Raw genomic sequence first — 54,838 nt, forward strand, 5'->3', positions numbered from 1 at the left:
CTGCGGAAGAAGGACGAGGGGCTGAAAACCCGCATGGTCCAGTTCCGCCTGACCGACCCCGAACCGCTGCTCTATCATAACGAGCCGCTGCTCAGGGACGGGCAGATCGTTGGCTACCTCAGCTCTGGCGCCTATGGCCACCACCTGGGCGGCGCCATCGGTATGGGCTATGTCCCCTGCGAAGGCGAAAGCGCGGCGGATGTTCTGGCCTCGACCTACGAGATCGACGTGATGGGCACCCGCATCCGCGCCGAGGCCGCGCTCGCCCCGATGTACGACCCCAAGTCCGAACGGGTAAAGGTCTGACCCGTCCTCCCAAGGTTCAGGAACGCGCGGCGTCGCCGCGCGTTCCTCTGGTTTCGAGGTCCCGGGGCGCTTTGCACCCCCCTGTACAAAACGGTCAATCCGGGGTCTGAGCGGCGTACAAAACGGTCAGTTTCCTGTACAAATCCGGCCCGGGGTTGCCGCCGCACACCGCCCAGATCCGCGACCCATCACGGGTCTTGATGACCCCCACTCAGTTTTGTCGCTTTCCTTTTCCCGCCTTCATCTGCACAACACCTGCACAAGTGAAGGAGATCGCGGATGACCCAGACCCAGAACGTGGATACCCCGCGCGGTTTGGCGCTGGCCATCACGGCCTATCTCCTCTGGGGATTTTTACCCTTGTATATGAAGGCGTTATCCCACATCTCTCCGGTCGAGGTGGTGGCCCATCGTATCGTCTGGTCGGTGCCTGTGGCGGGTATCCTGCTGATCGCGCTGGGTCGGACACGCGACCTGCGCGCCGCGCTGCGTAACCCGCGCATGCTGGGCATGGCTTGTGTGACGGCGGCGCTGATCTCGGTCAACTGGGCCATCTATGTCTGGGCAATCACCAGTGGTCATGCGCTAGATGCAGCGTTGGGCTACTATATCAACCCGCTCTTCAGCATCGCCCTCGCAGCCCTTATCTTGGGGGAGAGGCTGACGCGCATACAAGGTCTTGCGATCATGCTGGCCACCGCAGGGGTTGCCGTGCTGGTCTTCGAGGCTGGTAAGCTGCCTTGGGCAGCTCTCAGCCTGACCGTCAGCTGGGGCTTTTACGCGCTGTTCAAGAGGTCTCTGCCCATCGGTCCGAACCAGGGTTTCCTGCTCGAAGTGCTGATCCTGACGCCCTTTGCGCTGGCCTTTCTCTTGTGGCAATCGGCGCAGGGGTTGGGGTCGTTTGGTGTCACGACACAAGATACGGTACTGCTGGCCGGGGCGGGTGTGGTAACGGCGGTGCCGCTGCTGGTCTATGCCAATGGCGCGAAACTGGTGCGCCTGTCGACCATGGGTATACTGCAATACATCGCACCAACGATGATCTTCATCACCGCCATCATCCTTTTCGGAGAAGAGATCGACCGCGGCCGCATGATCGCCTTCCCGATGATCTGGGCCGCGCTGGTGATCTATTCCTTGCCGATGCTGCGTCAGATGCGTCGCGCCTGACCCTCGATCACCCGCGCCAGCCCCTCGGCCCAATGTGCATAGGCCAGCGCGCTGGGATGGTAGCCGTCCCGCGCCGCCATCGCCGGATCCAGAGGGATCTGCGGACGATGATGAACCGCTTGCGGAAAACGGTAGAGCATTGCGGCAAGAGACCGGTCAAGTCTTTGAGATTGCTGACCTAATACCCATGAGAGCGGTTGCGGCAGGGCCGGGAACAGGGCCATGTCCGGCACCGATGTGACCACCACCAGCCGTGCCGCCAGCGGTCCGGTCAACAGCTCCATCAGTGCCGCCTGCCGGGCCGCGAATTGCCGGGCCGAGGTCGCGCGGGTGGTGTCGTTCACCCCCAGCGAAGTCACGACGACATCGAACGGGCCGGGCAGGGCGCCCAATCGCTCCAGCGTATCACGGGTGGTGTGGCCGGTGGTCGCCTCGAGCCGCCAGTCGACGGTAAAGGCTTGCGCCAGCCGCGACACCAGCTGCCCGCTCAGCGCCAAGTCCTGACTGTCAACGCCAACCCCCGCAGCGGCGCTGTCGCCCGCGATCAGCAAACGTAGCGCCGGACCGGACCCGACGCGCCCCGCGCGCGGCCCCGCCGGTTCGTCCAAGAGCTGCGCCTTGCGCCGCACCGCCAGCCCCTGCGCCGCAAGGACTGGCAGCAGGGGAACACGCAGGATCTGGTCTATGCCAATCAGCTAAGTGCCTCGCGAAACTTGAGGAATCGCGCATCGGTCATCACCCGCGCGTTCATCGCATCGCGCAGGGCGCCCACGGTCTTGTAGGGGCGCATGACCACTTCGAACTCCTGGATCAGCCCGGCATCGTTGAGGGTGATCAGATCGACGCCCACCGCGTCCAGATCGCCGACCTTGCATTGGAATTCCAGCGCCCAATCCTTGCCTTTGCCCATTATCCGGCGATAACGAAAGTCGGAAAACACCTGGCCCACATGACCCAGAACCGCTGCCACCGCATCGCGCCCGGTCCAGGTTTTGTAATAGGTCGGTGGCAGGAAACGGACATCCTCGGCGAGCAACGCATGGATCAGGCTTTCGTCGCCCTTGGTCACCACCTCCTGCATTCGTGCGATCGTGGGGTGCATCTGGTTTCTCCTCTCGATGGTTCGGCCGCAGCCTTGCGCTGCCACATCGCCAGCGCAAGCGCGACGTTGCGAGAACCCGCCGTCTGCGCTAGGGCATGCGGCCATGAACGAAGACTATTCGCCCCCCCAAGACCCGCTGGACGTGATCCACGAGGACGCCGAACTGATCGTGGTCAACAAGCCGGCCGGCCTGCTGTCCGTGCCCGGGCGCGGCGAACACCTGGCCGATTGCCTGCTCAGCCGCGTTCAGGCGGCATTTCCCGGCGCGCTGCTGGTGCATCGGCTTGACCGGGATACATCGGGGGTGATGGTCTTTGGCCAGACCCCGCACGCGCAGCGCAACCTTGGCCGCCAGTTCGAAGAGCGCAAGACGAAAAAGACCTATGTCGCAAGACTTTGGGGCAGGCTTGAGCCCAAGACCGGTACCGTCGATTTGCCGCTGATTGTCGATTGGCCCAACCGGCCGCGCCAGATGATCTGTCACGAAACCGGGCGCCCGGCAGTGACCGACTGGCGCGTCTTGCGCTACGAGGGCGACACCACCCGGGTTCGGCTGACACCGAAAACCGGCCGGTCGCACCAGTTGCGGGTGCATTGCCGGGCGCTGGGGCATCCGATCCTGGGCGATCCGTTTTACGCCACGGGCCCTGCGCGCGATTTCCCGCGCCTGATGCTGCATTCCGAGGAACTGCGCCTGAAACACCCCGAAAGCGGCCAGTCGATGAAATTCCGCGCCCCGGCGCCGTTCTGATCCCGCCAAGCCCATTCACTTTGCCGAAAATACTCCGGGGGAGTCGCGCAAAGCGCGGCGGGGGCAGCGCCCCCAAGGCGACATTCGTCACCCGGTCAGACGGTGATTCTCATCCAGTCCGGCGGCAGGATATCGGGGTTGCTCAGCTTTGGGTCGCCGAACCAGCGGGTGGGTCCTGCGACCCGTTTTTCCGGGTTGCTGTTAAGCCAGGCCGCCCACCACGAGAAAGAGGAATTGCCGATGATGTTGTGTCGGCACAGGCTCATCAGGCGCATGTCCTCGAAATCGGCCTCTGGTCCGTTGAAATCGACTACCACCTTTTCCACCGGCAAGGGCAGGTTCGCCTTGGCCCAGTCCGGGTCATCGGAAAACACATAGACCACCGGGTCGCCTGTGATGCCGCGCATCACGGCCTCCAGCGCCGCCTCGTAGTAGCGCTGATCGCAAAGCGCATGCGCGGCAAGGGCCACATAGTCTCCGCGCCGGACATGCAGCGAGATCGTTTCCGATCCGGCGATGCGTTCGGCCATGTCCGCATTGCGGCTGTCACTGAATGGGGGAAAGGTGAAATCCGACCGGATGCGGTGGCTGATATGTTCGAAGTACCGCTCGGACTGCCAGTACCCGTGCAGATAGGTACCATCGCTCCAGGTCTCGATCTGGGGGTTGTAGCCAAGTCCGCGCTCGCGCCGGAACCTCGGGCGCGTGCCAAAGGCGCGCCACAGACCGTAACGCAATGCCCCGTCCCGTTTCAGCGGCGGCAGGTGTTCGGGTTCGGCCAGGTCCAGATCGAACACCCGTGTCAGCACACCTTCGCCGCGCGCCTCTGCCTCGCGGCTGTCGATGCCCACGCGCGTACAGAGGCGCGCCGCCAATCCGGCGGCGGCGGCGTATTGGAACATCTGGTTGCCGAGACGGCCGTGCAGGCGTGCAGTGATCATGAGGTCCCCGGGTTTCTTCGGCCTGTTTAGGGTCAAATGCCGCCCCGTACCAGCCTCGTTGACAGAAGGCCTGCGCGCACCTATGCAAGGCTCAGGTTCGGGTTCCCTGCCGCTCGCGGCCCTTGGGGCTATGGTGAAACCCGGTTTTCTGATGATCCTTGCCCCTTTCCCGGCGCATGGATGGCAATGCGAGCCCCGTCCGATCTGATGCGCCCGTTTGGGAAAACGAGGCAAAGATGAAAAACGATCAAGAGATTGCTCCGATCGAGGAGTTGAAGGCGCAGGCCAAGCGGCTGCGCGGAAAACTGCGCGATACCGGCGCCGAGCTGAGCCATGCGCAGGCGCTGGAACTGGTGGCACATCAGCATGGCGTGCGCGACTGGAATACGCTTGTGGCCCGTGCGGGCAACCGCTTGCACTTGCGGGTCGGCGACCGCGTCAGCGGCGATTACCTGGGCCAGCCTTTCACGGGCGAGATCCGGGGGCTGACGGTGATGGGCGACGGCGCGCACAGGCGGATCACGCTGCATTTCGATCAGCCGGTCGATGTGGTAACCTTCGACAGTTTCTCGGCCTTCCGGCAGCGCGTCAGCAGTGTGATTGGCTGGGACGGAAGGTCAACTCGCTGCACATCGGACGGTCGGCCACAACTGGTGGTTCGCCCGGTCTGACCGGTTCCCGCACCGGCGCGCGCTGGTTCCCGCCAGTGGCGCCGGTTTCTCTTTCAATCCGCAGAAAAACACTGTATGCGCGCACAATCTGAGACGTGGTGCCCCGACCCCGGCACCGTGAAGGAAATGATAACGGGGTCGGCGGCAATGGGGCCGCCATTGAAACGGGAGACCCGGGATACGCCTGGGAGTGCTCCCATCTAGGATACGCATATGTTTGATGTAACGACGAAATCGATGCAGTGGGGCGAGGAAACGCTTACACTGGAAACGGGTAAGATTGCCCGTCAGGCCGACGGTTCGGTGATCGCCACTCTGGGCGAGACCCGCGTGATGGCCAACGTGACCTTTGCCCGCGAGCAGAAGCCGGGCCAGGATTTCTTTCCCCTGACGGTTCACTATCAGGAAAAATACTATGCCGCGGGCAAGGTGCCGGGCGGTTTCTTCAAGCGCGAGGCGCGCCCGACCGAGAAGGAAACGCTGACCGCGCGCCTGATCGACCGGCCGATCCGTCCGCTGTTCGTGCCCGGCTTCAAGAACGAAGTGCTGGTGATGTGCACCGTGCTGAGCCACGACCTGGTTAACGATCCCGATATCGTGGCGATGATCGCCGCTTCGGCCGCGCTGACCATCTCGGGCGTGCCGTTCATGGGTCCGATCGCGGGCTGCCGCGTGGGCTTTGTCGATGGTGAATATGTCCTGAACCCGACTGTCGACGACATGCAGGACCTGCGCCTGAATCCCGAACAGCGTCTGGACTTGGTTGTCGCCGGAACCAAGGACGCCGTGATGATGGTGGAATCCGAGGCCTATGAACTGACCGAGGCCGAGATGCTGGGCGCCGTGACCTTTGCGCATGAGCAGATTCAGCCGGTGGTCGACCTGATCATCGCCTTTGCCGAGCAATGCGCCAAGGAACCGTTTGACTTTACCCCGCCGGACTATTCCGACCTCTACGCCGCCGTCAAAGCCGCTGGTGAAGAGCAGATGCGCGCCGCATTTGCCATCACCGACAAGCAGGAGCGCACCGCAGCCGTTGCCGCCGCGCGCGAGGCCATCAAGGCCGCCCTGTCCGAGGAACAGCTGGCGGACGGCAACCTCGGCTCGGCCCTGAAGAAACTCGAAGCCGGCATCCTGCGCGGCGACGTGGTCAAGGGTGGCAAGCGGATTGACGGCCGTGACACCACCACCGTGCGTCCGATCGTGGCCGAAACCGGCTTGCTGCCGCGGACCCATGGTTCGGCCCTGTTCACCCGGGGCGAGACCCAGGGTCTGGTCGTGACCACGCTGGGCACCGGCGACGATGAACAGTTCATCGACGCGCTGCACGGTAACTTCAAATCGAACTTCCTGCTGCATTACAACTTCCCTCCCTATTCGGTGGGCGAGGTTGGCCGTGTGGGTTCGCCCGGCCGTCGTGAGATCGGCCATGGCAAACTGGCCTGGCGCGCGCTTCAAGCGGTGCTGCCGGCGCCGACCGACTTCCCCTATACCATCCGCGTTGTGTCCGAGATCACCGAGTCGAACGGTTCGTCCTCGATGGCATCGGTCTGCGGCGGTTCGCTGTCGATGATGGATGCGGGCGTGCCGCTGAAATCCGCCGTTGCCGGTGTGGCCATGGGCCTGATCCTGGAAGACGACGGATCTTATGCGGTTCTGACCGACATCCTGGGTGACGAAGACCACCTGGGCGACATGGACTTCAAGGTGGCAGGGACCGAAAACGGCATCACCTCGTTGCAGATGGACATCAAGGTCGCAGGCATCACGCCCGAGATCATGGAGAAAGCCCTGTCGCAGGCCAAGGATGGCCGGATGCACATCCTGAGCGAGATGAACAAGGCGCTGTCTGGCGCCGCTGACTTCTCGGTTCACGCACCGCGCATCGAGACCATGCAGATCCCCACCGACAAGATCCGCGAAGTGATCGGTTCAGGCGGCAAGGTGATCCGCGAGATCGTCGAAGTGTCGGGCGCCAAGGTCGATATCAACGACGATGGCATCATCAAGATCGCCTCGCCCAACGGCGACTCGATCAAGAAGGCCTATGACATGATCTGGTCGATCGTTGCCGAGCCGGAAGAGGGTCAGGTTTATACCGGCAAGGTCGTGAAGATCGTCGATTTCGGCGCCTTCGTGAACTTCTTTGGCAAGCGCGACGGTCTGGTGCACGTGTCCCAGATCGAGAACCGCCGCCTGAACCATCCCTCGGACGTTCTGAAGGAAGGTCAGGAAGTGAAGGTCAAGCTGCTGGGCTTTGACGATCGCGGCAAGGTGCGCCTGTCGATGAAGGTTGTCGATCAGGAAACCGGCGAAGAGATCGTGCCGGAAAAGAAAGAGGCCTCTGAGGCTGAATAAGCCTCTGGTCTTGCAGAGACGGAAAGGCCCGGACATCCTGTCTGGGCCTTTTTCATTCGGGCCGCGTGTTTGGACTGGCGGCGACAAGGAGGTCCGGCATGGATCTGATCGGTTTCGTCATTCATCTGGAACGCGCCAAGGACCGGCGCGCGCAAGCTGAGACCCTGGTGGAGCAACTGCCGTATGCCGCGCTGTTGCCTGCCGTCGATGGCGCGGCACTGGCGCCGGAGGCGCGGGGCCGGGCCTTTCGGCCCGGGATCCTGCAACCCGCTTATCCCTTTGATCTGCGTCCGGGCGAGATAGGTTGTTTCCTCAGCCACCGCGCCGCCTGGGCCCGGCTGGTCGAGAGTGATGCCGAGGCCGCGCTGATTATCGAAGATGACATGGCGCTGGAGACGGGTTTCGCCGATGCGCTGGCGCTGGCGCAGCGCCATGTGGCGCAGATGGGTTATATCCAGTTCCAGACCCGTCCGGTGACCGCGTCCGCGATAGATCAGCAGGGGCAGGCGGTGTTGACGCAACCTGAACTGACACCGCTGCGCACCTCGGGCCAGTTGGTGGCGCGTTGGGCGGCCGAGCGGTTGCTGTGCCTGACCGAACCCTTTGACCGGCCGGTGGACACCTTCCTGCAAATGCACTGGCATACCGGGTTGCGGTTGGGGGTGATCAGCCCCTCGGGTCTGACCGACCGGACCGAGGCCATTGGCGGCAGCACCATCGGTGCAAAGAAGAGCCTGGCCGAGCGGTTGACCCGTGAATGGCATCGCGCGCGGTATCGCGCGGCGGTGCGGCGGCTGACACGCGGCTGAAGGCGCCTCAGCGCAGGCGCCATTCCTCCCAGATGAACGGATAGCACCAAGCGCAATTATGGGTTTCCCCCAGTCGCGCGCAGATCGCGTTGCGGGTCTCGATCAAGGCCGGTTCGAACAGGTGAAACTGAACCTGAAGCCGCGCGATGCGGGGCATCAGCCCGCTGTCCAGCAGGGCGGGCAGCAGATCGTATTCGCCGCCCTCGATATTGACCTTCATCAATTCGACCCGGTCCAGCCCCAGTTCGGCAAAGACCGCGCCGACGGGGCGCACCGGCGCCACAAGCGCGCCGTCCTGTCCGCCAAAGGCTGAGGAGGCATCGCCGTCGTCGCTGAGCGTCAGGGTGCCCTCGGCCCCGCCCATGGCGAAATCATGCACCATGATATTCGGCCGATCCGCGAATTTTGTCCGCAGCGCGCTGGCAAAGCGTGGGTGAGGCTCGAACACATGCACCTGCGCCTTGGGTTGAACGGAAATGACACGGTCGGCCCAGCCACCTTCGAATCCGCCGACGTCCAGCACCACGGCGTCCGGAGGTAGATCGTCATAGGTGTAAAAGCGGGTCTGGAGCGCGTTTTCCACGCGCCACGCCTTGAGCCCGGCATAATGCTCGGCCTTCCAGGGGTTGCGGCGCAGGTCGAGCCAGCGTTTCAAAGAGGCCATGGCGTGCGTCTTTCTTGGTTGGCGGGCGCAGGTCACCCCGCGCCCGCAATGGGCTTAGCCCGGGTTTTTCGCAAACCGCAGATAAGGCAGTTTGATGTCCAGCGCACCGTATTTTTCCTCGGCGGCGGCATTGTCCAGTGCCAGCGCAACGATCACGTCCTGACCGGTTTGCCAGTTGGCGGGGGTGGCCAGCGGTTGCTGATAGGTGCGCTGCAACCCGTCGAGCGCGCGCAGCACCTCGGCAAAGTTGCGCCCGACCGACATCGGATAGGTCATCGACAGTTGCAGCTTCTTGTCGGGGCTGATGATGAAGACCGACCGCACCGTGGCGCTGTCGGCAGGGGTGCGGCCGTCGGGTAAGTAGGCGTCGGCAGGCAGCATGTCAAAGGCCTTGGACACAGCCAGCCCCTCGTCGGCGATGATCGGGAACCCGGCGCTGGTGCCGGCAAAGCTCTCGATATCGCCTTTCCATTTCTTGTGATCCTCGACCCCGTCGACCGAAACGCCGATCACCTTGGTGTTGCGTTTGGCCCATTCATCGGCCAGCTGCGCGACGGCGCCGAATTCGGTGGTGCAGACCGGGGTAAAGTCCTTGGGGTGCGAGAACAGGATGGCCCAGCTATCGCCGATCCAGTCGTGAAAGCTGATCGTGCCCTTGTCCGTCTCGGCGGTAAAGTTGGGAACGATGTCGTTGATGCGCAAGCCCATGGCTGTCTCCTTTGATACAAAAGCGAGTCGTATGACGCCAATCTAGTCAGTGCCATCCCTGGGTTACATACCCGTGACAAGGTGCCGCCGCCTGTATCGGCCATGATTCGTGATTCCATAATTTGATCAAATTATTCAGTCCCCCTCTTGTCGTCGCCTGGGCAGAGTGACAAAGTACCCAAGATTCCCGACCGCCCGGTCGAAACAGCCTGATCAGGAGAGGCAGACATGCTTGAGAAACGCGAGTTCTACATCAACGGCAAATGGGTCGCGCCTGCCGTCGCCAATGATTTCCACGTCATCAACCCATCGACCGAAGAGCCGTGCGCCGTTATCTCGCTGGGCTCCGAGGCTGATACCAACGCTGCTGTCGCAGCTGCCAAGGCTGCCTTTCCTGCCTGGATGGCGACCCCGGTTGCCGAACGTATCGCCCTGGTCGAGAAGCTTGTGGAAGTCTACAGCCGCCGGGGGGAGGACCTGGCACAGGCCATGTCGCTGGAAATGGGGGCGCCCATCGACATGTCGCGCACCCAGCAGGTCGGTGCCGGCATTTGGCACCTCAAGAACTTCCTGACGGCGGCCAAGAACTTTGAATTCGAACGCCCCTTGGGCGATCATGCGCCGAACGACCGGATCATCTATGAGGCGGTGGGCGTTGCGGCGCTGATCACGCCCTGGAACTGGCCGATGAACCAGGTCACGCTAAAGGTGGGCGCGGCCGCGATCGCCGGATGCACGATGATCCTGAAACCGTCCGAGCAAAGCCCGCTCAACGCCATGGTCTTTGCCGAGTTGATGGACGAGGCAGGATTCCCGGCCGGTGTCTTCAACCTCGTGAACGGTGACGGCGTTGGTGTCGGTTCGCAACTTTCCGGCCACCCGGATGTCGACATGGTCAGCTTCACCGGGTCGACCCGCGCCGGTATTGCCATTTCCAAGAACGCCGCCGAGACGCTGAAGAAGGTGCATCTGGAACTGGGTGGCAAGGGCGCGAACGTGATCTTTGCCGATGCCGATGACAAGGCGGTCAAGCGTGGCGTCCTGCACATGATGAACAACACCGGCCAGAGCTGTAACGCGCCCAGCCGGATGCTGGTGCAGCGGCCAATCTACGATCAGGCGGTCGAAACGGCGGCCGAAGTTGCTAAGAGCGTCACCGTTGGCAATGCGCTTGACGAAGGCCGCCATATCGGTCCGGTCGTCAACGAACTTCAGTGGAACAAGATCCAAGGCCTGATCCAGAAGGGTATCGACGAAGGCGCGCGACTGGTCGCGGGTGGGCTTGGCCGTCCCGAAGGGTTCAACAAGGGCTTTTTCGTGCGCCCGACCGTGTTCGCGGATGCCAACAACCAGATGACCATCGCGCGCGAGGAAATCTTTGGCCCGGTCCTGACGATGATTCCGTTCGACACCGAAGAGGAAGCCATCGAAATTGCCAATGACACGCCCTATGGCTTGACCAACTATGTTCAGACGCAGGACGGTGCTCGGGCAAACCGCATGGCCCGTGTCCTGCGCTCGGGTATGGTTGAAATGAACGGCAAATCCCGTTCGGCCGGGTCCCCCTTTGGCGGGATGAAACAGTCCGGCAAGGGTCGCGAGGGCGGTGTTTGGGGGTTGGAAGACTTCCTGGAAGTCAAAGCAGTTGGTGGTTGGGCCGCCGAATAGGCCGCGCTGCAACAGTCGGGAACAAGCGGGCCGGGCATCTGTTAGGTGCCCGGCCCGTCTCTTACAGGTCTCTGACCTTGTCGGTCCGCAGGGGACAGGCCAGATAGACGCCGAATTCCTGACCGATGTCGGCGCTGACGCGGGCGTGCACGCGGCCTTGGCGGTCGAGAAAGCGCTGCTCGTTCTCTACGGGGAAAATCCCCTCGTGCCAGATGCCGGGATGAATATAGAGCCCCCGCGAACCGTCACACCAGAAAGCAACTACCTTGTCCGGGGTCAGATTGTCGCCCGGCAGAGCCGCCGGGATGATGAACGGCTTGTTGTCGATGGGCCAGAACATCTGCCCGCCATCCGGGTGATAATTCATATGCCACAGCAATACCTGATCGCGTGGCGCGGTCTGCCGTTCGGTCTGGGCCTGTTGCGGATCGGTGGACCAGCCCAAAACATAATGTCCTTTAACAGCCTCGTTGGTGCCGTAGAGCACGTCGCCTTTCCACTCGCCACGGAACGTGCCTTCGACCCAGCCGCCTTCGTCGCCGGTGCCTTCGTCGATCGGGCGCCAGCCTTGTCGGGGCCAGCGCACGATTTCGATCTCGAACGCGTTGGGATCGTCCACCAGACAGCCATAGCCCTTGACGCTTTCATCCGTGGCCCGGATCAAAGGCACCTCATGCCAGGGCAGCGACGGCTTGCTGCTGGCCTCGAAGATATATTCCGGCGCGGTCATGACGCCTCCATATGTCTGTCGACCATGCGCTGCACCATTGGCGCGAAATGGGCAAAGTCGGGGGTTTCCATATCGGCGCGCTTGCCTGCCTCGTCCAGATAGCGGACCTGAACGATCTCCTTCAGGTTCGGATTGGCCTCGAACTCTGCCACTTCCTCTGCGCTCATCGGTCCGCCCTGCAATTCCAGCGTATGGACCGAAGCGGGCGAGAGGCGCGCGAAATACTCGGGCTTGGTGGCGCAGAGATACCGTTTTGCGGCCACGTGGTACTTTACGCAATCGGTGATCACCGGCGGAAAGAACGGTGCCAATACCGCCTCGCCCGCATCCTCGTGATGGCGGTCTTCGGTGTCGTCAGGGTGATAGGTCCCGAATTCCGAGGTGAAGTGCCCGATATCATGCAAGAGCGCGCCGACGATGATTTCCTCAGGCAGGCCGTTCCGTTCGGCGATTGTGGCGCCTTGCAGCATGTGTTGGGCCATGGTCACCGGCTCTCCCAGATATTCCTCGCCGCCCCGCCGGGCGAAGATGTCACCAAGGAACGCGACGATGTTGTCGCGGTTGAGTTCTGAGAAATCAGGGCTCATTCCGCCGCCTCCAGACCGGTGGCGTCCATCGCCGCAAGGGTCGAGAGGAGCCCGTCCTTGTCGGCGTAACACCCTTGCAGCCAGCGTGAGCCAGCACCGGAATACCCGGTGCGCGCGTGCAGGACCCGGGTATTGTCGACGATAAAGCTTTCGCCCGGTTCCAGTTTGAATGCGACCCCCATCGCCGGGTCGTCGATGAACGCGGCCAATTGACGATAGGCGGCGTAGTAGGCCTCCATCTTGTCAAAGGGAATATCCACGAACGGAGCCGAGGAGCGGTTGTTGAACCGGATCGCCACCAGTTGCCCGTCAGGCGACAGTTCGATCATCGGGCGCCGCGCGCGCAGGCAGACCCCGTCCGCGCCCCGGTACTCGAACCGGGCCGGGTAACCGCACAGCAGGGCGAACCCTTCGGGATTGGCATCGCGCAACCGCTCTGCCGCGCGAAAGCCGTCGACCACGATACTGTCGCCGCCCTCTGCACTGTTTTCCAGGCAATAGAGGATTTGCAGCGTCGGCACCGGATCGCGATAGGGGTTGTCGGTATGGGCCTGAAGACCCAGCCCGGTATAGGCGAGGTTGGTTGGGTTTACTTCGGTCCGCACCTCGAAATAGCGGCCATAATTGGTCTCGCGCACATAGCCGAAAAGGTGGGCCACCTTGAGCAAGGCGCCGGGTTCGGTGGGTCCACCAGTCAGCCGGGCAAAGCCGTATTCGGCGACAGCCGCCAGCCAGCCGCGCTTGACCGCCGGATTGGTATGCACGCCGACCCAGTCGGCGCCGGGCGCGGCGATCCCGCTTTCCCAGGTGGTGATGCCCGGATCTGTCCAGCCCATCGGATGGTCGTGATCCCGGTCATAGGTATGCTCGGCTAGCCAGTCGGCCGGATAGGTGACGGTCTTGTTCTCGGGCTGAAAGGTGACGGACAGCGCGCAGTCTGCCGACGAAGCGGAGCTGATGGAAAGGTCGGCCGGAATGTCGCCGATAGTGATCAGGCGCTGGCCGTTGCCAGGCGCGCGGGTGTCCGGGTCCAGCGCATTGTCGCGCAGCCAGACGGCGTGAAACCGGGCGGTTGTGCCGTCGGCAAACTCCAGGGAAACGATCTGGTCGGTATGGGTGACCTGGCGCAGCATGGGGGCTCTCCTTTGTCGCGCATTTGCTGACTTGAGAGATACCGCAGGAAATGGCATCAAAACAGTTATGCCTTCTTTTGGCTTAGGGTTGGAAAATCTATGGCAAAGGCACGTATTGGATTGCCGCCGCTTGACTGGTTGCGGGTGTTTGAGGCCGCTGGCAGGTTGGGTGGTTTTGCGGCGGCGGCGCGAGAATTCGGTTTGACACAGGCAGCAGTCAGCCAGCGCATCGGCAATCTGGAAACCTGGCTGGGTCGGGCGTTGTTCATTAGGGGGCCGCGTGGAGTCACATTGACCATCGAAGGTGAAAGCTACCTTCCGCTGGTGCAAGCGAGCCTGACGGCGCTGGAGCGCAACACCGAGGATCTGTTCGGCACAGCGCCGCGTGAGTTGCGGGTCGCAGGCCTGCCTTCGCATGTACAAACGTTGGTCGTGGCGCGCGCCGGGCCGTTTTTGGCGCGCAATCCGGATGTCCGGCTGGTGACCGATTCAGTGGCGCTGCGGGCCAGTTTCGATGACGAGCGGACCTGGCTTCAGGTCCGCTATGGCAAGGGCAACTGGCCGGGACGAGAGGCGCGCCTGATCGCGGCCGAAGTCCTGGCGCCGATGGCCGCCCCAGGTGTAGACTGGTCTGCGGGTATGATCGAGCTGCGCGGCGAAAGACCAGGGTGGAGCGAGTGGATCCGACTTGGCGAAGACACCAAGGGGGCGCCGACAAGGTTGAGCGTTGACTCGATGGAACATGCGCTGGGGGCGGCCGAGGCTGGTCTGGGCGTTGTGCTCGGCTCCATTCCGCTGGCAAGGGCCGCTCTGGCCAGTGGACGGCTCTACAGGCTGGACCTGCCGGAAATGCCGACCCGTGACGGCTATTGGCTGACCTGGCCAGCGGATCGCCTTGGCGCGCGACGCATGCGAACCCTTGTCGAAAGCTTTCACGCGGCAATTTGCGAGTGATCCGGTCGTGTAGTACGGGCGTAGAAGGATCGCACACCAAACGAAGGATTCGCGATGCTGCCTCGGATTTTTCTTTGCTCGATCCTTTTCGCCGCGCCTGCGGCTGCCGAATATGCCCGGGTCGAGGACGCCCAGAGTTTTCGGGCCCTTGTGGCAGGTAAGACCCTGACCCGGCCGCTTGTCCGGCTCGAGGTCACCACGGATGGAGAGATCAGGGGCACCGGCGCCGCCTGGCCCGTCGAGGGCAATTGGGTTTGGAAAGACGGCTATTTTTGCCGCGATCTGATCTGGGGCGGCAGCGATCTTGGCTACAACTGCCAGGAGGTTCGCGTGAGCGACGGCAAGATCCGGTTTACGTCTGATCGCGGTGCGGGTGAGTTCGCCGATTTCCGTCTGCGCCTGGACTGAGGGGTTCAGGTTTCAGGCGCGTCGCCGCAGGCGCAGGGTGATCGCTTGCATGAGACCGCCGATGACCAATCCCCAGACAGCGGCGCTGAGCCCCAATATGGTGATGCCCGACGCGGTGATCAGAAAGGTGACAGCAGCGGCCTGGCGGCAATCGGGTTCTTCCAGCGCGGCCAGCGCCGATCCGGCAAAGACCCCCAGCAGCGCCACACCTGCCACCGTTCCCAGAACCAGCGTGGGTGCCAGAGCGGCAAATCCGGCAATGACCCCGGCAAAGAGGCCCAGCAGACAGTAGAACAATCCGCCCATCACCGCCGACCAATAGCGCTGGGTCGGGTCCGGGTGGCTCTCTTCGTTGGCGCACATGGCGGCGGTGATCGCGGCCAGACAGGTGGCCGGAGAGCCGAAGGGCGCGGACAGCACGCTGGCCAGACCGACCCCGGTCACAAGCGGAGCCGGGCGAGGTTGATAGCCATAGGCGCGCAGCACCGCCAGGCCGGGGACGTTCTGGGTTGCCATGGTCACGATGAAAAGCGGCAGCGCGATATTGGTCAGCGCCTCCAGCGAAAAGACCGGGGTGACCCAGACCGGTGCGGCGATCAGCGTCTCGGGCGCGGGAATGTCAAAGCCCGCGTTGACGGTGACGACCAGGGCCCCGGCGATAACAGCAGCGGGCACGGCAAAGGGGCGGCTGATCTGGCCGATGATGAACCAGGTCAGCAGGATCGGCAGGGCGAGATAAGGGATTTCCGCCAGTGCCTGAAAGGGTCGCAGGCAGAGCGAGAACAGAACCCCGGCCAGCATGGCCTGGGCAATCGGGCTGGGGATTGAGGCGGTTAACCGGCTGAGCGGGCGCCACCAGGCCGCGATCACCGTCAGCGCTCCGGCCATGATAAACCCGGCCACGGCGCCGCCGAACCCATCCTCGGGCATCGCCGAGACCGCCAGCAATGCGGCGCCCGGCGTCGACCAGGCGACAGAGGCGGGTGCCTTTGTACACAGGCTCAGAACCATTCCGGTAAGGCCCATGGAAAGCGCCGCGAACATCAGTCCCGAGGCGGCTTGCGCCGGATTGGCGCCAACACCCGCCAGACCCTGCAATACGATGGGAAAAGAGCTGAAGAACCCGACGATGGCCACGACAAGGCCGGTCGAGACAGTTTGCAGGGGCGGTCTCGCGGTCATGGAAACTCTCTGTCGCCCCTGGGGCTAATCACGCTTTGCGGCAGAGAGTGCGGTGTCGGGCGCCCGGTTGCAACCGGAACGCGACGGTCAGAAGTCGATGGCGATGCCCTTTTTCTCCCAGTCGCCATAACGGGCCGGGTCCGGCCCGTCGCGCCCGCCCAGTTCCTTGGGCAGCGGCTTGGCCTCGGCTTCGGCCTTGCGTCGGCGTTCCTCGGCCTCGGCGAGGGCGCGTTGGGCGGCGGGGGGCAGGTCTGTGCGCGGCTCGCTCATGGCTTTGCTGTTCCTTTCGGTCTGGTATCCTGATACACGCCCGCGTCCGCCCTTGGCAATGCGGGCGGATGGTCACAACCGGACGAGGCACCCCATGGCGGACAGCGCGACCCAGGCGCGGCAAAGCGCGATCTATCTGCTCGACCAGATATTGGGCGAGGGACGGCTGTTGTCCGAATGCCTCGGCGCCGGTGCACTGGACCGTCTGCCGCCCGAGGAACGCGCCCGCGCCCAGCGGCTGACGCTTGACACGCTGCGCGGGTTGGAACGTGCCGATCGGTTGCTGAAACCGCACCTGCAAAAGGCGCCGCCGCTGACCGTGCGCAATGCGCTGCGGTTGGGGACAGTGGAGCTGGCGCATGGCGAAGCCGCCCATGGGGTGGTGCATTCCATGGTCGAAATTATCGGTCGCTCGCGTCGACACGGGCGGCTCAAGGGGCTGGTCAACGCAGTGCTGCGCAAGGTGGCCGCTGACGCGCCCAATGCGTGGGGTCGGCTCCGGGTGCCGCGCCTGCCGCGCTGGCTGCGCGATCCGCTGGTACAGGCCTGGGGTGCGCCTGCCGTCGCGGCGATGGAGGCGGCGCATTTCGCGGGCGCGCCGCTCGACCTGACGCTTAAAACCGGGGCGCCCGCACCGGGCGGAGAGGTGCTGCCGACCGGTTCGGTGCGCCTGCATGATGCGGGACAGGTCTCGGCCCTGCCGGGCTTTGCCGCCGGGGACTGGTGGGTGCAGGATACCGCCGCCGCGCTGCCGGTACGGCTGCTGGCTCCGCAACCGGGCGAGACCGTGCTGGACTTGTGTGCCGCGCCAGGGGGCAAGACGATGCAACTGGCCGCCGCAGGGGCGCGGGTCACCGCGCTTGATATCTCCGAAGGCCGGATGGCTCGCGTGCGCGAGAACCTTGCCCGCACCGGGCTGAGCGCCGAAACGGTGGTGGGCGATGCGCTGGAGCAGGGCGGCCAGTACGACGCGGTGCTTCTGGACGCGCCTTGTTCGGCGACCGGCACCATCCGGCGCCACCCCGACCTGCCGCTGGCCAAGGACGGTTCCGAATTCGGCGCGCTGATCGAGTTGCAGGCGCAGATGATCGCCCATGCCTGGACCCTGGTGAAACCCGGCGGGCGCATGGTGTTCTGTACCTGCTCGCTGTTGCCGGACGAGGGCGAGGTGCAGGTTGAAGAGTCGCTGACGCTCTATCCCGATATGGCCGTTGACCGCGCCGCGCTGGACCTGCCCGGTATCGACCCGGCCTGGATCACAGAGGAAGGCGGCCTGCGCCTGCGCCCTGATTTTTGGCCCGAACGTGGTGGGATGGACGGGTTCTACATGGCGCTCCTGCGCAAGGTGGCCGATCGGCTGGAATAACCGGTGACTCGCGGCGACTGTGTCGCTATCCTCTGCTGCAAACGCCAAAGAGCGTGAGAGGCAGAGCGTATGTCCGGGTCGCATAAAATCGCAAACGGATGGACACGGTTCCAGAACCGTCTTTATGCGCGCCTGAGCCAGAGACAGAAATCGGTGCGCGGCTTTGTTTCGCAGCCCGAACCCCGCACAGTTGGGTCCTTTGCTCGTGGTCGGCAGCTTGTGGCGGGCAATCTCCTGTTTGCAGGCTATCTTGTCGAATCGCCGACCATCAGCCTGTGGGAGGTCGCGGCTCCAAACGCTGCTTTTGAGGACGAAAGGCAAGGGTTTGCCTGGCTTGACGATCTGGCCGCTGTTGGTGATGCCCGCGCCCGCGAGAAAGCGCAGAACTGGCTGTGGGACTGGATCGAAATGCACGGGAGGGGCCGTGGCCCCGGGTGGAGTCCGGAACTTGCCGGGCGGCGCGTCATCCGCTGGATCAACCACGCCCTGTTCCTGTTGCGCGGCGCCGAACCGGAACAAAGCCGGGCATTCTTTCGGTCTTTGGCACAGCAGACATGGTTTCTGTCAAAACGCTGGTCGGTCGCGAAACCGGGACTCTGCCGGTTCGAAGCGCTCACCGGGCTGATCTACTCGGGTCTGGCTCTGGAAGGGCTGGAAGAATGGGCGGACCCTGCGGTGCGGGCGTTGGCCCGCGATTGCGAAAGCCAGATCGACAAGGAAGGCGGTCTGCCGACCCGAAACCCCGAAGAACTCCTCGAAGTGTTCACCTTGCTCAACTGGGCGGCTGCCGCGTTGCACGAGGCCGGGCGGGGTGCGCCGCACGCCCATACTTCGGCGATAGAGCGGATTGCACCGACCCTGCGGGCGTTGCGCCATGCTGATGGGCAGTTGGCACGGTTTCATGGGGGCGGTCGCGGTCTGGAAGGGCGACTTGATCACGCCTTGGCGGCCAGCGGTGTCAAACCCACTCATGCCGAGGGCCTGTCGATGGGTTATGCCAGATTGTCGGCGGGACGGACCAGTGTGATCATCGACGCCAGCCCACCGCCACGTGGCGAGGCGTCATACAATGCCCATGCATCCACGTTGGCTTTCGAACTCACATCGGGTCGCAGACCGCTGATTGTGAATTGTGGGTCCGGTTCCAGTTTTGGTCGGGAATGGCGCCGCGCCGGGCGGGCGACGCCATCGCACTCGACCCTGTGCCTGGACGGGTACTCAAGCGCCAGGCTGGATGACCCCGAAAAGAACTCAGAGCGCGAAGCACTAATAGACGGCCCGACGCAGGTACCGGTGGAACACTCCGAAGTGACGGATTCGTCTCGTTTTCAAGGAGGGCATGACGGGTTTGTTCGTGTCTATGGCCTGACCCATGCACGTACGCTGGACCTGAGCCATGACGGGCGTAGCTTGACTGGTGAGGACATGCTGCTGGCCATGGACGATGGTGCTAAGCGGCGCTTTGACAAAGCGATGGATGCTTCCGTTTTATCCGGTGTGGGATTCGATATTCGGCTGCATTTGCATCCCGAAGTTGATGCAGCGGTGGATTTGGGTGGCACGGCGGTTTCGATGGCTTTGAAAAGCGGTGAGATTTGGGTTTTTCGTCATGACGGCAAACATAAATTGTCTTTGGAACCAAGTGTTTACCTTGAAAAAACCCGCCTGAAGCCGCGCGCGACAAAACAGATCGTTCTATCCGGGCGCGCAATGGAGTATGCGACCCGCATCCGGTGGACGCTGAGCAAGGCGCAGGACACCGCGATTGCCATTCGCGACCTGAACCGGGACGAACCCGAATTCGACTGATCCGCATAAGGACCCCGAGCAAATGACCGACCTTTCTCCCGTGCGCCGCGCGCTTCTTTCCGTTTCCGACAAGACCGGACTGATCGAGCTGGGTCTGGCCCTCTCCGAGCGCGGGGTCGAGCTGCTGTCGACGGGTGGCACTGCCAAGGCGCTGCGCGACGCGGGCCTGATGGTGCGCGACGTGGCCGAGGTGACCGGTTTCCCCGAGATGATGGATGGCCGGGTCAAGACATTGCACCCGATGGTGCATGGCGGCCTGCTGGCGCTGCGCGACAATGCCGAGCACGTAGCGGCGATGGAGCAGCACGGTATCGCGGGCATCGACCTGCTGGTCGTAAACCTTTATCCGTTCGAGGCGACCGTGGCCAAGGGTGCCGCCTATGACGACTGTATCGAGAACATCGACATTGGCGGCCCGGCGATGATCCGTGCGGCGTCCAAGAACCACGCCTTTGTCAACGTGGTGGTGGATGTCGCGGATTATGACGCATTGCTGGCCGAGATGGCGGCCAATGACGGCCAGACCTCTTATGCCTTCCGCCAGCGGCTGGCGCAGACGGCCTATGCCCGCACCGCTGCCTATGACGCCGCCGTCAGCAACTGGATGGCCGGTCAACTGGCGCTCGAGGCCCCCCGCCGCCGCGCCTTTGCCGGCGAGCTGAAACAGACCCTGCGTTATGGCGAGAACAGCCACCAGCAGGCCTCGTTTTATACCGACGGCTCGAACCGTCCGGGTGTAGCTACCGCGCGCCAGCTTCAGGGTAAGGAGTTGAGCTACAACAACATCAACGACACCGATGCGGCGTTCGAACTGGTGGCCGAGTTTGCGCCCGAGAATGGTCCGGCCTGTGCGATCATCAAGCACGCCAACCCCTGTGGCGTGGCGCTAGGGGCCACACTGTCCGAGGCCTATCAGAAAGCGTTTGACTGCGACCGCACCAGCGCCTTTGGCGGGATCGTGGCGCTGAATCAGCCGCTGGACGCAGAAACCGCTGGTAAGATCGTCGAGATATTCACCGAGGTGGTAATCGCCCCCGGCGCATCCGACGAGGCTATTGCGGTCTTTGCTGCCAAGAAGAATCTGCGCCTGTTGTTGACCGACGGCCTGCCAGATCCGCGCCAGCCCATTGTGGCGATCAAACAGGTCGCTGGCGGTATGCTGGTGCAGGACAAGGATGTGGGCCATGTCGACCTGGCTGACCTCAAGGTGGTGACCAAAAAGGTCCCGACCAAGGCCCAGATGGCCGATCTGCTCTTTGCCTGGAAGGTTGGCAAGCACGTCAAGTCGAACGCGATCGTCTACGTCAAGGATCGTGCCACCGTGGGCGTCGGCGCGGGTCAGATGAGCCGACTCGACAGCGCCAATGTGGCCGCTGCCAAGGCGCAGCGCATGGCAACTGAGCTGGGCCTGACTGACAGCCCGGCAAAGGGCTGCGCGGTGGCCTCGGACGCGTTTTTTCCGTTCCCCGATGGTCTGTTGGAAGCGGCGGCGGCCGGTGGCGCCTGTGTGATCCAGCCCGGCGGTTCGATGCGCGATGACGAGGTGATCAAGGCGGCCGACGAGGCCGGACTGGCCATGGTGTTCACCGGCATGCGACATTTCCGGCACTGATGCGGATGCGTTCGCTTTTCTGGGCCGGGTTCTGGGCCTTTCTGCTGGATCAGGCCAGCAAGTACCTTGTCATCTACGTCATGGACGTGGCGCATCGCGGCAATATCGACGTGCTGCCGCCCCTGCTGCGGTTCCGTTATGGCGAGAACCGGGGCATCAATTTCGGCCTGTTTCAGGGCGAAAGCGATGCATCCCGATGGGCGCTGATTGTCCTGTCCCTGGTGATCTGCGCCGTGGTGTTGATTTGGCTGTCGCGCGGAAAGCCGTCGCGTCTGATGATGATCAGTGGCGGTCTGCTGATTGGCGGTGCGCTCGGAAACGTGGTTGACCGGCTGCTTTATGGATATGTGCTCGATTTTCTCAACATGTCCTGTTGCGGGATCGACAATCCGTTCGTCTTTAACGTGGCCGATATCTTTATCTTTGCGGGAGCGGCGGGCCTGATCCTGCTGGATGGTAAAAAGCCCTCGTGACGGGCGCGGGGATATGCGATAAAACCCCACGAAACAGGCAGGAGTTGACCATGCGCGCGCCGCTGGCTTTGATCATGATCGCTACCGCAGTTGCGGTTTCGGGCTGCTCGAGCAAGGGCCTGCGCGATATCCGTCCGCAGGGTTCGGGCCCCGACGAATTTGGCGTGCTGCCGGTAAAGCCCTTGACGCAACCCAAGGATTACGCGGTCTTGCCCGCCCCCACACCGGGCGGTGCCAACCTGACCGATCCGAATCCGCTGGGTGATGCGGTAGCGGCACTGGGCGGCAAGGAATCGGCCTTGGTGCCGGGGCAGGGCGTTCCGTCCTCCGATCAGGCGCTGATTGCCGCATCCGGCCGCTATGGCGTTCCGGCCAATACCCGCGTGGCGCTGGCCGAGGAAGACGCGGCCTTCCGCAAGCGTCAGGGGCGTTGGACGCGTCTGCGCCTGTTCCCGGTCGACCGGTATGAACAGGCCTATCGCAAAAACGCAATCAACCCGTTCGACCAGACCGAGGCGTTCCGCCGCGCAGGCGCAGCGACGCCATCGGCGCCGCCCGAGGATGAATAATCCTTAATTTTGCGTCAGCGCGTCTTGAACACCGCCGGACCTGCCGTACGTTGACGGACAACGACATGGAGGATGCGCATGGCCCGGGCTCTTGCTCTTGCCGCCGCCCTGTTTGCCGCGCCTCATCTTGGTGTGGCCGAAGGGCAGGAGACAGTCACGACCTTTACTTTGGAAAACGGCATGGATGTCGTGGTGATCGAGGATCACCGCGCCCCCGTGGTGCAGCACATGGTCTGGTATCGGGCCGGATCAGCAGACGAACCGGTGGGATCATCCGGCGTGGCGCATTTCCTCGAACACCTGCTGTTCAAGGCCACGGATAAGCTTGAAGCCGGCGAGTTGTCGGCCACCGTTGCTGCCAATGGCGGGACCGACAACGCATTCACCTCGTACGACTACACCGCATATTTTCAGCGCGTCGCCGCCGACCGGCTGGAGCTGATGATGCGGATGGAGTCGGACCGGATGCGCAACATCCGCCTGACCGAGCGCGATATCGTGACCGAACGTGACGTGATCCTGGAAGAGCGAAATCAGCGGACCGAGAACAATCCGCGTTCCTTGTTCGGTGAGCAGATGGATGCGGCGCAATTCCTCAACCATCGCTATGGCGTTCCGGTGATCGGCTGGAGACACGAGATGGAAACGCTCGACATGGACGATGCGCTGTCCTTCTACCGCACCTATTACACACCGAATAACGCCATCCTTGTGGTGACCGGCGATGTGGAGCCTGAGGCGGTGCGCGAACTGGCCGAGACCTACTACGGGGTGATTCCGGCCAACCCTGACTTGCCGGAACGGTTCAGAACGCAGGAGCCGCCGCAGACGGCGGCGCGCAGGCTGACCTTCAAGGATGCCCGCGTGGCCCAGCCTTATGTGCATCGGTCCTATCTTGCGCCCGAGCGTGACAGTGGAAAGCAGGAAACCGCAGCCGCCCTGTTTTTGCTGGCAAAGCTGCTGGGTGGCGGTAACACGTCCTATCTGAACGAAAAGCTCCAGTTCGACAGCCAGACAGCGATCTATACCGGTGCTTTCTATGGCGCCATGTCGCTTGACGATACAACCTTTGACTTGATCGTGGTTCCGGCGCAGGGCGTATCCCTGCAAGAGGCCGAAGACGCGATGGACAAGACGCTTGCCGATTTCATCGCCGAAGGTGTCGATCAGGCCGATCTGGATCGTATCAAGATGCAGTTGCGGGCCGCGCTCATTTATGAACGCGACAATGTCGACGGGATCGGGAACCGGTATGGGGCGGCGCTTGCCAGCGGTCTGACGGTCGAGGATGTGCAGGCATGGCCCGAAATTCTGCAAGCCGTGACCGGTGAAGAGATCGTCGCCGCAGCGCGGCAAGTGCTGAAACCCGAGGCATCGGTGACCGGCTGGCTGATGAATGACGCGGAGGTGACGCAATGAAACGCCTGTTTGCCTGTGTTATTGCCCTGATCATCGCTTTGCCCGCCTGGGCCGAGGTCAAGATCAAGGAGGTCACGTCGCCCGGTGGCCTGAACGCGTGGCTGGTCGAGGATCACTCGATCCCCTTCACCGCGCTGGAGATCTGGTTTCAGGGGGGAACCTCTCTGGATGCGCCGGGCAAGCGGGGCGCGACCTATCTGATGACGGGCTTGATCGAAGAGGGCGCCGGAGATCTTGATGCGCGCACCTATGCTCGTCGACTGGAGGAATTGGCGGCATCCTTCGACTTTGACGTGACCGATGATACGCTTTCGATTTCCACCCGTTTCCTGACTGAAAACCGGGAACAGGTGATCGAGTTGCTGAGGACGACGCTGCACGCCCCCCGGTTCGATCAGGATGCGATAGATCGGGTGCGGGCGCAGGTGATATCGGGCCTCAGATCGGACGAGACGAACCCTAACAGTATTGCCGGCGCGGCGCTGTCGGCGGCTGTCTATGGCGAGCACCCCTATGCAACCGAAGGAAAGGGCAGCATCGAAAGCGTTTCGGCGTTGACACGGGACGATATCGTCGCGGCCTTTGAAGGAGCTGTGGCGCGCGATCGTGTTTTTGTCGGGGCCGTGGGTGATATCACGCCTGAGGAATTGGGCGCCGTGCTCGACACGCTTCTGGCCGATCTGCCGGAAACCGGAGCCCCCATCCCGGAAAAGGCCAAGACCAGCATTCCGGGCGGTGTTGAAATTGTGGATTTCGACACGCCACAATCCGTGGCACTGTTCGTCCAGCAGGGCATCGACCGGGACGATCCGAAATTCTTTGCGGCCTATATCCTGAACCACATCATCGGAGGCGGCGGGTTCGAAAGCCGCCTGATGCAGGAAGTGCGCGAGAAACGTGGGCTGACATACGGGGTCTATTCCTATCTGCTGCCCAAGGATCTGGCGTCGATCTACATGGGGTCCGTCGCTTCGGCCAATGACAAGATTGCCGAAGCCGTTGCCGTGATTCGAGACGTATGGGCCGATGTGGCCGCGAATGGCGTATCCGCCAAGGAACTGGAGGATGCCAAGACCTATCTGACCGGGGCCTATCCGTTGCGATTCGATGGCAATGGGCGCATTGCCAACATCCTTGTGGGAATGCAGGTCCAGGGTTTGCCGATCGAGTATATCGCCACCCGCAACGATCAGGTGAACGCGGTCACACTGGACGAGATCAACGCCTTTGCCGCCGAGTTTCTCGACCCCGAGGGGCTGAGTTTTACCGTGGTCGGCAAACCCGTGGGATTGGACAGCACCAACTGACGGGCGGGCCACCGCTCCCGGTGGCCGCCGCGTTTCACCCGCGTTTCGGCATCGCGCGCAGCATCTGGCCGATCATCTGCCCGGCCCGGCCCGAGCCGCGCTGATACAGCGCGCCATCAACCGAAAGGACCGTTCCGCTGATATAGGCGGCCATGTCCGAACCAAGGAAAAGGCAGGCATTGGCCACGTCCTGCGGCTGACCCCAGCGGCCCAGCGGCACATCTTTCTTGAAGCTTTTCTCGGCCTCGGGGCTGGGCGCCAATCGTTTTGCGCCCTCCGTCCCTTCGATGAAGCCGGGCACGACCGAGTTCACCCGGATCCCCTCGGGTCCCCATTCCAGGCTCAGCGTGCGGGTGATCTGATCTACGCCTGCCTTGGCGGCGCAGACATGCGCCTGACCCTCGTAGGGCAGCCAGGATTGCGGCGCCGAAATGTTGATGATGCTGGCGCCGGGGCGTTTCAGATGCGGATAGGCGCCCTTCATAACGTGCACTGTTCCCATCAGGTCGATGTCGATCACCGATTTGAAGGCGTTGACGGACATGTCGGCGGTCAGCGCAGGAAAGTTGCCCGCCGCGCCCGAAACCAGCACATCGAACTCGCCCAACTGGTCACGGAACCCTTGCAGGCCAGCGGCCACCGCCTCGGCATCGCGCACATCGAAGGATGCTCCGATGGCCTCCTGCGTCCCTGCGGCGCGCAACTCGGCCACCGTGTCGTCGACCTTGTCCTGACTGCGGCTGGCCACGGCCAACCGGGCACCGGCCTTGGCAAAAGCCAGTGCGATACCGCGATTGATGCCGCTGGTGCCGCCGATCACCACGACGGTCTTGCCGGTAAAATCCATATAGAGCCTCCCTTGAGCAGGGATGCCCTATTCTCCGTAGGGCACCCAGATGTTCTTGATCTCGGTCGCAGCCTGAAGGAACCGCTTGCTGTGGTCCACGCCCCAATCAAGGGACGTTGCGTTATTGACCCAGGTACGCTTCAGGTTGCCCGCCGCCGCCCTTTCGATCTCGGCCGACAGATCGGTCGAGGAGAAGGACCAGACCGCATCGACGTTCAGATGTGACGCCAGCGGTTTGGCCAGTTCCCCATGGCTGCCCGTCAGGATGTTGACCACGCCCGCCGGCACATCCGAAGTGTCGAGGATCTGATAGAAATCGGTGGCCGCCAGTGGATAGGGCTCACTTGCCGCCAGCACCACGCGGTTGCCCATCGCAATCGCGGGCGCCATGACCGAGACAAGGCCCAGGAGCGGCGCCTCATCCGTGCAGAGCGCGCCGATCACGCCCACCGGTTCCTTCATCGCCAGCGCCACGCCCCGGATCGGCACGCCATGCACCTGCCCGTCATACTTGTCGGCCCAGGCAGCGGCGGTGAACAGGCGCTGGATGCTGGCCTCGACCTCCTTCGCGCCGCCGCGCTTGCCGGTCATGGCGTCGATGCGATGGGCGAATTCGGCGGTCCGGGTCGACAGGTTTTCGCCGATGTAATAGAGGATCTGTGCGCGCAGATGGCCTGTGGCCTTTGCCCACCCAGCTGCACCTGCGGCCGCCTCGACCGCGTTGCGCACGTCCTTGCGGTTGGCCAGTCCCACATGACCCAACAGGCCGGATTTGCCCCATACGGGCCGGGAATAGCCGCCATCGGGCCGGGCCTGTTTGCCCCCGACATAAAGCTTCGCCGTGCGGTCGATCGGGTCAACCGGTGCGCCGTGACCGGTGGCGGGCTCGATCCGGGCCAGCGACCTGCGCTTACCCTTGGGCCGGGTATAGGCGGTCAGCCCCTCCCACCCGCCTTCGCGGCCAAAGCCGCTTTCGCGGACACCGCCAAAACCGGCGGCGGCGTCAAACAGGTTGGTGGCATTCACCCAGACCACCCCCGCCACCAGCTTTGGCGCGATGTCGAGCGCCAGGTTCACATTCTCGGTCCAGACCGTGGCGGCCAGCCCATAGCGGGTGTTGTTGGCCAGTTCCATCGCCTCGGCCGGGGTGCGGAAGGTGGTCGAGACGAGAACGGGGCCAAAGATCTCCTCCTGCATCAGCGGGTCGCTGGTCGAAAGCCCGGTGATCAGGGTCGGGGGATAATAGCAGCCGTTTTCGGGCAGGGTGCAGGCGGCATGATGCACCTGACCGGCCGTGTTGCTGGCAACCATCCGCTCTATGGTCTGTAACTGCACCGGGTCGACCACCGCGCCGACGTCGATGCATTTGTCGAGTGGATTGCCCAGGCGCAGCCCGTCCATCCGGGCGCGCAGGTTGGTATAAAAGCGGTCGGCGATGCCCTCTTGCACCAACAGGCGCGATCCGGCGCAGCAAACCTGCCCCTGATTGAACCAGATCGCATCGACCAGCCCCTCGATGGCGCTGTCGATATCGGCATCGTCGAACACGATATAGGCGGACTTGCCCCCCAGTTCGAGCGTCAGCTCCAGCCCCCGCCCGGCAGTGGCCTCGCGGATGCGGCGGCCCACGGCGGTGGAGCCGGTAAAGGCGATCTTGTCCACATCCGACGCCACGATCATCTCGCCCACGGCACCGTCGCCGGTGACGATATTGACCACGCCCTTGGGCAGACCCGCCTGCTGGCAGATATCGGCAAACAAGAGCGCGGTGAGCGAGGTGTATTCGGCGGGTTTCAGCACCACGGTGTTGCCCATGGCGAGCGCAGGCGCGACCTTCCACGCCAGCATCAACAGCGGGAAGTTCCACGGGATGATCTGGCCGCAGACACCCAGCGGTTCGGCGTCGGGCAGCTCGCTCTCCATCAGCTGGGCCATGCCCGCGTGATAGTAGAAATGCCGTTGCGCCAGTGGAATGTCGATGTCGCGGCTTTCCCGGATCGGTTTGCCGTTGTCGAGCGTTTCCAGCACGGCGAACAGGCGGCTGTGTTTCTGCAACAGGCGAGCAGTTGCATAGAGATAGCGCGCCCGGCCCGCGCCGCCCAGCGCGGCCCATTTCGGCTGCGCCTTGCGGGCGGCGGCGACGGCGGCATCCACCTCGGCCTGGGTTGCCTGGGTTAGCGTTGCCAGCACCTCGCCGGTGGCGGGGTTGTGGCTGTCGAACCCGTCGCCCGGCGCGGTAAAGGCGCCGTCGATGAAATGGCCGAAACGGTCACCCTGATCGACCAGCCAGGCCAGCGCCTCGGCGGCGCTTTCGGGGGCGGGGCCATACTCCATCGTATCGAAGAGCTCCTTGATGGTCATCTGTTCACCTGTCGCACGGGAAAAGGGAGTTGATTGCAGCCAAGACCATTATGACGGCAGGCTGAGAAGCCGGGAAATCCGGTGTACCGATCTTGTCGAATGTCGAGGCCTCGACGACGATGCCGACATCATCAGCGGGCATACCATCGGGAAGGCAGGCTCTGCTCGTGATCGATGCAAAGTCGATGACGGCCTGTACATATCCGGTGCAGAAGTCCGGCACGCCGTCATCCGTCAGCGCGCAGGTAGCCTTGTACTCGCCCGTTGTCAGCCCCGTGCCGGACTGAGCCGCCTGCACGATGCCCAGTGTGGCCAGTGCAAACGTCAAGAACCCTGCCGCCGGACTACCCAATCGCATGGCGATACCCCGCCGAATAGGCGCCAGTCACGTGATGTTCCAATTGCCGCTCTATATCGCCCAAAAGCGACGAGGCCCCGAACCGGAAGAGATCCGGTTGCAGCCAACGATCGCCCAGCTCGTCCTTCATGAGCGACAGATAGACCAGCGCGTCTTTGGCCTTGGAAATCCCGCCCGCGGGTTTGTAGCCGACCCGATATCCGGTGCGCTCGTAATAGTCGCGGATCGCGCGGATCATCACCAGCGACACGGGCAGGGTGGCGTTGACGCTTTCCTTACCGGTCGAGGTCTTAATGAAATCCGCCCCTGCCATCATGCAGACCAGCGAGGCGCGCGCCACGTTGCGCAACGACCCCAGCTCTCCAGTCGCCAGGATTGCCTTGACATGGGCATGGCCGCAGGCGGCGCGGAACGCCTTCATCTCGTCATAAAGCGCCTGCCAATCGCCGGTCAGCACATGCCGGCGCGAGATCACGATGTCGATCTCTTCGGCGCCTGCTGCCACGCTTTCGCCGATCTCGGCCACTCGCAGGTGAAAGGGCGACAGGCCCGCCGGAAACCCGGTGCTGACGGCGGCCACCGGAATGCCGGTGCCCTCAAGAGCCTCGACCGCGGTCTCGATCATGTCGTGATAGACGCATACCGCGCCGGTGGTAATCGGCCCCATACCCAGCGCGTCCAGCAGCGCGGGCGCCACCGGTTGCCGCGCCTTGGCGCAGAGGCGCTGCACCCGGCCCACGGTGTCGTCGCCTGACAACGTGGTCAGGTCGATCAACGTGATCGCCTTCAACAGCCAGGCGGCCTGGTAGTCCTTTTTCACCGAGCGCCTGCCGGGCAGTGTCGCCGCCCGCCGTTCTATCGCCGAGGTATTGGCCTGCACCGCGCGAACCCAGTCGAGATCCAGCTCCATGCCCGGGTTTCGTGGCTCGGTCACTTGCGGTAGATGCGCGGTGCGCTCAAGGCTCTGCGTTTCCATCGTCACATCCTTTGGGAGGTTTACCGCCAAGGTCGCATGACCTGCGACAGATTGGCAAGCGGGGGCGGGCATGTCGCGGCGTCAAAATTTTACCATTCGGACAAAAAGGAACTTTCTTGCGAATAATTCTCAATTGCGTTGACTTAGTTGCGAATGGTTCTCATATTCACCTCATGAGAACGAGATTTCGAGGTTTGCGATGATTCGCCGTGGGTTCCTTGCCGCACTTGCCCTGACATGCAGCTTGCCGCTTGCGGCCTGGGCCGAGGCGCCGCTGCGTGTGGTGGCGACCACCGGCATGATCGCCGATGCCGCCCGCCAGGTCGGCGGCGATCTGGTCGAGGTGACCGGCCTGATGGGACCGGGCGTCGACCCGCATGCCTATCGCCAGACCCGCAGCGATATCGTGGCCATGACCCGTGCCGACCTGGTGTTGTGGCACGGGCTCTACCTCGAAGCGCAGATGGAAAGCTTTTTCCAGGATCTGGGGCGCAAGCGTCAGGTGGTTGCGGTGGCCGAGGGGATCGACCCCTCGCGCCTGCGCGCCCATGACGACTATGCCGACAAGTTCGACCCGCATGTGTGGATGACCCCGGATCTGTGGCGCGAGGTAGTGGCCGAGGTCGCGCGCGCCCTGACCGAAACCCGCCCGGAGGCGGCTGAAACCTTTGCCGCCAACGCCGCCCGCCATATCGCCGATCTGGATCGGTTGTCGGGTTATGCCGAAACGGTTCTGGCCACGGTGCCCGAGGGCAAACGGGTGCTGGTCACCGCCCATGACGCCTTCGGCTATTTCGGGCAGTCCTACGGGTTCGAGGTTCTGGGTGTTCAGGGTATCTCGACCCAGTCCGAGGCGGGGCTGAACCGCATCGCGGAACTGGTCGATACGCTGGTGTCGCGCAAGATCACGGCGGTCTTTGTCGAAAGCTCGGTCTCGGATCGCTCGGTCCGGGCCCTGATCGAGGGCGCGGCGGCACAGGGGCATCAGGTCCATGTGGGCGGCGAGCTTTTTTCCGATGCGATGGGGCCCGATGGCTCTTATGAGGGGAGCTATCTGGGCATGCTCGATCACAATATCACCACCATCGCCGCCGCATTGGGTGGGCAGGTGCCGACACGCGGCATGGATGGCAAACTGTCGGCGGGATTCTGAGCGATGATCGAACTGGCCGCAGATAAAGGTATCCGTCTGTCGGACGGCACCATCGCCTCCAGCCCGCTGGCGGTACGCGGGCTGACCGTGTCCTATGGGCAGAAACCGGCAGTGTTCTCGGTAGACATGACGGTGCAGCAGGGCGCGATGACCGCGATTATTGGGCCAAACGGGGCGGGGAAATCGACCCTGCTCAAGGCGGCGCTGGGCATCGTCAAGCCGCTGTCGGGGCAGGTCACCGTGTTTGGCCGCCCGCTTGAGGAGCAGCGCGCCCGCATCGCCTATGTGCCCCAGCGCGCCAGCGTCGATTGGGATTTCCCGACTCGGGTGATCGACGTTGTTCTGATGGGGCTTTACCGTGAACTTGGCCTGCTGGGCCGCCTGCGCGCGCGGCACAAGGCACGGGCGCTCGATTGCCTTTCCCGTGTCGGCATGCGCGATTTCGCCGACCGGCAGATCGGCCAATTGTCGGGAGGCCAGCAGCAGCGGGTGTTCCTGGCCCGCGCCCTGGCACAGGACGCCGATCTCTATCTGTTGGATGAACCCTTTGCCGGGGTGGACGCGGCGACGGAAAAGGCGATCATTTCGGTTCTTAAATCGCTGAAACAGGCCGGGCGCACCGTGGTCGTGGTGCATCACGATCTGGCCACTGTGAGCGACTATTTCGACCATGTCTTCCTGATCAACACCCGCCGCGTAGCCGAAGGGCCCGTGGCCGAGGCGTTTACCGCAGACCATCTGCAAGCCGCCTATGGCGGACGGCTGGCAACGGCGCAGGTGGACCAACTGGCGCGCGTGTTGGGCTGATCCGATGCTGCGCGACGCGCTCTTGCTGCAACTGGGCTATAACGCCACGCTGGTCGCGGTCGGCGCGACCTTGTTGGGCATTTCGGCCGGGGTGACCGGCACCTTTTTGTTCCTGCGCAAGCGGGCGCTGGTCAGTGACGCGATCAGCCATGCGACGCTGCCCGGTATCTGTCTGGCCTTTCTGTTGATGGTGGCACTGGGCGGCGACGGGCGCAGCCTGCCCGGCCTCTTGGCCGGATCGGCGCTGTCGGCCTGGATCGGGCTCTTGTGTCTCAACTGGCTGACGCGCAACACGCGCCTGGCCGAGGATGCGGCGATCGGCGCGGTGCTGTCGGTGTTCTTCGGCTTCGGCATCGTGCTGCTGACGGTGATTCAGACCCTTGGCGCCGGGCGTCAGGCCGGGCTTGAAGGGTTCCTTCTGGGCTCGACCGCCGGCATGCTCTGGGCCGATGCGCTCGTCATCGCGCTGGGCGGCGCGGGCACGCTGGCGCTGATCCTTCTGATCCGCCGTCCGATGACGCTGGTGGCCTTCGATCCCGAATATGCCGCCGCGCGCGGCGTGCCAGTGCACCGGGTCGATCTTGCCATGATGGGGCTGGTGATGGCGGTCACCGTTGTTGGGTTGAAAATCGTCGGCCTGATCCTGATTGTGGCGCTCTTGATCATTCCGCCGGTCACCGCACGGTTCTGGACCGAGCGGTCGGATCGCGTTGTGTTGCTGAGCGGATTGACCGGGGGTCTGGCGGGCTATCTGGGGGCGGCGATCTCGGCCTCGGCCCCCAACCTGCCCACCGGGCCGATCATCGTGCTGGTGGCCTTTGCCTTTTTCGCCCTGTCTCTTCTGGTGGCACCTGGGCGCGGCGTGCTGGCGGCGCTCTTGCGCCACCGGCGGTTCCAGCGCCGGGTGCATCTGCGGCAGGGATTGCTGGCCCTGGCGCAGGGGCAGCCGATCTACGAACCATTGACGCTGCGCTTGCTGCGCCGGGCCGAGCTGGTGCGCGCGGACGGGGTGGCCACCGACAAGGGCCGCGCACGCGCCGCCAAGGCGTTGCGCGACGAGACACGGTGGCAGATCGTGCGTGCCGACCAGACGCACGAGGCCGCCGCCGCGCTTTACGATGGGTTGCGTGACATCGAGACCGTGCTGACCCGTGACCAGATCGCCGAGATCGACAGCCGCATCGGCGGCCCGCAGGAGGTTCCGGCATGAGCGGCTCCGAATTTGTCCCCCTGTCGCTGACGCCGATGTTGATCGGCATCCTGGCGGCCGTTGCCTGTGCGCTGCCCGGCAATTTCCTGGTGCTGCGTCGGCAGGCGTTGATCGGTGACGCGATCAGCCATGTTGTGCTGCCGGGCATCGTGGTCGCCTTTCTGTTGACCGGAGTCATCGCCGCATGGCCGATGATGCTGGGCGCTGCTGGTGCCGCCGTGGTCGCTGTAATTCTGATCGAGGCGATCCGCCGTTTGGGCCGGATCGAACCGGGTGCGGCGATGGGCGTTGTCTTTACCACAATGTTCGCCGCCGGGGTGCTGCTGTTGGAGCAGACCGACACTTCGACCGTGCATCTGGACGTGGAACACGCGCTCTACGGCAATCTGGAAAGCTTGATCTGGCTGGATGCCACTGGCTGGGCCTCGCTGCTGGACCCGGTGGCCTTGGCCGGGTTGCCGGTGGAACTGTCGCGCATCCTGGTCACGCTGGTTGCGGTGGTCGGGTTCACCTGGCTGTTCTGGCGACCCCTGAAACTGTCAACCTTTGACGAGGGGTTTGCTCGTACTCTGGGCATCCGTACCAACCTCTTGGGTCTTGCGCTTGTCATCGTGGCCGCAGTCGCAGCGGTTGCGGCCTTTGACGCGGTTGGCTCGATCATCGTCATTGCAATGTTCATCTGCCCGCCCGCCGCGGCGCGGATGATGACCAACACGCTCGAAGGGCAGGTGGGCTGGAGCGTCATTTTCGCCATCCTCTCGGCGGTGCTGGGCTATGTGCTGGCGGGATATGGCCCGATGTGGCTGGGCGCGCGCGACGCGGTCAGCGCGGCAGGCATGATCGCGACGATCTCAGGTCTGATTCTGGCGCTTGCCGCCCGCTTCGGTCCCTGCCGGACACGAAGCGGTGCACCGGTTCAGGTCTGAAACAGCGCGTACGCGTCAGAACTTTCATCATTTCGGCCAATCCCTGCCGGAGTGCCCTGCGGCCTCTGGAAAGCCTTGATCCAACGGCCCAGCTATGGACGGCTGGAAGGGTCAGTTGGGGCTGGCCCGCGCCACCACTCACGCGCTGCCCGGAATTTGCGGCCGATTGACCATGCTGAAACCAGCATGGTGATCCGTCCGAATTCCGGGCAGCGTTCGCCATCAAACCGGTGGCAGAATCGCGCGCCGACATGCTAGGTGTAGGGGTATGGCAAACCTGAACCCCAATATCAGCGATTCTCGACCGATTATTCGGCAACTCGATGAAACCGCGATCAACCAGATCGCGGCAGGCGAGGTGGTGGAACGCCCCGCCTCGGCTGTCAAGGAACTGGTTGAAAATGCCATCGACGCCGGGGCCACGCGCATCGCCATCGACCTGGCGGATGGTGGCAAGACACTGATCCGGGTCACCGATGACGGCTGTGGTATGACGCCCGATCAATTGCCTCTGGCGCTTGCGCGCCATGCGACATCCAAGATCGATGGGTCGGACCTGCTCAACATCCACACATTCGGGTTCCGGGGCGAGGCGCTGCCTTCGCTGGGGTCGGTCGGTCGTTTGACCATCACCAGCCGCGCCCAGGGTGCCGAGGCCGCCAGTATCCGTGTCGCTGGCGGCAGGGAAGAACCGGTGAAACCCGCCGCCCTGCGCGCGGGCACCGTGGTGGAACTGCGCGATCTCTTCTTTGCCACGCCCGCGCGGCTGAAATTCATGCGCACCGACCGGGCCGAGGCGCAGGCGGTGGCCGATACGGTCAAGCGTCTGGCGATGGCCGAACCCTCGGTCTCCTTCACCCTGCGCGATGTGTCCGAGGGCGGCGAGGGGCGGTTGGTGTTCCGCGCGGATGCGAAAACCGGCGATCTGTTTGACGCTCTGCGCGACAGGCTGGCCCAGGTGATGGGGCGCGAGTTCACCGATAACGCCCTGCGCATCGACACGATGCGCGAGGGGCTGCGGCTCTACGGCTATGCAGCTTTGCCCACCTATTCGCGCGGTGCGGCGGTGGCACAGTATCTTTTCGTCAACGGGCGCCCGGTGCGGGACAAGATGCTGACCGGGGCGCTGCGGGCGGCTTATTTCGATTTTCTCAGCCGCGACCGGCACCCGGCGGCGGCCCTGTTCATCGACTGCGATCCGACGCTGGTCGATGTAAACGTGCATCCGGCGAAATCCGAGGTGCGGTTTCGCGATCCCGGCGTGGCGCGGGGGCTGATCGTCTCGGCCCTGCGGCACGCGCTGGCCGAGGCGGGGCACCGCGCCTCGACCACCGTGGCCGGGGCGACGCTGGGGGCGATGCGCCCCGAGCAGACCGGGGCACGCATCTACCAGATGGACCGGCCCTCACCCGCCGCGCGCATGGCCTCTTATCAGGCGCAGGCGCCCGGGTTTGCCGAACTCTCCAGCAGCTACAGCGGCCGCATGGTCGAGCCGGAGCCCGGCGAGGACGCCCGCAGGGCGGAGGAGCCGCCAGCCGAAACCCCGCCCGAATCCCTGCCACTGGGTGCGGCGCGCGGGCAGGTGCATGAAAACTACATCATCGCCCAGACCGCCGATGGCATGGTCATCGTAGACCAGCACGCCGCCCATGAACGGCTGGTCTACGAGAAACTCAAGCGTCAGATGGCCGAAACCGGCGTTGCGGCGCAGGCGCTTCTGATCCCCGAGATCGTGGAACTCTCCAGCGCAGATTGCGCGCGCCTGCTCGATCTCTCCGACGATCTGGCGCGCCTTGGCCTGACCATCGAGCCCTTTGGCGGCGGCGCCGTCGCGGTGCGCGAGACCCCGGCGATTCTGGGTCCGATGGATGCGGGCGCGATGCTCCGCGATATCCTCGACGAGCTGGCCGATCAGGGCGAAAGTGCCACGCTTCAGGCCCAGATCGAGGCGATCCTGAGCCGGGTCGCCTGTCACGGTTCGATCCGGTCGGGCCGCCGCATGCGGGGCGAAGAGATGAACGCGCTCTTGCGCGAGATGGAGGCGACGCCCCATTCCGGCCAGTGCAACCACGGGCGTCCTACCTATGTGGAGCTGAAACTCAGCGATATCGAGCGGTTGTTCGGGCGCAGTTGATCCGGTGGGCGATCCCGGATGGGAGTTGAAAACAAAACAAGAACAGGTGGGCAGACCATGATTCAGATCGGCGATCAGAGCTATTCCTTGCAGGACCCCGCTGTGATGGCGGTTTTGGCGGGCGGTGGTGTCTTGCTGCTGATCCTGCTCATGCTGTTTCTGTCCCTGCGCGCCGCCAATCGCTCGGCCCGGTCGACCGAACCGATGGCACAGCAACTCGCCTGGCTGGGCCAGAACGTACAACAGCTGAGCATGGGGCAGGAACAGTTGCGCGGTGGGCTGGCGCATGTGTCTGACGCGCAGGCCAACGCGCAGGTACAGGTGATCCAGACCGTCGAGGCGCGGCTTTCTGCGGTGCAGCAGCATATGAACGACCGGCTGGCCGACAACGCCATGCGCGCGCAACGCGCCATGACCGAGATGCAGGAGAAGATGAGCACCACCCTGCATGGCAGCTCGAAACAGACCGCGACCTCGCTGACGCAATTGCAGGAACGCCTCGCCGCCATCGACAAGGCACAGGACAATATCACCAAGCTGTCGGGCGATGTGCTGTCGCTTCAGGATATTCTGTCCAACAAGCAGACGCGCGGGGCGTTCGGCGAAATCCAGCTCAACGATATCGTGTCCAAGGCGCTGCCCAGTGACAGCTACTCCTTGCAACATACCCTGTCCAACGGGCGGCGGGCCGATTGTTTGATCCACCTGCCAAACCCGCCCGGCCCGATCGTGATCGACAGCAAGTTTCCGCTGGAGGCCTATGAGGCGCTGCGCCGTGCGGAAAACCCGCAGCAACTGAACGAAGCCGCGCGCCTGATGAAAAGCGCCTTGCGCGCTCATATCAAGGCGATCTCGGAGCGTTACATCATCGAGGGCGAAACCGCCGATGGCGCCCTGCTGTTCCTGCCGTCCGAGGCGGTCTATGCCGAGTTGCACGCCAATTTCGCCGATATCGTGCGCGAAGGGTTCGCCGCGCGGGTCTGGATCGTGTCGCCCACCACCTGCATGGCCACGCTCAATACCATGCGCGCCATTCTCAAGGACGCGCGGATGCGCGAACAGGCAGGCGCCATCCGCAAGGAGTTGAGCCTGTTGCACAAGGATGTGGAACGGCTGGGAGACCGGGTGCAGAATCTGGACCGCCATTTCGGGCAGGCGGCCAAGGATCTCTCGGAGATCAAGATCAGCGCTGACAAGGCCGGGCGCCGGGCGCAACGGCTGGACAATTTCGATTTCGAGGAACTGGCCCCCGATCCGGTGCCCAATGTGGTGCCCCTGGGCAAGCAGGAATGCTGATGTCCAGTTTCGCGGATTTTTGTCCAACATGGTAATTTCCCCTATTTAGGAATTGTGTCCGTTATGCTAGACATTGCGCCAAATCGGAGGTCGCAATGTCCCAATCCTTTCTGTCCCATCTCACCGACACGCTTGCCCAGATCGAGGCCGAGGGGCTTTACAAGCGCGAGCGGCTGATCACCTCGCCCCAAGGGGGCGAAATCACCGTTGGTGACCGACAGGTGATCAACCTGTGTGCCAACAACTATCTGGGTCTGGCCGATCACCCGGCGCTGATCGCCGCCGCGCGTGACGCGCTGGAGCCCAAGGGGTTCGGCATGGCCTCGGTCCGCTTCATCTGCGGCACACAGGATATTCACCGCGAACTGGAGCAGCGGCTGGCGCGGTTCCTGAACAAGGATGACGCGATCCTGTTCGCCGCCTGTTTTGACGCCAATGGCGGGCTGTTCGAACCGCTTCTGGGGCCTGAGGACGCGATCGTATCGGACGCGCTCAACCATGCCTCGATCATCGACGGGATCCGGCTCTGCAAAGCAAAGCGGTACCGCTATGCCAACAGCGACATGGGTGATCTGGAGGCGCAGTTGAAACAGGCCCGCGCCGATGGCGCGCGGCATGTGATGATTGCCACCGATGGTGTGTTCTCGATGGATGGCTATCTGGCCAACCTGCCCGAGATCACCCGGTTGGCCCGCGCGTATGACGCGGTGGTGATGGTTGATGATTGTCACGCCACCGGGTTCATGGGGCCGCACGGCGCGGGCACGCCCGACCATTTCGGACTGGACGTGGATATTCTGACCGGCACGCTGGGCAAGGCGCTGGGTGGGGCCATCGGCGGCTATATCGCCGGTCCGCAGCCGGTGATCGACCTGCTGCGTCAGCGCGCGCGGCCCTATCTGTTCTCGAACTCGCTGCCGCCCGCCATCGTGGCGGCCGGGATCGAGGCGATCCGGCTGGTCGAGGAGGGCGCCGATCTGCGCGCGCACCTGTTCGACAACGCCCGTTACTGGCGGGCCGGGTTGACCGACCTCGGCTTTGACCTGTTGCCCGGCGAACATCCGATCATCCCGGTGATGCTGGGCGAGGCCAAGCTGGCTCAGGATATGGCGGCGCGGCTGTTTGACGAGGGCGTCTATGTCTCGGGCTTCTTCTTTCCGGTGGTGCCGCGCGGGCAGGCGCGGATCCGCACCCAGATGAACGCCGCCCTGACACGCGCTGAACTGGACCGCGCGCTGGCCGCATTTGCCGCCGCGGGCAAGGCACTGGGAGTGATCTGATGCGACCGAACACGATGAAAGCACTGGAGAAGTCCAAGCGAGAAGAGGGGTTGTGGATGGTTCAGGCGCCGGTGCCCGAGATCGGCCCAGACGATGTACTGATCAGGATCAACAAGACCGGTATCTGCGGCACCGATATCCATATCTGGAACTGGGACGAATGGGCCGCGCACACGGTGCCGGTGCCGATGATCACCGGCCACGAATTTGCGGGCGAGATTGTCGAGCTGGGCCGTGATGTGACCGGCCTTAGGATCGGGCAGCGGGTTTCGGGCGAGGGGCATCTGATCGGCACCGACAGCCGTCAGAGCCGGGCGGGCAAGTTCCACCTGGACCCGGGCACGCGTGGGATCGGTGTCAACGTGCAGGGAGCTTTCGCGCAATATCTGCGCCTGCCCGCCTTTAACGTGGTGCCATTGCCCGACGATATCCCCGACGAGATCGGCGCCATCCTCGACCCGCTGGGCAATGCGGTGCATACGGCGCTGAGTTTCGACCTGTTGGGCGAGGATGTGCTGATCACCGGCGCCGGGCCCATCGGCATCATGGCGGCGACGGTGGCCAAGCACGCGGGCGCCCGCCACGTGGTGATCACCGATATCAATGCCGACCGGCTGAAACTGGCGCAGCATGTGGTGCCCAGGGCGCGCACCGTGGATGTCACGCGCGAAGAGCTGGCTGATGTGAAGCACGAGCTGGGCCTGAAACAGGGGTTCGACGTCGGACTGGAAATGTCCGGTTCGCAAGCGGCGCTCGACCAGATGGTCGAGGCGCTCGTGATGGGTGGCAAGATTGCGCTTTTGGGCATTCCGCCGGGCAAGTCGCCGGTGGATTGGTCGCGCATCGTGTTCAAGGCGATCACCATCAAAGGGGTTTATGGTCGCGAAATGTTCGAGACCTGGTACAAGATGATCGCCATGTTGCAGAATGGGTTGGACGTGAGCCGGGTGATCACCCATCGGTTCAAGGTCGATGAGTTTCGCGAGGGGTTCTCGGCGATGAAATCAGGATTGAGCGGCAAGGTGGTTCTGGACTGGACCTGAACGCCGGGGGCTCAGCCCCCGGACCCCCGGAGTATTTCGGAAAAGATGAAGAGGTTCTGATGGCGCTGAATTCGATTGTCGAGGCGATAGGCGGCACACCCGCCATCTGGCTGGACCGGATGGTGGCGGCGCGTGGGCTGCGGGGGCGCATTCTGGCCAAGCTCGATTACCTGAATCCCGGATTCTCGAAAAAAGACCGCGCGGCGCTCGGGATCATCTCGGCGGCCGAAGCCGACGGTTCGCTGCGGCCGGGCCAGACCGTGGTGGAACTGACATCCGGCAATATGGGGACGGGACTGGCTATCGTTTGTGCCATTCGTGGATATCCGTTTGTTGCGGTGATGAGCCGAGGCAACTCGCCAGAGCGTGCGCGGATGATGGCGGCGCTTGGGGCCGAAGTGGTTCTGGTCGATCAGGAGTCTGGCTCGTTGCCCGGACAGGTGTCCGGCGCAGATCTGGCGCTGGTTGAAGAAGCAGCGCGACGGATCACGAAGGAACGCGGAGCGTTCCGGGCCGACCAGTTCCATCATTCCGGCAATGCTCTGTCGCATGCGCAGACCACCGCGCCTGAACTGTGGGCGGATGCAAACGGTGAGCTGACCGCATTCGTCGATTTTGTCGGATCCGGCGGAACATTTGGCGGGGTTATGGAGGGGTTGCGCCGGTTCAACTCGGATGTGCGCGGGTATGTTGTCGAACCCGAAGGCGCCGCGGTGCTGGCCGGGCTGGATGCCACAAGTCTTTCCCATCCTATCCAGGGGGGTGGCTATGCGATGGCCGATCTCGATTTCCTGATGGGAGTGCCCGTGGATGGTTTCATTCAGGTCAGCGGCGCGGAGGCGCGCGAGACCGCTAGGGCGTTGGCGCGGGAAGAGGGAGTATTCGGCGGCTTTTCAGCCGGGGCCAATGTGGCCGCAGCCTTGCGCCTGTTGGAAGGGTCCGAAGCCGGTGGAACTATCGCAGTCATCATTTGCGACTGCGGACTGAAGTACCTGTCTACCGACCTTTGGGGATAAGCGGCACGCGGCCACGCTCGGTCAAAAGCCAGCACTCCTGACCTTCGAATACCGCCGTGGCCAGCGGCCTCCCATAGCCTGCTCCGGCATCGAGGTTGATGCGGTTGCCGAAGTGCTCTGCCACGCGCCCGGGCGTATGACCATGCACCACCAGCCAGGGGTGCGGGTGCGGATCGTCAAGGAATTCGTGCCTGATCCAGATCAGGTCGTTTTCCGACTGCTGCTCCAGCGGCACACCGGGTCGGATGCCTGCATGGACGAAAAGAAGTTTGTTTTCAAGATGATAGGGCGGAAGCCCGGCGAGAAACGTCAGGTGATCGCGTGGAACCGCATCGCGTGCCTGGGCATGCACCTGATAGATTCGTATTCCATCGGGAACATCGACACCATAAGAGGCCAGTGTTTCAATTCCGCCGATCCGATCGTGCAACCAGTGATAACCGACAAGCAGCCGATCGTCATTGGCAGGGTGGTCGCGCAGGAACATCTCGAACATGCGGTCGTGATTGCCCTTGAGCGTGATCCAGTCGCGCCCTTCATTCTGACCGTTGCGTAGCAATTCGACAACGCCGCAAGAGTCTGGCCCCCGGTCAGTGTAGTCTCCCAAGAATACCACACGCCCGCCGCCGTCCCGGTCGATCCGCGCGAGCGCGTCCTCCAGCATTGTCTTTTGACCGTGGATGTCACCTACGGCATAGATCGGTTGCATGGGCAAGGCCAGTGTGTGGGATTATGCTTTGACAATCTACACATAGCGCTATGGCGTCAGAGATAAAAGCCGTTCAGGCGGTTAGCACCACTTCGGGGTCGCCGAGCATGGTATAGGAGTGCAGATTTACATCGCCGCTCCAACGCCAGAACGTCAAAAGCCCCTCTGGTCCGGCGCGGAATGCGTGCGGCATCAGTGAGGGATGATGAATCTGCGCGCCAGTTTCACGCAATTGAGTGTCCTCGCCTGCGGTCCAGATCGCTGAACCGGCAAGTATGGTATAGGTCTCGTCGGCGTCATGATTGTGCAGCCCGTAGTAGGTATTGGGACGCTGATAATAGAGGCCCATACGCAGATCGGCGCACGGTACCGGGCCTTCGGGCCCCATGAGGGTGGCGACAACATACATGGAACCGCGGTCACCGACCTGCGCGGCGACAGGGTTGATGCCCCACGGGATCAGGTCGAATGCCGCCAGCAATCCCGACGCGGCTGGATGACACGATTGGGCAAGCAGGCTCCGCATTGCAAGATGGTCTGCCGTCTGTGGTTGCGGAATGCACAGTTGCTGCGGCCCCATTTCTTGCAGCACCAGAGCTGTACGGGCCGCCTCGACTCGCGTCTCGGCCAGAAGCGGCAGGCAAAGCGCGTCAATCAACGTCTGAACGGCCTCGGTCATGGCATTCTCCGGACATGTTGTATTGGCTCCTTACGACCAAACGGCTTGTCCGTGCCGATCTGGAAACGACGAAACGGCGTCGCAAATCTCCGCTGCTGACAAAAAAGGGCGCCACACAAGTCGTGTAGCGCCCATATTTCTGCCGGAATAGCAGGCTCAGACCACGTCGAACTCCAGCGGTTTGATCTGATTGAATAGACCAGTTTCCGCCAGCTTGGCCCGCGCTTCGGCCGGCACTGGCTCGTCAACGTACAAGAGCGCAATGGCTTCGCCGCCCGGACCAGCGCGGCCCAAGGTAAAGTTGGCGATGTTCACGCCATGATCGCCCATGGTGCGACCCAGCGCGCCGATGATACCCGGCACATCCTCGTTGGTGGTGTAAAGCATATGTGCCCCGATCTCGGCGTCGACATTGATGCCCTTGATCTGGATGAAGCGCGGCTTGCCGTCACTGAACACGGTACCGGCGACCGAGCGTTCGCGCTTGTCGGTGACGACGGTCACTTTCACATAGCCGTCAAAGGCGCCCGATTTGTCCTGGTTTGTGGTCGAGATCTGGATGCCCCGTTCTTTGGCAATAACAGGGGCCGACACCATGTTCACATCCGGGTTGGACTTTTTCATGATCCCCGCCACGGTCGCACAGTTCAGCGCGGCCAGGTTCATGCCTGCCGCCACACCGTCATAGAGGATATTGATTGCCTTGATCGGCTCGTCGGTCATCTGACCGACGAAGCTGCCCAGGTGACCGGCAAGGGCAATCCAGGGGCCCATGACTTTCGCCTCTTCGGCAGTAACCGACGGCATGTTGAGCGCGTTTTCCACCGCGCCGGTCAGCAGATAGTTCGACATCTGCTCGGCCACTTGCAGTGCGACGTTTTCCTGAGCCTCGGTGGTGGCGGCGCCCAGATGCGGGGTGCAGACCACGTTGGGCAGGTTGAACAGCGGGTTCTCTTTGGCCGGTTCGACGCTGAACACGTCAAATGCCGCGCCTGCCACGTGGCCCGATTTAAGCAAGTCGGCCAGCGCTTCTTCGTCCACCAGGCCGCCACGGGCGCAATTGATGATGCGGACGCCCTTCTTGGTTTTGGCCAGGTTCTCGCGGCTCAGGATGTTGCGGGTCTGATCGGTCAGTGGCACATGCAGCGTGATGAAATCGGCGCGGGCAAGCAGTTCGTCCAGCTCGACCTTTTCAACGCCCATCTTGTTGGCCTTTTCTTCGCCCAGGAAGGGATCATAGGCGATTACCTTCATCTTGAGGCCACGGGCCCGGTCGCAGACGATGCCACCGATATTGCCGGCACCGATCACGCCCAGGGTCTTGTTCGTCAGTTCGACGCCCATGAACTTGGACTTTTCCCACTTGCCCGCATGGGTGGAGGCGCTGGCCTCGGGGATCTGACGGGCCACGGCGAACATCATGGCGATGGCGTGTTCGGCGGTGGTGATCATGTTGCCGAAAGGCGTGTTCATGACGATCACGCCCTTTTTCGAGGCGGCGTCCTTGTCGACGTTGTCGACCCCGATTCCGGCGCGACCGATGACCTTCAGGTTGGTTGCGGACTCGAGGATCTTCTCCGTCACCTTGGTCGCCGAGCGGATGGCAAGACCATCATACTGGCCGATGACCTCGGCCAGTTTGTCCTTGTCCTTACCCAGGTCGGGCTGGAAATCAACGTCGATCCCGCGGTCTTTGAAGATCTGGACGGCGGCGTCCGACAGTTTGTCGGAGATGAGTACTTTGGGAGCCATATGGGCGGTCCTTTGAATTGGGAGCTTGGACGGTGGGCAGACTGCCCACCTTACTCAATCGAGCATCTGTAGGGTGGGCATTTTGCCCACCGTTCCTCAGGCGGCCTGCGCCTGCGCGGCGATCTCGGCCTCAAAGGCCCAGGCGAGCCAGGGCAACAGCGCCGAGATGTCAGCGGTCTCGACTGTGCCGCCGCACCAGATGCGCAGCCCGGCCGGCGCGTCGCGATAGGCGCCGATATCCAGCGCCACGCCTTCGGCCTCCAGCCGTTTGGCGACCGCCTTTGCAAACGCTGCGCCATCCTGGATGCGCGCATCGGTGAACTTCAGGCAAACGCTGGTGTTGGACCGTGTTGCCGCATTCTCGGCCAAGTTGGCGATCCAGTCATGCGTGTTGCAGAAATCGAAGATCGCCTGCGCGTTGGCATCGGCCCGCGCGATCAGACCGTTCAGGCCACCGACCGAACGCGCCCAGTCGAGCGCCAGCAGGTAATCCTCGACCGCCAGCATCGACGGCGTGTTGATCGTCTCGCCTTTGAAGATGCCCTCGATCAGCTTGCCGCCCTTGGTCATGCGGAAGATCTTGGGTAGCGGCCATGCGGGGGTGTAGCTTTCCAGCCGCTCCACCGCGCGCGGGCTCAGCACGATCATGCCATGCGCAGCCTCGCCACCCAGAACTTTCTGCCAGGAGAAAGTGGTCACATCCAGCTTGTCCCAAGGCAGGTCCATGGCAAAGGCGGCGCTGGTGGCGTCGCAGATGGTCAGACCCTGACGGTCGGCGGCGATCCAGTCGCCATTCGGGACACGCACGCCCGAGGTGGTGCCGTTCCAGGTGAACACAACGTCATTGTCGAAGTCCACCGAAGCCAGTTCGACGATCTGGCCGTAGTCGGCGGTCTTGACCTCGGCATCCAGTTTCAGCTGCTTCACCACATCGGTGACCCAGCCGGCGCCAAAACTTTCCCAGGCCAGCATCTCGACCTTGCGCGCACCCAGCAGCGACCACAGCGCCATTTCCACTGCGCCGGTGTCTGAGGCGGGAACGATACCGATGCGATAATCGGCGGGGATGCCCAGAATCTCGCGGGTGCCTTCGATGGCTGCCTTCAGCTTGTCCTTGCCGATGGCGGCACGATGCGAGCGGCCCAGCGCGGCATCCGCGAGTTTGGAAACATCAAAAACGGGGGGTTTGGCACAGGGGCCAGAAGAGAACCGCGGATTGGCCGGCCGCGTTGCCGGTTGTGCAATAGCCATGAATGCTATCCTTCCAGATAAGCGCCCCTCGTTGGGGAGGGGTGTCCCGCCCCAACAGCTAGTCCGCCGCAGTGCGGCACGCAAGCGAAATGAAGGTCGAAAATCGCCGCTTTGGCATTTGATTGCGACTTCTGTGACTACGATCGGAAACTTGCGTTTCGCAGTAAGGAAATCTTGTGCCAGGGCAGGGCACCCTGAGGCGGCATTCGGGATTGAGAGATATATCCCATTTTTTACAGTGGGTTAATGGAGGCGCACGCATCGGGTGGGGCCCGGTCTGAGGCGTGGGGCGCAAACTCGGCTGGGGCTGGCGGAGATTTTGCGTCTGCGATATGGCGGTTTCGACCCAAAGGAGATGCCCCATGTATGTCGCCACGCTGTTGACCAATCCCGCTATTGCCCGCCTCGACCCGGCGCTGGTCGAATCGCTGCGCAATGCCTGGGGCGGCGGTGATGCGGTTTGGCTCAGCCCCGACGAGGTGGCGGAATTCACCCTTGCGACCCTGCCCGGCAATCGTTGGCAGGTTTGGGATGACCTACAGGCGTTGGGTGTCGATCTGGTGGTGCAGCCTGCTGAGGGCCGGAAGAAGCGGATGCTGCTGGCGGATATGGACAGCACCATGATCCAGCAGGAGTGCATCGACGAACTGGCAGACGAGGCAGGCGTCGGCGACCGGGTCAAGGATATCACTGCTCGCGCCATGAATGGCGAGCTGGATTTCGAGGGCGCGCTGCTGGAGCGTGTGGGGCTGTTGCGCGGGCTGGACGAGGCGGTGATCGGCCATGTTCTCAACACCCGTATCACCCTGATGCCGGGCGGGCGCGCGCTGGTGGCGACGATGCGCGCGAATGGTGGGTATGCGGCGCTTGTCTCGGGCGGGTTCACCGCCTTTACCGCGCAGGTGGCGGCGCAGCTGGGCTTTGACGAGAACCGCGCCAATACACTGCTGGCGGCTGATGGCAAGCTGACCGGCGATGTGGGCCGCCCGATCCTGGGCCGTCAGGCCAAGGTCGACGCGCTGGAACAGATCACCGCCCGGCTGGGCCTGTCTGAACAGGATGTGATCGCGGTCGGCGACGGCGCCAATGATCTGGGCATGCTGGGCCGCGCCGGAACCGGCGTTGCCCTGCATGCCAAACCTTCGGTCGCGGCACAATGCGAGGTACGCATCAACCACGGTGACCTGACCGCGCTGCTGTTTGTTCAGGGTTATGCAAAGGCGGATTTCGTCGCGGTTTGATCTGCTGCTTGCATTATTAACGTAAATGTTAAACAATGTGGTCATGACCCAGCTTCTGGCCGCCTTCTCGGCTTTGTCCGACCCGACCCGTTTCGCCATCGTCGAACAGCTGATGGCCGAGGGCGAATTGCCCGCCGGTGATCTGGTCGAGGGCAAGGGCATGTCGGGGGCCGCCATCTCGCGCCATTTGAAACTGCTGCGCCAGGCCGGGTTGGTTCGCCAGCGCATCAATGGCACCCAGCGGCTATACTCGGTGGCGCCCGAGGGGCTGCGCGCGATTGCCGACTGGACGATCTCGAAACGCATCTTCTGGGAGGGCAGCCTGGACCGGCTGGCCGCCGCAATCGAAAGCGACAAGACATGGCCGACCTGAGACTGGAACGCGAATTCGCTGTCACGCCCGAGGCCCTGTTCGCCTGGGTCAGCGATGGCGCGAAACTGCTGCAATGGTGGGGGCCCGAGGGCCTGCACGTGCCCGCCGATCAGCATGACCTCGATTTCACCCGTTTGGGGCCGTGGTTCTCGGTCATGGTGAATGGCGCAGGCGACCGCTACAAGGTCTCGGGCCAGGTCACCCATGTGAAACCGCCACATTCGGTTGGCTTCACCTGGGGTTGGCATGACGATGACGACCGGCGCGGGGCGGAAAGCCATGTGATGTTCATCGTCGAAGCCTGCGCCAAGGGTGCGCGGCTGATCCTGGATCACCGCGAATTGGGCGATGACGAGATGAGCCTGCGCCATGAAGAGGGCTGGACCTCGTCGCTGCGCAAGCTTGCGGCGGAACTCGCCTGACCCCGATGTTTCGTGACCAAAGGAAAGGAACGCGACATGCCTGATTTCATCTTTGCCTATCACGGCGGCAAGACGCCTGAAACGCCCGAGGAAGGGGCTGAGGTCATGGCCGCATGGCAGGCCTGGTTCGGCGCCATGGGCGATGCGGTCGTGATCCCCGGCAACCCGGTTGGCCAGTCCAAGACGGTCAGCGCCGCAGGGGTGGCCGACGATGGCGGTGCGAACCCGCTCTCGGGCTACAGCGTGGTGCGCGCCGCCGATATCGGTGCAGCCACCGACATGGCCAAGGGTTGCCCGATGGTGGTGTCGGGCAACGGCACCGTCGAGGTGGCCGAGATCATCGAGATGTGATCGGCGTCAGAACCGCAGCTCGGCTGTGGCGCGGATGCTGCCGCAGTCGATGCCGCGCCGGTTCAGAATGGGTGCGTCCAGACGCTTGCGCGTGGCTGGATGACCCGGATCAAGGACGCCAAGACTGACCAAAATCGCAGCAATTGCGCATTCGCTGGCCCGCGTGCTGCCATCGGCGATCTTTACGGCAATCCCCAATTGCGTCTCCGGCAGGATTGCAACGAACACCGCCTCGGCCCCGGTCTTGATCGCCACCCGCCCGTTCATGGCGCGCATCAACTCGGTGCAGGCCCGGCCTTCACCCGCGACCAGTTCGGGGTGTTTCATCATCGCAGCGGTAAGGTCGGCGGCCGCCTGGCTCTGCCGGTCCGAGCGGGTCGAGGCGGAAGCAAACCATGCCATGGCGCGCGCCAGTCCTTTGAGCGAGGTTGCAAAGTTTGGCGCGGAACACCCGTCGATACCGTATCCGGGGCTGTCTTCTCCGGTCACGTCCTCGAACGCAGCCAGGCAGGATTGCTGAACCGGGTGATCGATGTCGATGTATTCCGGCCCGGCCCCCAGATGCTGGCTGAGCGTCAGAAAGCCCGAGTGCTTGCCCGAACAGTTGTTGTGCATCTGACAGGGTTTTTCGTGGGCGCAGATCAACCGTTCATGCTCGGGCCGGTCATCGGGGTCTTGCGGTCCACATCGCAGATCGGCATCACCCAAGCCCAGTTGGCCCAGCCAACGGTCAACCCGTTCGGTGTGGATCGCGGCGCCGTTATGAGAGGCACAGGCCAGGGCGAGCTGTTCACTGCCCAGCCCGTATTTGGCGGCCGCACCCGAGGACAAGAGCGGCAGGGCCTGAATCATCTTGCTGGACGAGCGCGGGTACATCACCAGATCAGGATCGCCCCAACTGCGCACCACCTTTCCGGCGCTGTCGCAAATCACCGCGTGACCCAGGTGCAGGCTTTCCAGAATGGACCCCCGCCAAACTTCGACCATTGGAACTGGTTGAATCATGATGTTCTCCGCCAAATTGTGCGCGAAATCTCGCCAATCGCCCTTTCGTCCGTGGCGAATTCTGCGTTAATGTGTCTATGTCGGCAATCAAGGGAATGCGCAAGGCAGACGGATCGGCAAAGCTCCGCAAAGCGTTCTTTTGGAATTGAGGTAAAGGTCAGCTGGAGGGCTGAACAGATGGGATCGAAACTTGTCCGCGGAATTGCGGGCCTGTGTCTGGCCGGGACGGCCGCAACCACCGCAATCGCACAGCAAGGCGAAAGCTCTAACAGAGTTGCGTCCAAGACGGACTGGAGCGTCTTTGTCGAAGACAACCCGACCGAATGCTGGAGCGTTTCGGCGCCCAAGGAAACCGTCAATACCCGTGGTGGAAGCGTCGTATCCGTACGGCGCAGCGACATCCTTCTGATGGTCTTTTATCGACCCAAGGCCGGAGTGAACGGGCAGGTTACGTTTACTGGCGGTTATCCGTTTGCACCCGGCTCGACCGTCAACCTGAACGTCAGTGGCACGGAATTCGAACTGATCACCGAAGGCGAATGGGCTTGGCCGGCAACTGCTGCTGACGACGCCAAGATCGTTGCAGTGATGAAGCGGGGGTCCGAGGCGACCTTGACAGCGCGTTCGGCACGCGGAACCCAGACCAAGGACACTTTCTCTTTGTTGGGGTTCACGGCTGCGGTTGAGGATGCGGAAAAACGCTGCGGCGGCTGACGATACTTGGTTGGCTGCATTCCTCTCGTTTGCCTTGAACACTTTCAGATGGGGGGAGTAGGGTTCCGTTGACCCGTGAACCCGAGGAGTGGAACGTCTCTTGCAGCCCTATATGTTCGGCCCCGACCTGCTGTCTCGGCTTCAGGCCAATCTTGGACGTTTCACTAACCAGATGATCCAGCGATCTGGATTGCGCGATGCCGCCGTTGCAATCGTGGTAACCGAGCACAAAGACACAGGCGAAGCCTGTGTTCTCATGACATTGCGGCCCCCACGATTGAATCGCCATGGCGGCCAGTATGCCTTGCCCGGTGGCCGTCTGGATGACGGCGAATCCGAAACAGAGGCCGCGTTGAGAGAGTTGCGTGAGGAACTGGGGCTCGACTTGGGGCATGATGACGTCCTGGGTCGACTGGACCAGTTTCCGACCCGATCCGGGTTTCGGATGTCCCCGGTCGTGATGTGGGCCTCTGGCGATGTGGAACTACGCCCTGACCCTTCGGAGGTGGCGCAGGTGTTTCACCTACCTCTGCGAGAACTCGACAGCCCGGACATCCCAAGGCTTCAGAAAAGCGAAAACAGTGAACACCCTGTATTGTCAGCCTTTTTTCCGACTTTGGGCCACTACATGTATGCTCCCACTGCTGCCATTCTCTACCAGTTTCGCGAGATAGCGCTGCGGGGGAAGACAACCCGGGTTTCGCATTTCGACCAGCCGGCCTTTGCCTGGAAATAACTGCAAGCCAGAAGTGCGAAACCCATACTGTCAGAAATCCAGGTTCTCCACGTTGAGCGCATTCGTTTGGATGAATTCGCGCCGCGGTTCGACTGAATCCCCCATCAGCTTCGTGAAGATGTCGTCGGCCTCGACCATGTCGTCAACCCGCACCTGAAGCAATGTCCGCGCGTCAGGATCAAGAGTCGTTTCCCACAACTGATCCGGGTTCATCTCGCCCAGGCCCTTGTAGCGTTGCAGGGAAAGCCCCTTTTCCCCTTCTTCCAGGATCGCTTTGAGCAAAGTCAGCGGGCCATGGATTGCCTGGGTCCGGTCGCGCCGCACCAGTGTTGCGGGCTGGGTATAGATCTCTTGCAGGCTCTTGGTGAAACTGCCGGTCTTGCGCGCCTCGCCCGAGCGCAGCATCGGGCCATCCAGCGTCCGCACCTCTTCGACGCCGCGCAAGATGCGGGCCAGCCGGATGCCGTGATCTTGCGTAATCCGACCCAGCCAGCCACGCTCATACTCCAGCGCGATCAGGTCAAGCCGCGCGGCGACCTTGTCGGCCACCCCTTGCAGGTCGGCATCCACGGCACCGGCGACAAAGGCACCGGCCACGGCGGCCTGTTCCAGGATGTGGCGGGGATAATGGGTCGGAAAGGCATCGAGCACGCGCTTGAGTTGCCGCGCCTCATCCACCACGCGGGCCAGATCCTGGCCCACGAGTTCTTCGCCATGCTCCAGCTTCAGCACCGCGCCCTCGACACCCTGCTGGATCAGATAGTCATCCAGCGCCGCCTGATCCTTGAGATAGACCTCGGACTTGCCGCGCGCGACCTTATACAGCGGAGGCTGCGCGATGTAGAGGTAACCGCCCTCGATCAGCTCGGGCATCTGCCGGTAGAAGAAGGTGAGCAGCAGGGTGCGGATATGGGCGCCGTCGACGTCGGCATCGGTCATGATGACGATCTTGTGGTAACGCAACTTGTCTATGTTGAACTCGTCCCGCCCGATGCCGGTACCCAGAGCCATCACCAGGTTGCCGATTTCCTGACTGCTGAGCATCCGGTCGAACCGCGCCCGCTCCACGTTCAGGATCTTGCCCCGCAGGGGCAACACTGCCTGGGTGCGCCGGTCTCGTCCGGTCTGGGCTGAGCCGCCGGCGCTGTCACCCTCGACCAGGAACACTTCGGTTTTCGACGGATCTTTTTCCGAACAATCCTTGAGCTTGCCGGCCAGGTAATTGACATCCATCGCCGTCTTGCGTCGGGTCAGTTCGCGCGCCTTGCGGGCAGCTTCGCGGGCCAGCGCCGCCTCGATGATCTTCCCGACGATCTGCTTGGCAACGTTTGGGTTCTCTTCGAACCACTCAGCCAGTTTCTCGTTCACCAGGTTCTCGACCGCCGGGCGCACCTCGGAGGAGACCAGCTTGTCCTTGGTCTGGGACGAGAATTTGGGATCGGGCACCTTGACCGACAGGACGCAGGTCAACCCCTCGCGCGCGTCGTCACCGGTGAAGTTGATCTTTTCCCGCTTCGCGATGCCGCTGGACTGGGCATAGTTGTTGATGGTCCGGGTCAGTGCGCCGCGGAAGCCCGCCACATGGGTACCACCATCGCGCTGCGGGATGTTGTTGGTAAAGGGCAGCACCGTCTCGTGATAGCTGTCGTTCCACCACATCGCGATTTCCACGCCAATATCGTCGCGCTCGCCCTTGATGTAGATCGGAGCGGGCATCACGGGTGATTTTGACCGGTCCAGGTATTTGACGAACTCCCGCACGCCACCTTCGTAAAACAACTCGGTCTCCAGCCGCTCTGCCGGGCGCTCGTCGATCAGGATGATGCGCACGCCCGAGTTCAGGAAGGCCAGCTCCCGAAGGCGCTTTTCCAGGATCTCGAACACATAGTCGAGATTGGAAAATGTGGTGGTCGAGGCCAGAAAGCGGACTTCGGTTCCGGTGCGATCCCCACAATCGCCCACGACCCGAAGGTGTTCGACCGTATCGCCACGCTCGAACCGGGCAAAATGCTCTTTGCCCTTCCGCCAGATCCTCAGTTCCAGCCAGTCGGACAGCGCATTGACGACGGAAACGCCCACGCCGTGCAGGCCGCCCGACACCTTGTACGAGTTGCTGTCGAATTTGCCGCCAGCGTGCAGCTGGGTCATGATGACCTCGGCCGCTGACACACCTTCCTCGGCGTGAATATCGACGGGAATACCGCGACCGTTATCCGTTACCGAAACGCTGTTGTCTGCGTGGATCTTGACGGTGACATGGTCGGCATGGCCGGCCAGCGCCTCGTCGATGCCATTATCGACAACTTCGTACACCATGTGATGCAGGCCTGAGCCGTCATCGGTGTCACCGATATACATCCCGGGCCGCTTGCGCACGGCTTCCAATCCCTTGAGAACCTTAATGGAATCGGCACCGTATTCGTTTCCGGGTTGCTCGATTTCGGACATTCGCGCCTTCCTTCGTATTTTTGTGATTTTATACGAAACCCGCAGGGGAATGTCACGGCCCGGGCCTGATTTTCAGCAATTGTTTCAGGCCGCTTTCGCACCCATCTGCGCCGCCTTGCGCAGCCATTTCTGGACCCGGTCGCCCTCGGCACTGGTGGCGGGGGCAAATGTCGAAAAGCGGGCCGGCTTGATCCCGACGAAACCCAGGATCTGACGGGCCAGCACCTTCTTGATCGCGTTGGAATAAAACAGCCCCAACAGCATCGCCGGCGTGTCCGATGTCATCAGCACTCGCGCCGTGCGCCCCTTGAGTAACGGCGCCGGTACGCCCAGGAAATTGGTGTTGCGGGTGTCAAAGGTCCGCCCCGGCAACAGCACACGGTCAAACAGCCCTTTCAGCTTGGCCGGGATCGCACCCCACCACAGAGGCGTCGCCAGAACCACATGCTCGGCCCATTCCAGATCGGCCAGAAACGCCTCAAGTCCGGGCTCCAGCGGCTTGGTGTTCTTGTACCCGCCCTCGCCATAATCCATGTCGAACTGCATTTGGGACAGATCGTGATAGCGCACCTGATGGCCGCTTTCGCGGGCCGCACTTGCGTAGGCTTCGCTCAACGATTTCGACAACGACGACTGGCCGGGGTGACCGTTGACAACGATGATTTTCCGTGTGGACATTTTCCTGTTTCCTCTGCAAAAGTGACCTTGGTCAATTTACATACAAAAAAATGACCCTGGTCAATATTTATTTTTGACCTAGGTCATTTTTCGAAAGGACAGCTATGGCCCGCCCACCGCAGAAACGCCGCCTGGAAACCCGCGCCCGCCTGTTGGCCGAATCCGCGCGGCTGGTCGCGGCACAGGGATATGCCGGGTTGCGGGTCGAGGATGTGGTCGAGGCCGCCGGCGTTGCCAAGGGTACGCTGTTTTCCCATTTCACCGACAAGGACGGATTGCTCGCCGTTCTGATCGGGGCCAAAGTGATGCGCCTCATTGACGAGATGGAAAACGCCGCCCCGCCCGCCGACTTGCCACAATTGATGCGACACCTGGTGCCCCTGCTCGACTTCGTGGCCAGCGACCGGGTGATCTTTGATCTGCTGCTGCGCTATTCCGGCTCAACCGGGGCCGAACGGGACGAGGTGGTGGCCGAGGGGTTCTATCGCCAGATCGACCTTTGGGCGGGTTGGATCGCGGGTATGCAGGCGGCAGGCACCGTGCGGGGCGATCATCCGGCTGCCTTGCTGGCCGAGGGCATTCAGGCATTCCTCAACCAAGTCATCGCGATCCGTTTTTGTCAGGGCGACCAGGCTATCGGCACACCCGCCGAGGCGTTGTACCCATTTCTGGTTGCCTGGCTGGTCACGTAAAGGGCAGGATCATCCCGACGAAAATCAACATGCCACCCGCCGTCAGATTCATCCGTCTGAGCGCCCGGGGCGAGCTTAGCACCCGTCGCACCCGATCGACAAAGGCCGCCAGCATCAGATTGCCTACCAGCGGCACAACCTGAGACACCGCCACGATGGCAACGATATCGGCGGTGGTGACGTAGGCCAGATCAAAGAAACCGGGTAATATTCCCATGTAGAACAGTACCGCCTTCGGGTTGCCGAGGATCACCACCAGCCCCGCGAGAAACCCGGCCCAGATGCCGGGCCGGGTCAAGCGACTGTCGCTGGCGATGGTTCGGTCTGCATTGCGGATGGTGATGACGCCGATAGACACAAAGACGATGACCGCGACGAATTTCAAGACCAGCGCAATCTGCGTCGATGCAGCGGTAATCCAGCCGATACCGAGAATAGCCAGTACGGGCCAAAGGCTGTCGCCAACAACCACACCCAGCGTAAGGGGCCAGGCGGCATGAAATCCACCAGACAGCGTGCGCGCGGTCAGGGCCAGCCAGACCGGGCCGGGCGTCAGAAACAGAACAAAAACCGCCCCCGCGTATAGCATCAGATCAAGTGCGGAAAGTGTCATGCAATGCGATCCTGGTCTATGTTTCGGTTTTGTATCTGGGTGGCGCAAAGCGCGTTCTTTGACGGGTGGTCAGGCGGACGATACGACCTCCACATTGGACGCTCCGGCGACCTCTGTGATGTTCAGGTACTGCGCTCGGCTGCCAAGTTCCGCAAACAGTTCCGGCCCGGTGCCGGTCATCCAGGCCTGTGCGCCAAGCGCGCAGATTTCCTCGTAAAGGGACGCACGGCGACCGGCATCGAGATGAGCGGCGACCTCGTCCAGCAACAGGATCAAAGGGGCGCTAGAGGTCTGCGCCAATGCGCGGGCATTGGACAGGATCAGCGAGACCAGGAGTGCCTTCTGCTCACCGGTTGAACAGTCGCTGGCGGGCACACCCTTTGCCGCGTAGACACCTAAAAGATCGCTGCGATGTGGCCCGATCAGAGTGCGGCCGGCCGCCAGATCGCGAAACCTGTTTCCCGCCAGCGCCTCCCGTAAATCTGCCTCGTTTTCGGGCATAGCCCCTTCGGTCTGGACCAGTTCCAACTCTGCTGCGGGAAAGGCAGTCTCGGCTTCGGCTTGCGCGGCATGTAACGACGCCAATGCGGCCTGGCGCGCGCAATGGATGTGATGCCCTGCCGACGCCATTTGCGCCTCGAGCGCGACATACCAATGGGTGTCGCGCACCTGTTCCCGCAAAAGCCGGTTCCGCTCGCGCATGGCCTTTTCGTAAACCAGCACCGTCTCGGCATGGCTTGGGTCAAAGCTCATGGTCATCCGGTCAAGAAATCGCCGCCGACCATCCGGCCCTTCGGTCC

55 protein-coding genes (2 of these 55 only partly in view) are annotated in these 54,838 nt (G+C 62.9%); 32 read left to right on the forward strand and 23 right to left on the reverse strand.

Going from position 1 to position 54,838, the window contains the following annotated elements; genetic code table 11:
* Positions 1–306, forward strand: the 3' end of a protein-coding gene (locus tag OEZ49_RS00575; RefSeq protein ID WP_263386503.1) for a GcvT family protein. Its footprint begins 2,145 nt before the window's first position; only the last 306 of its 2,451 coding nucleotides appear in the window; the start codon falls outside the window, past its left edge; the stop codon is at positions 304–306.
* Between the two features lie 279 nt (positions 307–585).
* Positions 586–1,476, forward strand: coding sequence for an EamA family transporter RarD (gene rarD, locus OEZ49_RS00580; protein WP_263386504.1), 891 nt, complete (start codon positions 586–588; stop codon positions 1,474–1,476).
* On the opposite strand, the gene OEZ49_RS00585 is transcribed toward rarD, so the two are convergent.
* Both OEZ49_RS00585 and OEZ49_RS00590 read right to left on the reverse strand, forming a co-directional pair.
* A complete protein-coding gene (locus OEZ49_RS00585) occupies positions 1,458–2,105 on the reverse strand; it encodes an SGNH/GDSL hydrolase family protein (RefSeq protein ID WP_263386505.1) in 648 nt (215 codons plus the stop codon). The genes rarD and OEZ49_RS00585 overlap by 19 nt on opposite strands.
* A gap of 62 nt (positions 2,106–2,167) precedes the next feature.
* Positions 2,168–2,578 (reverse strand): nuclear transport factor 2 family protein, encoded by a 411-nt coding sequence (locus OEZ49_RS00590; protein ID WP_263386506.1) that lies wholly within the window; start codon positions 2,576–2,578, stop codon positions 2,168–2,170.
* Positions 2,579–2,681: 103 nt separating this feature from the next.
* Between OEZ49_RS00590 and OEZ49_RS00595 the strand changes: the two genes are divergently transcribed.
* On the forward strand, positions 2,682–3,329 hold the full coding sequence (locus tag OEZ49_RS00595) for an RluA family pseudouridine synthase (protein WP_263386507.1): 648 nt from the start codon (positions 2,682–2,684) through the stop codon (positions 3,327–3,329).
* Between the two features lie 95 nt (positions 3,330–3,424).
* On the opposite strand, the gene OEZ49_RS00600 is transcribed toward OEZ49_RS00595, so the two are convergent.
* The gene (locus OEZ49_RS00600; protein ID WP_263386508.1) at positions 3,425–4,270 is read right to left on the reverse strand and encodes an alpha-1,2-fucosyltransferase; all 846 of its coding nucleotides are present in this window, start codon (positions 4,268–4,270) and stop codon (positions 3,425–3,427) included.
* 236 nt (positions 4,271–4,506) lie between these two features.
* Between OEZ49_RS00600 and OEZ49_RS00605 the strand changes: the two genes are divergently transcribed.
* From OEZ49_RS00605 to OEZ49_RS00615, 3 genes are all read left to right on the forward strand, one after another.
* The gene (locus OEZ49_RS00605; RefSeq protein WP_263386509.1) at positions 4,507–4,941 is read left to right on the forward strand and encodes a glyoxalase superfamily protein; all 435 of its coding nucleotides are present in this window, start codon (positions 4,507–4,509) and stop codon (positions 4,939–4,941) included.
* 213 nt (positions 4,942–5,154) lie between these two features.
* A complete protein-coding gene (gene pnp / locus OEZ49_RS00610) occupies positions 5,155–7,299 on the forward strand; it encodes a polyribonucleotide nucleotidyltransferase (protein ID WP_263386510.1) in 2,145 nt (714 codons plus the stop codon).
* A gap of 98 nt (positions 7,300–7,397) precedes the next feature.
* Positions 7,398–8,108: a glycosyltransferase family 25 protein gene (locus tag OEZ49_RS00615; RefSeq protein ID WP_263386511.1), complete on the forward strand. Its 711-nt coding sequence runs from the start codon at positions 7,398–7,400 to the stop codon at positions 8,106–8,108.
* A 7-nt stretch (positions 8,109–8,115) separates the two neighbouring features.
* On the opposite strand, the gene OEZ49_RS00620 is transcribed toward OEZ49_RS00615, so the two are convergent.
* Entirely contained in the window at positions 8,116–8,772 is a 657-nt protein-coding gene (locus tag OEZ49_RS00620; RefSeq protein WP_263386512.1) for an FkbM family methyltransferase, read from the reverse strand.
* 54 nt (positions 8,773–8,826) lie between these two features.
* Positions 8,827–9,480, reverse strand: coding sequence for a peroxiredoxin (locus OEZ49_RS00625; protein WP_164130513.1), 654 nt, complete (start codon positions 9,478–9,480; stop codon positions 8,827–8,829).
* A gap of 228 nt (positions 9,481–9,708) precedes the next feature.
* Here OEZ49_RS00625 and OEZ49_RS00630 point away from each other — a divergent pair, with 228 nt between their 5' ends.
* On the forward strand, positions 9,709–11,148 hold the full coding sequence (locus OEZ49_RS00630; protein WP_263386513.1) for an aldehyde dehydrogenase family protein: 1,440 nt from the start codon (positions 9,709–9,711) through the stop codon (positions 11,146–11,148).
* A gap of 61 nt (positions 11,149–11,209) precedes the next feature.
* Here the strand turns inward: OEZ49_RS00630 and OEZ49_RS00635 are convergent, their stop codons facing one another.
* The 3 genes from OEZ49_RS00635 to tmpA are packed head-to-tail and all read right to left on the reverse strand — an operon-like array spanning position 11,210 to position 13,598.
* Positions 11,210–11,878 (reverse strand): ureidoglycolate lyase, encoded by a 669-nt coding sequence (locus OEZ49_RS00635; RefSeq protein WP_263386514.1) that lies wholly within the window; start codon positions 11,876–11,878, stop codon positions 11,210–11,212.
* On the reverse strand, positions 11,875–12,465 hold the full coding sequence (tmpB, locus tag OEZ49_RS00640; RefSeq protein WP_164130519.1) for a (R)-1-hydroxy-2-trimethylaminoethylphosphonate oxygenase: 591 nt from the start codon (positions 12,463–12,465) through the stop codon (positions 11,875–11,877). Before tmpB ends, OEZ49_RS00635 begins: the two co-directional genes overlap by 4 nt.
* Positions 12,462–13,598 carry a 2-trimethylaminoethylphosphonate dioxygenase gene (gene tmpA, locus OEZ49_RS00645; protein ID WP_263386515.1) on the reverse strand — a complete coding sequence of 379 codons (1,137 nt, stop codon included), beginning with the start codon at positions 13,596–13,598 and terminating at the stop codon, positions 12,462–12,464. Before tmpA ends, tmpB begins: the two co-directional genes overlap by 4 nt.
* A gap of 99 nt (positions 13,599–13,697) precedes the next feature.
* On the opposite strand from tmpA, the gene OEZ49_RS00650 reads away from it, so the two are divergent.
* Positions 13,698–14,552, forward strand: a complete 855-nt coding sequence (locus OEZ49_RS00650; RefSeq protein WP_263386516.1) for a LysR family transcriptional regulator — start codon at positions 13,698–13,700, stop codon at positions 14,550–14,552.
* A 54-nt stretch (positions 14,553–14,606) separates the two neighbouring features.
* Positions 14,607–14,960: a dihydrodipicolinate reductase gene (locus OEZ49_RS00655; RefSeq protein WP_263386517.1), complete on the forward strand. Its 354-nt coding sequence runs from the start codon at positions 14,607–14,609 to the stop codon at positions 14,958–14,960.
* Positions 14,961–14,972: 12 nt separating this feature from the next.
* Here the strand turns inward: OEZ49_RS00655 and OEZ49_RS00660 are convergent, their stop codons facing one another.
* Together OEZ49_RS00660 and OEZ49_RS00665 are read right to left on the reverse strand one after the other, a co-directional pair.
* The gene (locus OEZ49_RS00660) at positions 14,973–16,142 is read right to left on the reverse strand and encodes a benzoate/H(+) symporter BenE family transporter (RefSeq protein ID WP_263386518.1); all 1,170 of its coding nucleotides are present in this window, start codon (positions 16,140–16,142) and stop codon (positions 14,973–14,975) included.
* Between the two features lie 87 nt (positions 16,143–16,229).
* The gene (locus tag OEZ49_RS00665; protein WP_234144378.1) at positions 16,230–16,412 is read right to left on the reverse strand and encodes a DUF1674 domain-containing protein; all 183 of its coding nucleotides are present in this window, start codon (positions 16,410–16,412) and stop codon (positions 16,230–16,232) included.
* A 94-nt stretch (positions 16,413–16,506) separates the two neighbouring features.
* Between OEZ49_RS00665 and OEZ49_RS00670 the strand changes: the two genes are divergently transcribed.
* The 7 genes from OEZ49_RS00670 to OEZ49_RS00700 all read left to right on the forward strand — a co-directional run bounded on the left by OEZ49_RS00670 (position 16,507) and on the right by OEZ49_RS00700 (position 24,967).
* The gene (locus OEZ49_RS00670) at positions 16,507–17,778 is read left to right on the forward strand and encodes an RsmB/NOP family class I SAM-dependent RNA methyltransferase (RefSeq protein WP_263386519.1); all 1,272 of its coding nucleotides are present in this window, start codon (positions 16,507–16,509) and stop codon (positions 17,776–17,778) included.
* A 69-nt stretch (positions 17,779–17,847) separates the two neighbouring features.
* Positions 17,848–19,587 carry a heparinase II/III family protein gene (locus OEZ49_RS00675; RefSeq protein ID WP_263386520.1) on the forward strand — a complete coding sequence of 580 codons (1,740 nt, stop codon included), beginning with the start codon at positions 17,848–17,850 and terminating at the stop codon, positions 19,585–19,587.
* A 22-nt stretch (positions 19,588–19,609) separates the two neighbouring features.
* Complete coding sequence (gene purH / locus OEZ49_RS00680; RefSeq protein ID WP_263386521.1) at positions 19,610–21,199, forward strand: bifunctional phosphoribosylaminoimidazolecarboxamide formyltransferase/IMP cyclohydrolase; 1,590 nt, start codon at positions 19,610–19,612, stop codon at positions 21,197–21,199.
* Positions 21,199–21,672 (forward strand): signal peptidase II, encoded by a 474-nt coding sequence (gene lspA / locus OEZ49_RS00685; protein ID WP_263386522.1) that lies wholly within the window; start codon positions 21,199–21,201, stop codon positions 21,670–21,672. Before purH ends, lspA begins: the two co-directional genes overlap by 1 nt.
* 50 nt (positions 21,673–21,722) lie before the next feature.
* Positions 21,723–22,241, forward strand: a complete 519-nt coding sequence (locus OEZ49_RS00690) for a DUF3035 domain-containing protein (RefSeq protein ID WP_263386523.1) — start codon at positions 21,723–21,725, stop codon at positions 22,239–22,241.
* A gap of 78 nt (positions 22,242–22,319) precedes the next feature.
* A complete protein-coding gene (locus OEZ49_RS00695) occupies positions 22,320–23,660 on the forward strand; it encodes a M16 family metallopeptidase (RefSeq protein WP_263386524.1) in 1,341 nt (446 codons plus the stop codon).
* On the forward strand, positions 23,657–24,967 hold the full coding sequence (locus OEZ49_RS00700) for a M16 family metallopeptidase (RefSeq protein WP_263386525.1): 1,311 nt from the start codon (positions 23,657–23,659) through the stop codon (positions 24,965–24,967). The genes OEZ49_RS00695 and OEZ49_RS00700 overlap by 4 nt, the downstream gene beginning before the upstream one ends.
* A 34-nt stretch (positions 24,968–25,001) precedes the next feature.
* Here OEZ49_RS00700 and OEZ49_RS00705 read toward each other — a convergent pair whose 3' ends face one another.
* Genes OEZ49_RS00705 through deoC form a run of 4 tightly spaced genes read right to left on the reverse strand, consistent with a single transcriptional unit; the run spans position 25,002 to position 29,509 of the window.
* Complete coding sequence (locus OEZ49_RS00705; RefSeq protein ID WP_263386526.1) at positions 25,002–25,814, reverse strand: SDR family oxidoreductase; 813 nt, start codon at positions 25,812–25,814, stop codon at positions 25,002–25,004.
* A gap of 27 nt (positions 25,815–25,841) precedes the next feature.
* Positions 25,842–28,175, reverse strand: coding sequence for an aldehyde dehydrogenase family protein (locus OEZ49_RS00710; protein WP_263386527.1), 2,334 nt, complete (start codon positions 28,173–28,175; stop codon positions 25,842–25,844).
* 4 nt (positions 28,176–28,179) lie between these two features.
* On the reverse strand, positions 28,180–28,503 hold the full coding sequence (locus OEZ49_RS00715; protein ID WP_263386528.1) for a Rap1a/Tai family immunity protein: 324 nt from the start codon (positions 28,501–28,503) through the stop codon (positions 28,180–28,182).
* Positions 28,504–28,519: 16 nt separating this feature from the next.
* A complete protein-coding gene (gene deoC, locus OEZ49_RS00720; protein ID WP_263386529.1) occupies positions 28,520–29,509 on the reverse strand; it encodes a deoxyribose-phosphate aldolase in 990 nt (329 codons plus the stop codon).
* 199 nt (positions 29,510–29,708) lie between these two features.
* On the opposite strand from deoC, the gene OEZ49_RS00725 reads away from it, so the two are divergent.
* From OEZ49_RS00725 to OEZ49_RS00765, 9 genes are all read left to right on the forward strand, one after another.
* Positions 29,709–30,662 carry a metal ABC transporter solute-binding protein, Zn/Mn family gene (locus OEZ49_RS00725; RefSeq protein ID WP_263386530.1) on the forward strand — a complete coding sequence of 318 codons (954 nt, stop codon included), beginning with the start codon at positions 29,709–29,711 and terminating at the stop codon, positions 30,660–30,662.
* A gap of 3 nt (positions 30,663–30,665) precedes the next feature.
* Complete coding sequence (locus tag OEZ49_RS00730; RefSeq protein WP_263386531.1) at positions 30,666–31,469, forward strand: metal ABC transporter ATP-binding protein; 804 nt, start codon at positions 30,666–30,668, stop codon at positions 31,467–31,469.
* A 4-nt stretch (positions 31,470–31,473) separates the two neighbouring features.
* On the forward strand, positions 31,474–32,679 hold the full coding sequence (locus OEZ49_RS00735; protein WP_263386532.1) for a metal ABC transporter permease: 1,206 nt from the start codon (positions 31,474–31,476) through the stop codon (positions 32,677–32,679).
* Positions 32,676–33,605 carry a metal ABC transporter permease gene (locus OEZ49_RS00740; protein ID WP_263386533.1) on the forward strand — a complete coding sequence of 310 codons (930 nt, stop codon included), beginning with the start codon at positions 32,676–32,678 and terminating at the stop codon, positions 33,603–33,605. Before OEZ49_RS00735 ends, OEZ49_RS00740 begins: the two co-directional genes overlap by 4 nt.
* 268 nt (positions 33,606–33,873) lie before the next feature.
* Complete coding sequence (gene mutL / locus OEZ49_RS00745; RefSeq protein WP_263386534.1) at positions 33,874–35,739, forward strand: DNA mismatch repair endonuclease MutL; 1,866 nt, start codon at positions 33,874–33,876, stop codon at positions 35,737–35,739.
* 57 nt (positions 35,740–35,796) lie between these two features.
* Complete coding sequence (locus OEZ49_RS00750; protein ID WP_263386535.1) at positions 35,797–37,035, forward strand: DNA recombination protein RmuC; 1,239 nt, start codon at positions 35,797–35,799, stop codon at positions 37,033–37,035.
* Between the two features lie 95 nt (positions 37,036–37,130).
* Positions 37,131–38,315, forward strand: a complete 1,185-nt coding sequence (locus OEZ49_RS00755) for a glycine C-acetyltransferase (RefSeq protein ID WP_263386536.1) — start codon at positions 37,131–37,133, stop codon at positions 38,313–38,315.
* A gap of 14 nt (positions 38,316–38,329) precedes the next feature.
* The gene (tdh, locus tag OEZ49_RS00760) at positions 38,330–39,358 is read left to right on the forward strand and encodes an L-threonine 3-dehydrogenase (RefSeq protein ID WP_263386737.1); all 1,029 of its coding nucleotides are present in this window, start codon (positions 38,330–38,332) and stop codon (positions 39,356–39,358) included.
* A gap of 59 nt (positions 39,359–39,417) precedes the next feature.
* Positions 39,418–40,374, forward strand: a complete 957-nt coding sequence (locus OEZ49_RS00765) for a PLP-dependent cysteine synthase family protein (RefSeq protein WP_263386537.1) — start codon at positions 39,418–39,420, stop codon at positions 40,372–40,374.
* On the opposite strand, the gene OEZ49_RS00770 is transcribed toward OEZ49_RS00765, so the two are convergent.
* The 4 genes from OEZ49_RS00770 to OEZ49_RS00785 all read right to left on the reverse strand — a co-directional run bounded on the left by OEZ49_RS00770 (position 40,355) and on the right by OEZ49_RS00785 (position 44,765).
* The gene (locus tag OEZ49_RS00770; protein WP_263386538.1) at positions 40,355–41,083 is read right to left on the reverse strand and encodes a metallophosphoesterase family protein; all 729 of its coding nucleotides are present in this window, start codon (positions 41,081–41,083) and stop codon (positions 40,355–40,357) included. The two genes, OEZ49_RS00765 and OEZ49_RS00770, sit on opposite strands and share 20 nt — an antisense overlap.
* Positions 41,084–41,156: 73 nt before the next feature.
* Positions 41,157–41,762, reverse strand: coding sequence for a dimethylsulfonioproprionate lyase family protein (locus OEZ49_RS00775; protein ID WP_263386539.1), 606 nt, complete (start codon positions 41,760–41,762; stop codon positions 41,157–41,159).
* A gap of 156 nt (positions 41,763–41,918) precedes the next feature.
* On the reverse strand, positions 41,919–43,514 hold the full coding sequence (serA, locus tag OEZ49_RS00780) for a phosphoglycerate dehydrogenase (protein WP_263386540.1): 1,596 nt from the start codon (positions 43,512–43,514) through the stop codon (positions 41,919–41,921).
* Between the two features lie 96 nt (positions 43,515–43,610).
* Positions 43,611–44,765 (reverse strand): phosphoserine transaminase, encoded by a 1,155-nt coding sequence (locus OEZ49_RS00785; protein ID WP_263386541.1) that lies wholly within the window; start codon positions 44,763–44,765, stop codon positions 43,611–43,613.
* Between the two features lie 362 nt (positions 44,766–45,127).
* Between OEZ49_RS00785 and serB the strand changes: the two genes are divergently transcribed.
* From serB to OEZ49_RS00805, 4 genes are read left to right on the forward strand one after another with little or no spacing between them, the layout of a single operon-like run.
* On the forward strand, positions 45,128–46,006 hold the full coding sequence (gene serB, locus OEZ49_RS00790; RefSeq protein WP_263386542.1) for a phosphoserine phosphatase SerB: 879 nt from the start codon (positions 45,128–45,130) through the stop codon (positions 46,004–46,006).
* Positions 46,007–46,049: 43 nt separating this feature from the next.
* Positions 46,050–46,379: an ArsR/SmtB family transcription factor gene (locus OEZ49_RS00795; RefSeq protein WP_263386543.1), complete on the forward strand. Its 330-nt coding sequence runs from the start codon at positions 46,050–46,052 to the stop codon at positions 46,377–46,379.
* Positions 46,367–46,801: an SRPBCC family protein gene (locus tag OEZ49_RS00800; RefSeq protein ID WP_263386544.1), complete on the forward strand. Its 435-nt coding sequence runs from the start codon at positions 46,367–46,369 to the stop codon at positions 46,799–46,801. Before OEZ49_RS00795 ends, OEZ49_RS00800 begins: the two co-directional genes overlap by 13 nt.
* A gap of 36 nt (positions 46,802–46,837) precedes the next feature.
* Complete coding sequence (locus OEZ49_RS00805; RefSeq protein WP_263386545.1) at positions 46,838–47,152, forward strand: YciI family protein; 315 nt, start codon at positions 46,838–46,840, stop codon at positions 47,150–47,152.
* A 6-nt stretch (positions 47,153–47,158) separates the two neighbouring features.
* Here the strand turns inward: OEZ49_RS00805 and OEZ49_RS00810 are convergent, their stop codons facing one another.
* The gene (locus OEZ49_RS00810) at positions 47,159–48,157 is read right to left on the reverse strand and encodes an asparaginase (protein ID WP_263386546.1); all 999 of its coding nucleotides are present in this window, start codon (positions 48,155–48,157) and stop codon (positions 47,159–47,161) included.
* A gap of 177 nt (positions 48,158–48,334) precedes the next feature.
* Here OEZ49_RS00810 and OEZ49_RS00815 point away from each other — a divergent pair, with 177 nt between their 5' ends.
* Together OEZ49_RS00815 and OEZ49_RS00820 are read left to right on the forward strand one after the other, a co-directional pair.
* Entirely contained in the window at positions 48,335–48,871 is a 537-nt protein-coding gene (locus OEZ49_RS00815) for an invasion associated locus B family protein (RefSeq protein ID WP_164130584.1), read from the forward strand.
* A gap of 112 nt (positions 48,872–48,983) precedes the next feature.
* Entirely contained in the window at positions 48,984–49,607 is a 624-nt protein-coding gene (locus tag OEZ49_RS00820) for an NUDIX hydrolase (protein ID WP_263386547.1), read from the forward strand.
* Between the two features lie 30 nt (positions 49,608–49,637).
* Here the strand turns inward: OEZ49_RS00820 and gyrB are convergent, their stop codons facing one another.
* Together gyrB and OEZ49_RS00830 are read right to left on the reverse strand one after the other, a co-directional pair.
* Positions 49,638–52,055: a DNA topoisomerase (ATP-hydrolyzing) subunit B gene (gene gyrB / locus OEZ49_RS00825; protein ID WP_263386548.1), complete on the reverse strand. Its 2,418-nt coding sequence runs from the start codon at positions 52,053–52,055 to the stop codon at positions 49,638–49,640.
* An 84-nt stretch (positions 52,056–52,139) separates the two neighbouring features.
* A complete protein-coding gene (locus OEZ49_RS00830) occupies positions 52,140–52,733 on the reverse strand; it encodes an NAD(P)H-dependent oxidoreductase (protein ID WP_263386549.1) in 594 nt (197 codons plus the stop codon).
* Positions 52,734–52,837: 104 nt separating this feature from the next.
* Between OEZ49_RS00830 and OEZ49_RS00835 the strand changes: the two genes are divergently transcribed.
* Positions 52,838–53,425 (forward strand): TetR/AcrR family transcriptional regulator, encoded by a 588-nt coding sequence (locus OEZ49_RS00835; RefSeq protein WP_263386550.1) that lies wholly within the window; start codon positions 52,838–52,840, stop codon positions 53,423–53,425.
* On the opposite strand, the gene OEZ49_RS00840 is transcribed toward OEZ49_RS00835, so the two are convergent.
* Together OEZ49_RS00840 and recF are read right to left on the reverse strand one after the other, a co-directional pair.
* Positions 53,418–54,038 (reverse strand): LysE family translocator, encoded by a 621-nt coding sequence (locus OEZ49_RS00840; RefSeq protein WP_263386551.1) that lies wholly within the window; start codon positions 54,036–54,038, stop codon positions 53,418–53,420. The genes OEZ49_RS00835 and OEZ49_RS00840 overlap by 8 nt on opposite strands.
* Before the next feature lie 69 nt (positions 54,039–54,107).
* Positions 54,108–54,838: the 3' portion of a DNA replication/repair protein RecF gene (gene recF, locus OEZ49_RS00845; RefSeq protein WP_397545640.1), read on the reverse strand. 394 nt of this gene lie beyond the right edge of the window; only the last 731 of its 1,125 coding nucleotides appear in the window; the start codon falls outside the window, past its right edge; it ends in the stop codon at positions 54,108–54,110.

Source organism: Ruegeria marisflavi (assembly GCF_025673445.1).
GTDB lineage: Bacteria > Pseudomonadota > Alphaproteobacteria > Rhodobacterales > Rhodobacteraceae > Ruegeria_B > Ruegeria_B marisflavi.

What these genes read in the sequence shown, in the direction of transcription:
- OEZ49_RS00605 (WP_263386509.1), top strand. Translation starts at nt 4,507, where the DNA reads ATGAAAAACGATCAAGAGATTGCTCCGATCGAGGAGTTGAAGGCGCAG.
- pnp (WP_263386510.1), top strand. Translation starts at nt 5,155, where the DNA reads ATGTTTGATGTAACGACGAAATCGATGCAGTGGGGCGAGGAAACGCTT.
- OEZ49_RS00650 (WP_263386516.1), top strand. Translation starts at nt 13,698, where the DNA reads ATGGCAAAGGCACGTATTGGATTGCCGCCGCTTGACTGGTTGCGGGTG.
- OEZ49_RS00670 (WP_263386519.1), top strand. Translation starts at nt 16,507, where the DNA reads ATGGCGGACAGCGCGACCCAGGCGCGGCAAAGCGCGATCTATCTGCTC.
- OEZ49_RS00630 (WP_263386513.1), top strand. Translation starts at nt 9,709, where the DNA reads ATGCTTGAGAAACGCGAGTTCTACATCAACGGCAAATGGGTCGCGCCT.
- OEZ49_RS00590 (WP_263386506.1), bottom strand. Translation starts at nt 2,578, where the DNA reads ATGCACCCCACGATCGCACGAATGCAGGAGGTGGTGACCAAGGGCGAC.
- serB (WP_263386542.1), top strand. Translation starts at nt 45,128, where the DNA reads ATGTATGTCGCCACGCTGTTGACCAATCCCGCTATTGCCCGCCTCGAC.
- OEZ49_RS00810 (WP_263386546.1), bottom strand. Translation starts at nt 48,157, where the DNA reads ATGATTCAACCAGTTCCAATGGTCGAAGTTTGGCGGGGGTCCATTCTG.
- gyrB (WP_263386548.1), bottom strand. Translation starts at nt 52,055, where the DNA reads ATGTCCGAAATCGAGCAACCCGGAAACGAATACGGTGCCGATTCCATT.
- OEZ49_RS00840 (WP_263386551.1), bottom strand. Translation starts at nt 54,038, where the DNA reads ATGACACTTTCCGCACTTGATCTGATGCTATACGCGGGGGCGGTTTTT.
- tdh (WP_263386737.1), top strand. Translation starts at nt 38,330, where the DNA reads ATGAAAGCACTGGAGAAGTCCAAGCGAGAAGAGGGGTTGTGGATGGTT.
- OEZ49_RS00615 (WP_263386511.1), top strand. Translation starts at nt 7,398, where the DNA reads ATGGATCTGATCGGTTTCGTCATTCATCTGGAACGCGCCAAGGACCGG.
- OEZ49_RS00665 (WP_234144378.1), bottom strand. Translation starts at nt 16,412, where the DNA reads ATGAGCGAGCCGCGCACAGACCTGCCCCCCGCCGCCCAACGCGCCCTC.
- OEZ49_RS00795 (WP_263386543.1), top strand. Translation starts at nt 46,050, where the DNA reads ATGACCCAGCTTCTGGCCGCCTTCTCGGCTTTGTCCGACCCGACCCGT.
- OEZ49_RS00785 (WP_263386541.1), bottom strand. Translation starts at nt 44,765, where the DNA reads ATGGCTATTGCACAACCGGCAACGCGGCCGGCCAATCCGCGGTTCTCT.
- purH (WP_263386521.1), top strand. Translation starts at nt 19,610, where the DNA reads ATGACCGACCTTTCTCCCGTGCGCCGCGCGCTTCTTTCCGTTTCCGAC.
- OEZ49_RS00690 (WP_263386523.1), top strand. Translation starts at nt 21,723, where the DNA reads ATGCGCGCGCCGCTGGCTTTGATCATGATCGCTACCGCAGTTGCGGTT.
- OEZ49_RS00635 (WP_263386514.1), bottom strand. Translation starts at nt 11,878, where the DNA reads ATGACCGCGCCGGAATATATCTTCGAGGCCAGCAGCAAGCCGTCGCTG.
- rarD (WP_263386504.1), top strand. Translation starts at nt 586, where the DNA reads ATGACCCAGACCCAGAACGTGGATACCCCGCGCGGTTTGGCGCTGGCC.
- OEZ49_RS00835 (WP_263386550.1), top strand. Translation starts at nt 52,838, where the DNA reads ATGGCCCGCCCACCGCAGAAACGCCGCCTGGAAACCCGCGCCCGCCTG.
- OEZ49_RS00725 (WP_263386530.1), top strand. Translation starts at nt 29,709, where the DNA reads ATGATTCGCCGTGGGTTCCTTGCCGCACTTGCCCTGACATGCAGCTTG.
- OEZ49_RS00695 (WP_263386524.1), top strand. Translation starts at nt 22,320, where the DNA reads ATGGCCCGGGCTCTTGCTCTTGCCGCCGCCCTGTTTGCCGCGCCTCAT.
- OEZ49_RS00820 (WP_263386547.1), top strand. Translation starts at nt 48,984, where the DNA reads ATGTTCGGCCCCGACCTGCTGTCTCGGCTTCAGGCCAATCTTGGACGT.
- OEZ49_RS00660 (WP_263386518.1), bottom strand. Translation starts at nt 16,142, where the DNA reads ATGACCGCGAGACCGCCCCTGCAAACTGTCTCGACCGGCCTTGTCGTG.
- OEZ49_RS00750 (WP_263386535.1), top strand. Translation starts at nt 35,797, where the DNA reads ATGATTCAGATCGGCGATCAGAGCTATTCCTTGCAGGACCCCGCTGTG.
- OEZ49_RS00735 (WP_263386532.1), top strand. Translation starts at nt 31,474, where the DNA reads ATGCTGCGCGACGCGCTCTTGCTGCAACTGGGCTATAACGCCACGCTG.
- OEZ49_RS00600 (WP_263386508.1), bottom strand. Translation starts at nt 4,270, where the DNA reads ATGATCACTGCACGCCTGCACGGCCGTCTCGGCAACCAGATGTTCCAA.
- OEZ49_RS00730 (WP_263386531.1), top strand. Translation starts at nt 30,666, where the DNA reads ATGATCGAACTGGCCGCAGATAAAGGTATCCGTCTGTCGGACGGCACC.
- OEZ49_RS00765 (WP_263386537.1), top strand. Translation starts at nt 39,418, where the DNA reads ATGGCGCTGAATTCGATTGTCGAGGCGATAGGCGGCACACCCGCCATC.
- OEZ49_RS00710 (WP_263386527.1), bottom strand. Translation starts at nt 28,175, where the DNA reads ATGACCATCAAGGAGCTCTTCGATACGATGGAGTATGGCCCCGCCCCC.
- OEZ49_RS00805 (WP_263386545.1), top strand. Translation starts at nt 46,838, where the DNA reads ATGCCTGATTTCATCTTTGCCTATCACGGCGGCAAGACGCCTGAAACG.
- OEZ49_RS00675 (WP_263386520.1), top strand. Translation starts at nt 17,848, where the DNA reads ATGTCCGGGTCGCATAAAATCGCAAACGGATGGACACGGTTCCAGAAC.
- OEZ49_RS00655 (WP_263386517.1), top strand. Translation starts at nt 14,607, where the DNA reads ATGCTGCCTCGGATTTTTCTTTGCTCGATCCTTTTCGCCGCGCCTGCG.
- OEZ49_RS00775 (WP_263386539.1), bottom strand. Translation starts at nt 41,762, where the DNA reads ATGACCGAGGCCGTTCAGACGTTGATTGACGCGCTTTGCCTGCCGCTT.
- tmpB (WP_164130519.1), bottom strand. Translation starts at nt 12,465, where the DNA reads ATGAGCCCTGATTTCTCAGAACTCAACCGCGACAACATCGTCGCGTTC.
- OEZ49_RS00595 (WP_263386507.1), top strand. Translation starts at nt 2,682, where the DNA reads ATGAACGAAGACTATTCGCCCCCCCAAGACCCGCTGGACGTGATCCAC.
- OEZ49_RS00755 (WP_263386536.1), top strand. Translation starts at nt 37,131, where the DNA reads ATGTCCCAATCCTTTCTGTCCCATCTCACCGACACGCTTGCCCAGATC.
- OEZ49_RS00705 (WP_263386526.1), bottom strand. Translation starts at nt 25,814, where the DNA reads ATGGATTTTACCGGCAAGACCGTCGTGGTGATCGGCGGCACCAGCGGC.
- mutL (WP_263386534.1), top strand. Translation starts at nt 33,874, where the DNA reads ATGGCAAACCTGAACCCCAATATCAGCGATTCTCGACCGATTATTCGG.
- OEZ49_RS00800 (WP_263386544.1), top strand. Translation starts at nt 46,367, where the DNA reads ATGGCCGACCTGAGACTGGAACGCGAATTCGCTGTCACGCCCGAGGCC.
- OEZ49_RS00700 (WP_263386525.1), top strand. Translation starts at nt 23,657, where the DNA reads ATGAAACGCCTGTTTGCCTGTGTTATTGCCCTGATCATCGCTTTGCCC.
- deoC (WP_263386529.1), bottom strand. Translation starts at nt 29,509, where the DNA reads ATGGAAACGCAGAGCCTTGAGCGCACCGCGCATCTACCGCAAGTGACC.
- tmpA (WP_263386515.1), bottom strand. Translation starts at nt 13,598, where the DNA reads ATGCTGCGCCAGGTCACCCATACCGACCAGATCGTTTCCCTGGAGTTT.
- OEZ49_RS00740 (WP_263386533.1), top strand. Translation starts at nt 32,676, where the DNA reads ATGAGCGGCTCCGAATTTGTCCCCCTGTCGCTGACGCCGATGTTGATC.
- OEZ49_RS00830 (WP_263386549.1), bottom strand. Translation starts at nt 52,733, where the DNA reads ATGTCCACACGGAAAATCATCGTTGTCAACGGTCACCCCGGCCAGTCG.
- OEZ49_RS00770 (WP_263386538.1), bottom strand. Translation starts at nt 41,083, where the DNA reads ATGCAACCGATCTATGCCGTAGGTGACATCCACGGTCAAAAGACAATG.
- lspA (WP_263386522.1), top strand. Translation starts at nt 21,199, where the DNA reads ATGCGGATGCGTTCGCTTTTCTGGGCCGGGTTCTGGGCCTTTCTGCTG.
- OEZ49_RS00625 (WP_164130513.1), bottom strand. Translation starts at nt 9,480, where the DNA reads ATGGGCTTGCGCATCAACGACATCGTTCCCAACTTTACCGCCGAGACG.
- serA (WP_263386540.1), bottom strand. Translation starts at nt 43,514, where the DNA reads ATGGCTCCCAAAGTACTCATCTCCGACAAACTGTCGGACGCCGCCGTC.
- OEZ49_RS00815 (WP_164130584.1), top strand. Translation starts at nt 48,335, where the DNA reads ATGGGATCGAAACTTGTCCGCGGAATTGCGGGCCTGTGTCTGGCCGGG.
- OEZ49_RS00620 (WP_263386512.1), bottom strand. Translation starts at nt 8,772, where the DNA reads ATGGCCTCTTTGAAACGCTGGCTCGACCTGCGCCGCAACCCCTGGAAG.